47 protein-coding genes and 1 tRNA gene (1 of these 48 running past the window's edge) are annotated in these 57,671 nt (G+C 39.8%); 15 read left to right on the forward strand and 33 right to left on the reverse strand.

Annotated features, from left to right (window positions below; all coding sequences use genetic code 11):
* The first annotated feature begins 505 nt into the window (after positions 1–505).
* A complete protein-coding gene (locus tag Q0486_RS13470; protein WP_299234371.1) occupies positions 506–1,936 on the forward strand; it encodes a glycoside hydrolase family 28 protein in 1,431 nt (476 codons plus the stop codon).
* A gap of 239 nt (positions 1,937–2,175) precedes the next feature.
* On the opposite strand, the gene cysK is transcribed toward Q0486_RS13470, so the two are convergent.
* The 3 genes from cysK to Q0486_RS13485 form a co-directional block, all read right to left on the reverse strand.
* Positions 2,176–3,108, reverse strand: a complete 933-nt coding sequence (cysK, locus tag Q0486_RS13475; protein WP_299234375.1) for a cysteine synthase A — start codon at positions 3,106–3,108, stop codon at positions 2,176–2,178.
* A 93-nt stretch (positions 3,109–3,201) separates the two neighbouring features.
* A complete protein-coding gene (locus tag Q0486_RS13480; RefSeq protein WP_299234378.1) occupies positions 3,202–3,531 on the reverse strand; it encodes a DUF4491 family protein in 330 nt (109 codons plus the stop codon).
* Positions 3,532–3,533: 2 nt separating this feature from the next.
* The gene (locus Q0486_RS13485; RefSeq protein ID WP_235337466.1) at positions 3,534–3,995 is read right to left on the reverse strand and encodes an Lrp/AsnC ligand binding domain-containing protein; all 462 of its coding nucleotides are present in this window, start codon (positions 3,993–3,995) and stop codon (positions 3,534–3,536) included.
* 273 nt (positions 3,996–4,268) lie between these two features.
* Here Q0486_RS13485 and Q0486_RS13490 point away from each other — a divergent pair, with 273 nt between their 5' ends.
* Genes Q0486_RS13490 through Q0486_RS13500 form a run of 3 tightly spaced genes read left to right on the forward strand, consistent with a single transcriptional unit; the run spans position 4,269 to position 9,534 of the window.
* A complete protein-coding gene (locus Q0486_RS13490) occupies positions 4,269–4,793 on the forward strand; it encodes an NUDIX domain-containing protein (RefSeq protein ID WP_299234381.1) in 525 nt (174 codons plus the stop codon).
* 11 nt (positions 4,794–4,804) lie between these two features.
* Positions 4,805–7,813: a tetratricopeptide repeat protein gene (locus Q0486_RS13495; RefSeq protein ID WP_299234383.1), complete on the forward strand. Its 3,009-nt coding sequence runs from the start codon at positions 4,805–4,807 to the stop codon at positions 7,811–7,813.
* A gap of 5 nt (positions 7,814–7,818) precedes the next feature.
* The gene (locus tag Q0486_RS13500; RefSeq protein ID WP_299234385.1) at positions 7,819–9,534 is read left to right on the forward strand and encodes an outer membrane beta-barrel protein; all 1,716 of its coding nucleotides are present in this window, start codon (positions 7,819–7,821) and stop codon (positions 9,532–9,534) included.
* A 115-nt stretch (positions 9,535–9,649) separates the two neighbouring features.
* Here Q0486_RS13500 and Q0486_RS13505 read toward each other — a convergent pair whose 3' ends face one another.
* From Q0486_RS13505 to Q0486_RS13555, 11 genes are all read right to left on the reverse strand, one after another.
* A complete protein-coding gene (locus Q0486_RS13505) occupies positions 9,650–10,231 on the reverse strand; it encodes a DUF3109 family protein (protein ID WP_299234389.1) in 582 nt (193 codons plus the stop codon).
* 82 nt (positions 10,232–10,313) lie between these two features.
* Positions 10,314–11,027, reverse strand: a complete 714-nt coding sequence (locus Q0486_RS13510; RefSeq protein WP_299234391.1) for a hypothetical protein — start codon at positions 11,025–11,027, stop codon at positions 10,314–10,316.
* 97 nt (positions 11,028–11,124) lie between these two features.
* Positions 11,125–12,639, reverse strand: coding sequence for a 2,3-bisphosphoglycerate-independent phosphoglycerate mutase (gpmI, locus tag Q0486_RS13515; protein WP_287678355.1), 1,515 nt, complete (start codon positions 12,637–12,639; stop codon positions 11,125–11,127).
* Between the two features lie 127 nt (positions 12,640–12,766).
* On the reverse strand, positions 12,767–13,702 hold the full coding sequence (locus tag Q0486_RS13520; RefSeq protein ID WP_299234396.1) for a DnaJ C-terminal domain-containing protein: 936 nt from the start codon (positions 13,700–13,702) through the stop codon (positions 12,767–12,769).
* Between the two features lie 279 nt (positions 13,703–13,981).
* The gene (locus Q0486_RS13525) at positions 13,982–14,419 is read right to left on the reverse strand and encodes an Hsp20/alpha crystallin family protein (protein ID WP_204401705.1); all 438 of its coding nucleotides are present in this window, start codon (positions 14,417–14,419) and stop codon (positions 13,982–13,984) included.
* Positions 14,420–14,872: 453 nt separating this feature from the next.
* Complete coding sequence (locus Q0486_RS13530) at positions 14,873–15,475, reverse strand: ribonuclease HII (RefSeq protein WP_154043422.1); 603 nt, start codon at positions 15,473–15,475, stop codon at positions 14,873–14,875.
* Between the two features lie 184 nt (positions 15,476–15,659).
* The gene (locus Q0486_RS13535) at positions 15,660–18,338 is read right to left on the reverse strand and encodes a 4-alpha-glucanotransferase (protein WP_299234400.1); all 2,679 of its coding nucleotides are present in this window, start codon (positions 18,336–18,338) and stop codon (positions 15,660–15,662) included.
* A 264-nt stretch (positions 18,339–18,602) separates the two neighbouring features.
* A complete protein-coding gene (gene gyrB, locus Q0486_RS13540; protein WP_299234403.1) occupies positions 18,603–20,564 on the reverse strand; it encodes a DNA topoisomerase (ATP-hydrolyzing) subunit B in 1,962 nt (653 codons plus the stop codon).
* 187 nt (positions 20,565–20,751) lie between these two features.
* A complete protein-coding gene (gene rpsT, locus Q0486_RS13545; RefSeq protein WP_154043419.1) occupies positions 20,752–21,006 on the reverse strand; it encodes a 30S ribosomal protein S20 in 255 nt (84 codons plus the stop codon).
* Between the two features lie 41 nt (positions 21,007–21,047).
* Positions 21,048–21,119, reverse strand: a tRNA-Glu gene (locus Q0486_RS13550).
* A gap of 198 nt (positions 21,120–21,317) precedes the next feature.
* Positions 21,318–22,202: a LysR substrate-binding domain-containing protein gene (locus Q0486_RS13555; protein WP_299234407.1), complete on the reverse strand. Its 885-nt coding sequence runs from the start codon at positions 22,200–22,202 to the stop codon at positions 21,318–21,320.
* A gap of 106 nt (positions 22,203–22,308) precedes the next feature.
* Between Q0486_RS13555 and Q0486_RS13560 the strand changes: the two genes are divergently transcribed.
* Genes Q0486_RS13560 through recO form a run of 4 tightly spaced genes read left to right on the forward strand, consistent with a single transcriptional unit; the run spans position 22,309 to position 25,839 of the window.
* Complete coding sequence (locus tag Q0486_RS13560) at positions 22,309–23,172, forward strand: hypothetical protein (RefSeq protein WP_299234410.1); 864 nt, start codon at positions 22,309–22,311, stop codon at positions 23,170–23,172.
* Positions 23,173–23,177: 5 nt separating this feature from the next.
* Positions 23,178–23,615: a flavodoxin domain-containing protein gene (locus tag Q0486_RS13565; RefSeq protein WP_299234412.1), complete on the forward strand. Its 438-nt coding sequence runs from the start codon at positions 23,178–23,180 to the stop codon at positions 23,613–23,615.
* A gap of 15 nt (positions 23,616–23,630) precedes the next feature.
* Positions 23,631–25,079 carry a catalase gene (locus tag Q0486_RS13570; protein WP_299234414.1) on the forward strand — a complete coding sequence of 483 codons (1,449 nt, stop codon included), beginning with the start codon at positions 23,631–23,633 and terminating at the stop codon, positions 25,077–25,079.
* 34 nt (positions 25,080–25,113) lie between these two features.
* On the forward strand, positions 25,114–25,839 hold the full coding sequence (recO, locus tag Q0486_RS13575) for a DNA repair protein RecO (RefSeq protein WP_204390323.1): 726 nt from the start codon (positions 25,114–25,116) through the stop codon (positions 25,837–25,839).
* Positions 25,840–25,945: 106 nt separating this feature from the next.
* Here recO and Q0486_RS13580 read toward each other — a convergent pair whose 3' ends face one another.
* The 15 genes from Q0486_RS13580 to rsmH form a co-directional block, all read right to left on the reverse strand.
* Positions 25,946–27,244, reverse strand: a complete 1,299-nt coding sequence (locus Q0486_RS13580) for an ABC transporter permease (protein ID WP_154043413.1) — start codon at positions 27,242–27,244, stop codon at positions 25,946–25,948.
* A gap of 25 nt (positions 27,245–27,269) precedes the next feature.
* Positions 27,270–28,187, reverse strand: a complete 918-nt coding sequence (locus tag Q0486_RS13585) for an ABC transporter ATP-binding protein (protein WP_299234418.1) — start codon at positions 28,185–28,187, stop codon at positions 27,270–27,272.
* A gap of 120 nt (positions 28,188–28,307) precedes the next feature.
* Positions 28,308–28,757 carry a GatB/YqeY domain-containing protein gene (locus Q0486_RS13590; protein ID WP_299234420.1) on the reverse strand — a complete coding sequence of 150 codons (450 nt, stop codon included), beginning with the start codon at positions 28,755–28,757 and terminating at the stop codon, positions 28,308–28,310.
* 45 nt (positions 28,758–28,802) lie between these two features.
* Positions 28,803–30,110 carry a cell division protein FtsZ gene (gene ftsZ / locus Q0486_RS13595; RefSeq protein ID WP_299234422.1) on the reverse strand — a complete coding sequence of 436 codons (1,308 nt, stop codon included), beginning with the start codon at positions 30,108–30,110 and terminating at the stop codon, positions 28,803–28,805.
* Between the two features lie 26 nt (positions 30,111–30,136).
* Entirely contained in the window at positions 30,137–31,900 is a 1,764-nt protein-coding gene (ftsA, locus tag Q0486_RS13600; protein WP_299234424.1) for a cell division protein FtsA, read from the reverse strand.
* 5 nt (positions 31,901–31,905) lie between these two features.
* Positions 31,906–32,640, reverse strand: coding sequence for a cell division protein FtsQ (locus Q0486_RS13605; RefSeq protein ID WP_299234426.1), 735 nt, complete (start codon positions 32,638–32,640; stop codon positions 31,906–31,908).
* Entirely contained in the window at positions 32,637–34,013 is a 1,377-nt protein-coding gene (murC, locus tag Q0486_RS13610; protein ID WP_299234428.1) for a UDP-N-acetylmuramate--L-alanine ligase, read from the reverse strand. The genes Q0486_RS13605 and murC overlap by 4 nt, the downstream gene beginning before the upstream one ends.
* Positions 34,003–35,133, reverse strand: coding sequence for an undecaprenyldiphospho-muramoylpentapeptide beta-N-acetylglucosaminyltransferase (gene murG, locus Q0486_RS13615; protein ID WP_299234430.1), 1,131 nt, complete (start codon positions 35,131–35,133; stop codon positions 34,003–34,005). Before murG ends, murC begins: the two co-directional genes overlap by 11 nt.
* 155 nt (positions 35,134–35,288) lie before the next feature.
* Positions 35,289–36,560, reverse strand: coding sequence for an FtsW/RodA/SpoVE family cell cycle protein (locus tag Q0486_RS13620; RefSeq protein WP_299234433.1), 1,272 nt, complete (start codon positions 36,558–36,560; stop codon positions 35,289–35,291).
* A gap of 12 nt (positions 36,561–36,572) precedes the next feature.
* Positions 36,573–37,907, reverse strand: coding sequence for a UDP-N-acetylmuramoyl-L-alanine--D-glutamate ligase (gene murD / locus Q0486_RS13625; protein WP_299234436.1), 1,335 nt, complete (start codon positions 37,905–37,907; stop codon positions 36,573–36,575).
* Positions 37,908–37,919: 12 nt separating this feature from the next.
* On the reverse strand, positions 37,920–39,188 hold the full coding sequence (locus tag Q0486_RS13630) for a phospho-N-acetylmuramoyl-pentapeptide-transferase (RefSeq protein ID WP_299234439.1): 1,269 nt from the start codon (positions 39,186–39,188) through the stop codon (positions 37,920–37,922).
* An 11-nt stretch (positions 39,189–39,199) separates the two neighbouring features.
* On the reverse strand, positions 39,200–40,654 hold the full coding sequence (locus Q0486_RS13635; protein ID WP_299234442.1) for a UDP-N-acetylmuramoyl-L-alanyl-D-glutamate--2,6-diaminopimelate ligase: 1,455 nt from the start codon (positions 40,652–40,654) through the stop codon (positions 39,200–39,202).
* A 22-nt stretch (positions 40,655–40,676) separates the two neighbouring features.
* Positions 40,677–42,791 (reverse strand): penicillin-binding protein, encoded by a 2,115-nt coding sequence (locus Q0486_RS13640; protein WP_299234444.1) that lies wholly within the window; start codon positions 42,789–42,791, stop codon positions 40,677–40,679.
* On the reverse strand, positions 42,791–43,147 hold the full coding sequence (locus Q0486_RS13645) for an FtsL-like putative cell division protein (RefSeq protein ID WP_299234446.1): 357 nt from the start codon (positions 43,145–43,147) through the stop codon (positions 42,791–42,793). Before Q0486_RS13645 ends, Q0486_RS13640 begins: the two co-directional genes overlap by 1 nt.
* A 15-nt stretch (positions 43,148–43,162) precedes the next feature.
* Complete coding sequence (rsmH, locus tag Q0486_RS13650; protein ID WP_299234449.1) at positions 43,163–44,077, reverse strand: 16S rRNA (cytosine(1402)-N(4))-methyltransferase RsmH; 915 nt, start codon at positions 44,075–44,077, stop codon at positions 43,163–43,165.
* Between the two features lie 293 nt (positions 44,078–44,370).
* Here rsmH and Q0486_RS13655 point away from each other — a divergent pair, with 293 nt between their 5' ends.
* The 7 genes from Q0486_RS13655 to Q0486_RS13685 all read left to right on the forward strand — a co-directional run bounded on the left by Q0486_RS13655 (position 44,371) and on the right by Q0486_RS13685 (position 51,981).
* Positions 44,371–45,189 (forward strand): 1-acyl-sn-glycerol-3-phosphate acyltransferase, encoded by an 819-nt coding sequence (locus Q0486_RS13655; RefSeq protein WP_299234452.1) that lies wholly within the window; start codon positions 44,371–44,373, stop codon positions 45,187–45,189.
* Between the two features lie 35 nt (positions 45,190–45,224).
* On the forward strand, positions 45,225–46,202 hold the full coding sequence (locus Q0486_RS13660; protein WP_299234455.1) for a GNAT family N-acetyltransferase: 978 nt from the start codon (positions 45,225–45,227) through the stop codon (positions 46,200–46,202).
* A gap of 4 nt (positions 46,203–46,206) precedes the next feature.
* On the forward strand, positions 46,207–47,538 hold the full coding sequence (locus Q0486_RS13665) for a deoxyguanosinetriphosphate triphosphohydrolase (protein WP_299234458.1): 1,332 nt from the start codon (positions 46,207–46,209) through the stop codon (positions 47,536–47,538).
* Between the two features lie 56 nt (positions 47,539–47,594).
* Positions 47,595–48,029, forward strand: a complete 435-nt coding sequence (gene dut, locus Q0486_RS13670) for a dUTP diphosphatase (RefSeq protein WP_299234461.1) — start codon at positions 47,595–47,597, stop codon at positions 48,027–48,029.
* Positions 48,030–48,072: 43 nt separating this feature from the next.
* Positions 48,073–49,851 (forward strand): tetratricopeptide repeat protein, encoded by a 1,779-nt coding sequence (locus tag Q0486_RS13675; protein ID WP_299234464.1) that lies wholly within the window; start codon positions 48,073–48,075, stop codon positions 49,849–49,851.
* A gap of 9 nt (positions 49,852–49,860) precedes the next feature.
* Entirely contained in the window at positions 49,861–50,685 is an 825-nt protein-coding gene (locus Q0486_RS13680; RefSeq protein WP_299234467.1) for a DUF4292 domain-containing protein, read from the forward strand.
* A gap of 69 nt (positions 50,686–50,754) precedes the next feature.
* Positions 50,755–51,981: a peptidoglycan DD-metalloendopeptidase family protein gene (locus Q0486_RS13685; protein ID WP_299234536.1), complete on the forward strand. Its 1,227-nt coding sequence runs from the start codon at positions 50,755–50,757 to the stop codon at positions 51,979–51,981.
* Here the strand turns inward: Q0486_RS13685 and Q0486_RS13690 are convergent.
* The 4 genes in view from Q0486_RS13690 to Q0486_RS13705 are tightly spaced (at most 31 nt apart) and all read right to left on the reverse strand, a layout consistent with a single transcriptional unit that may run on beyond the window.
* Positions 51,974–54,478 carry an ATP-binding protein gene (locus Q0486_RS13690; protein WP_299234470.1) on the reverse strand — a complete coding sequence of 835 codons (2,505 nt, stop codon included), beginning with the start codon at positions 54,476–54,478 and terminating at the stop codon, positions 51,974–51,976. The genes Q0486_RS13685 and Q0486_RS13690 overlap by 8 nt on opposite strands.
* Before the next feature lie 16 nt (positions 54,479–54,494).
* On the reverse strand, positions 54,495–55,811 hold the full coding sequence (locus Q0486_RS13695) for an MATE family efflux transporter (protein ID WP_299234473.1): 1,317 nt from the start codon (positions 55,809–55,811) through the stop codon (positions 54,495–54,497).
* Positions 55,808–57,058, reverse strand: coding sequence for a pitrilysin family protein (locus Q0486_RS13700; RefSeq protein WP_299234476.1), 1,251 nt, complete (start codon positions 57,056–57,058; stop codon positions 55,808–55,810). The genes Q0486_RS13695 and Q0486_RS13700 overlap by 4 nt, the downstream gene beginning before the upstream one ends.
* Positions 57,059–57,089: 31 nt before the next feature.
* Positions 57,090–57,671, reverse strand: partial view of a peptidylprolyl isomerase gene (locus Q0486_RS13705; protein WP_299234539.1) — the 3' portion only. Its footprint extends 237 nt past the window's final position; only the last 582 of its 819 coding nucleotides appear in the window; the start codon falls outside the window, past its right edge — the gene reads right to left on this strand; it ends in the stop codon at positions 57,090–57,092.

Here is a 57,671-nt window from a genome sequence, read left to right on the forward strand (position 1 = left end):
CAGAGCATCTGCCTTACAAGCAGAGGGTCGGCGGTTCGAATCCGTCAACGCCCACATCAGAAATTAAGCCTCGCATTAGTGAGGCTTAATTTTTTATTATCTGTAGAAAAGTAATCAGCGTAACAGGCAGAGAAATTTTAATCTATGATTCGTTCACTACTATCCCGTAAAAGTGGGTGGATAGTTCTTTGAAATTATTGGAATATAGTCATTGTATGTTTTTTTGAAATCAAACGGACTTGATTTTACAACTTAGCAGTAGAATGCCAAGATGATAAATGTTATCACATATTGTATTGTGGCTATTCTTCAACGTTACATGAAGAAGAAACGTCTTGTAGAGTCTTAGCATCTCATGGACGAATAAAACTTAATTGCATAATCTGTTCGGTAAAAAGACTGATTTCAATGATATCAAAGATCTTTATTTCCCCCTTATTCCGGGCTGTTTGATTAATTTTTAACTCGTCCCATTTTTAACGGGACACTAATTAATTAAAATACCATGAATAATACATTACATTATGCTCTTGTTATTGTGCTTGTTTTCTGTTTGGGTTCATTGCCTTTAAATGCACAGACTTATCAAGAAACAAAAGTTGAGGCACCTTTCCCGATGCCGGCCATTAAAACATTTGTATTTCCGGATCGTTCGTTCAACATCAGGAAGTATGGTGCAAAATCTGATGGTAAGAAGATTAATACGGAAGCTATCAATAAAACTATTGAAGTTTGCAGTAAGATGGGAGGTGGCTCTGTCATTGTTCCTGCCGGAACTTGGATAACGGGCCCTATACACTTCAAGAGTAATGTGAATTTGGTCTTGGAGGAAAATGCGGTATTAAGCTTTGTTGATGATCCGAAAGCCTACTTGCCAGCTGTAATGACCACATGGGAAGGAATAGAATGCTATAATTATTCTCCATTAATATATGCGTTGGAATGTGAGAATATAGCAATTACTGGCAAAGGTACATTAAAACCACAGATGGAGACATGGAAAACTTGGTTCAAACGTCCGCCTGCTCACATTGAGGCTTCTAAACAACTTTATGCTATGGGGGCTACGGATGTGCCGGTTGAAAAACGTCAAATGGCTGAAAGAGAGAATAACTTTCGCCCGCATCTGATTCAGTTTAACCGTTGCAAGCATGTTTTATTGGATGGCTTCAAAATCAGGGAAAGTCCTTTCTGGACAATACACATGTTTATGTGCGAGGATGGCATAGTCCGTAATATGGATGTATATGCTCATGGACACAACAATGATGGTATTGATATCGAAATGTCTAAGAACTTCTTGGTGGAGAATTGTACCTTCGACCAGGGCGATGATGCTGTGGTAATCAAATCAGGGCGAAACAGGGATGCATGGCGCACCAATATGCCAACCGAAAATGTTGTTATACGTAATTGTACTATTGTGAAAGGACATTCTTTGCTGGGTATAGGAAGTGAACTTTCGGGTGGTGTACGTAATATTTATATGACAGATATTAAAGCTCCCAGCTCTGTTTTGTATGTTGTGCAAATAAAAACAAATCATAGGAGAGGTGGGTTTGTAGAAAACATATATGTAGATGGTATTGAAACGGAAAATGCGACTCGAATTGTTGGAATCTATACGGACGTTATGTATCAGTGGCGTAATATTGTTCCTACTTATGAAACACGTTATACGAAGATATATAACATCAATATCCAGAATATCCGTTCAAAGAATACGGGTACTATATATGAGCTTCGGGGGGATTCGCATTTGCCTATCAGATTGGTAAATCTAAGAAATATTCAGGTTGAGAACGTGGATAAGTTTGTAAGCCTTGTAGAAAATGTTGTTGATTTGAACACCCATAATATCACCTGGAAATCGTATGTTCCTAAAGAAAAAATAGTTCCTTTTACTGATGGCAGTGTTGTTTATAAAGTTGAATGATAAATTCATTCGTTCGATTTAAAGAAGGCATAGATCCTTTGTCTTTTTATTCATTGGAATCTGTAGAATAAAAAAGGTGTGTCAAGAATAAATAGATACTATAAAAGATATAGTTCATATACATTAATACCTTGAAAGAATCGTATTAAGTTGGTTTTTGATAATATAGATCCGTTTCTTTTAAGTTTTGGAATTGAAAGTTTGTTTGTATTGGACTTAGTTATGACACACCTTTTTCTTTATCTGTCGAAAAGTTCTGTAGAGAGGTATCTTTCTCCTGTATCCGGCAGTAGTACTACAATGTTCTTTCCTTTGTATCTGCTTTCCTGCGAAAGTTTCATTGCTGCGTATGCGGCTGCTCCCGATGATATTCCGCAAAGTATTCCTTCTTTATTTGCAAGCTCGCGTGCTGTTGCCATCGCGTCATCGTTCGCTACACGATATACTTTGTCAATAATCTTTATGTCAAGTGTATCAGGAATGAAGCCGGCACCTATACCCTGAATTTTGTGGGGACCCGGTTTGTCGCCTGAAATTACTGCCGATGAGTCTGGTTCTACGGCTATCAGTTCTATAGCCGGATTCTTTTCTTTCAGCTTTCGGCCTGTTCCGCTTATGGTTCCTCCTGTGCCGACTCCTGCCACGAAGACGTCTATATTGCCATCAGTGTCTTTCCATATCTCTTCAGCTGTAGTATTATAATGTGCCTCGGGGTTTGCCGGGTTGCAGAACTGTTGCAGAATGACCGAATCTTCAATTTCTGAATTCAGTACCTTCGCTTTTTCTATTGCGCCTCCCATTCCTTTGCTTCCGGTGGTAAGCACAAGTTCTGCTCCGTATGCTTTAAGCAGGAGCTGTCTTTCGCGGCTCATGGTTTCAGGCATTGTGAGTATCAGTTTGTAACCTTTCAGTCCGGCTATCCATGCCAGTCCTACACCGGTGTTTCCGCTTGTAGGTTCTATAATAGTAGCTCCCGGCTTGAGTATTCCTTTTTCCTCGGCATCGTTTATCATGTTGAGTGCGATCCTGTCCTTTGCGCTTCCTCCCGGGTTGAACATCTCAAGTTTTGCTGTTACTGAAGCTTCAGAATTGTAAGTCTTCTCCATATTGTTCAGTCTGAGCATCGGAGTGTTGCCGATAAGCTCTGTCAGATTGTTTTTGATGTTTTGCATGATTGTAAGTTTTTGTCGAAAAAAGATGAAAAAAAAGTTCATGTATTCCTTTTCGAAATCCATGAACTCTATATATGGTGTTTTGTTATGGCTCTATTTGTCAGAGTCTGTTTTGTATTCCTCTTTTCTTTTGGGATTCATCGGAAACCATCCTTTCAAAACTCTTTCTCTCTGTTCGAAAAGTTCCTTTATAGTCCAGAAAGACGAGAATGAGAATACTCCAAGAAGAGTGGAAACAAGGATATTGTCAGTCATAACAGAACCTGCTATTCCTAATATTCCAAGCAGTAGAAATATCCACCAGCACTTTGTACCCCAATAATATTCCGCTTTGACCACAACCGGATGGAAAAAGCCTATTATCAGGAATGTGCAAAGACCTATGATTATACCTCCTGCATTAAGTCCGGCAATAATCCCCATTATTAATCCAGATGAATAGGAATTTCTTTCTTGATACTCTGTTCCAATGAAATCAGTGTTTCAGTGGCAGTAACACCAGGAATTTCCTGAATACGTGAGTTCAATAAATCCATCAGATGCTCGTTGTCTGTAGAATATAGCTTTGTAAGCATTGTGTAAGGACCTGTAGTGAAGTGACATTCCACGATTTCAGGAATCTTATTCAGTTCTGCTACAACGCTTTTGTACATTGAGCCTTTTTCAAGTTTGATACCAACGTATGTACATGTCATGTAACCCAAACTCTTAGGATTTACATTGTATCCTGAACCGATAATTACGCCCAGATCAATCAGTCGTTGTACGCGCTGATGAATTGCTGCACGTGATACTCCACATTCTGCTGCTACGTCTTTGAAAGGAATACGCGCGTTCTGAGAGATAATTTCCAGAATTTGTTTGTCTAATTTATCAATCTTTTCCATAATAGTATGTTTTGTTATGTCATTTTGTAAGCAAATGTAGAAAAACTTTTTTATTATTTCGATATTTCATTCAAAAAAACATTATTTTTTTAATGAAAAGAGCAATATTACCACTTAATAACAATATTTTTTATAGTTTTGTTCTGTAAAACTTTCATAAACTGACTAAATGATATAAACATAACTTTGTTGTAAATTGTTCTTTATGTCAGAAATGTAACATATTATCATTATTTCTGTTAACTTTGCCACTGTAACTTAACTTGTGTGACTATGCACCCTTTACATCTGTTCAAATATTGTCCGGTATGCGGTTCTCCGCATTTTGAGGAACACAATTTCAAATCGAAAAAATGTGCCGACTGTGGCTTTGTGTATTATTTCAACTCCAGTGCGGCAACTGTAGCTTTCATCCTTAATTCCAAAAATGAACTTTTGGTGTGCCGACGTGCGAAAGATCCTGCCAAAGGGACTCTTGACCTGTCCGGAGGATTTATTGATATGTTTGAGACGGCGGAAGAAGGAGTTGCGCGTGAAGTGAAGGAAGAGACAGGGCTTGATGTGGTGAAGGCAGAGTATCTGTTCTCATATCCGAATACATATCTTTACTCAGGTTTTCTTGTACACACCATGGATATGTTTTTCCTATGCAGGGTAGAGAATGATTCTGTTTTGGAAGCCATGGACGACGTGGCAGAGACTTTCTGGATGCCTTTGGATAAGATAAATCCTCTGGACTTCGGACTGGATTCTGTACGCAAGGGAGTGGAACGTTTTATAAATGAATACAATAGATAACTTATATATTTATGAAGAATAAAGGAAACGCATTTATAGCCGGTCTGTTGATGACTATGCCGATTGTGGCAGGTGCGCAGCAGACTGAACCGTTGACAGGTCAGAGCAGGCTGTTCAACGATGGAAAACAACTGTTTATGCGTCATGATTATGCTGCTGCCCGACAGACATTGATGCGCTATATGGATTCGGGTAATTGTGCGGAGTTTGTGGATGAGGCCGAGTATATGCTGGCATGTACTGCATACGAGTTGTGCCTGCCGGACCGCATCAAGAGACTTGAGACATATCTGGAAAATCATCCTGAGTCAAGATACAAGAATAGGGTACAGGCTCTTATCGCATCTTCTTATTTTTTTGATAAGGAATACCTGAAAGCCATTGCATGTTACAGAGGTTGTGATTTCGATGTTTTGGGAAATGAGGAACGAGACGATAATGTCTATCGTCTGGCGCAGTCTTATCTTGAGATAGGAAATACAGAGGAAGCTACTGCATGGCTCACGGTGTTGAAAGAGGCCGGCACGAAATATTCGGATGATGCTACATACAGTCTGGCTTATATAGACTATTCGGCAGGAAGATACGATTCTGCGATGAAAGGCTTTTCTTCTGTAAAGGATAATAAGAACTATGCGGAACTTGCTCCATATTATATGGCAGACATCAGTCTTATCACAGGTGATTATGCAGCAGCAAGGAATATGGCTCTAAAGTATCTTAATGACTATCCCGGAAATGAAAAATCGCTTGAAATGAAGAGAATAGCGGGTGAGGCTGCTTACTCGCAGATGGATTATACAGCTGCTGTGAATTATCTTTCTCCTTATTGTAACGAGGCTTCTAATCCGCAGCGTAATGCTCTGTATAAGCTGGGTATGAGTTATTTCAATACTCAGGTTTATTCTGAAGCTGCAGAAAATCTGGGAAGAGTGACAGGTGCGGATGATGACATGTCGCAGAATGCTTATCTGCACATGGGACTTGCGTATCTGAACCTGAAAGAACGCAACCAGGCGCGAATGGCTTTCGAGCAGGCGGCTGCATCCAACCGTAATATGCAGATAAAGGAGCAGGCTCTTTATAACTATGCCCTGTGTATTCATGAAACATCGTATTCTCCGTTTGCAGAATCTGTTACGGTGTTCGAACGTTTCCTTAATGAATTTCCACATTCGCAATATACCGATAAGGTGAATGATTATCTTATCGAGGTATATATGAACACCCGCAGCTATATGGCAGCTTTGAAATCCATAGCCAAAATCAGCCAGCCCGGAAGCAGAATTCTGGAAGCAAAACAGAAACTTCTGTTCCGCGTAGGTACGCAGGCTTTTGCGCAGGCTTCGTTCGAAAATGCCATCGACTATTTCACACAGTCATTGCAGCTGGGCAGATATAATGCACAGACAAAGGCTGATGCATATTTCTGGCGTGGCGAAGCAAAATACCGACTTGACAGGTTTGCCCAAGCTGCTGCAGACTATCGCCAGTATATGGAGTTTGCCACTAACAGGAAGAGTATGGAATATGGTCTTGCTCTTTACAATATGGGATATACATCGTTCAAACAGAAAAATTACGATAAGGCTCTGACATGGTTCGTGAGATGTGCAGATACGGATGCTGCAATAGATGCTTCGGTGAGAGGTGACGCGTGCAACCGTGCCGGTGACTGCTATTTCTATGCACGCCGTTTTGATGAGGCACGTGCACAATATGCCAAGGCTGTATCTATAGAACCTTCATACGGTGACTACTCTTTGTTCCAGGAGGCTTTTGTAAAGGGATTACAGCGTGACTATGCAGGAAAGATTGAGACCCTTAATACTCTTCTTTCGAAATATCCTTCATCACAATACATTGATGATGCATTGTACGAACAGGGACGTGCCTTTGTGCAGATGGAGATGGCAGACAATGCTATAGAACGATATAAGATTCTGGTTGAAAAATGGCCTGAAAGCCAGCTGGCACGTAAGGCGGCAAGCGAGATAGCATTGCTATATTATCAGAATGACAAATTCAATGAAGCTATTTCCGCTTATAAAAAGGTTATTGCAGATTATCCTGGAAGTGAAGAGGCTAGAATGGCACAGCGTGACCTGAAATCTGTATATATAGATATTAATAAGGTGGACGAATATATGTCGTATGCTTCGTCTCTGCCGGGTGGTGCAAACTTTGATGTAAATGAACGCGACTCACTGACATATACAGCTGCCGAACGTGCGTATATGCGTGGAAACATTGCTGAGGCCAAGAGTAGCTTTACGTCTTATCTGCAGTCGTTCCCGCAGGGAGCCTTCAGTGTGAACGCATCATATTATCTAGGTATCATAGCATATAACGAAAAGGATTACTCTGGAGCTACATCACATTTGAACAAGGTCCTGGAATATCCTGACAGCAAATTCTCTACTGAGGCTATGACTCTGTGCGCGCAGATGGCTTACAACGGTAAAGAATATAGCCGTTCATTGGAACTTTATAAACGCTTGGCTGACCGTGCCGGAAACCAGGAAGAACGTCTTCAGGCACAGACCGGTTCTTTGCGCAGCGCATATATGGCTGGAGATACAAACGAAACTATCAGTGCCGCATCGGCAATGTTGGCCCACAGCAAGCTTGCTCCTGAACTGGAAAACGAGGCAAGATACTACAGAGCAAAGGCGTTCATCAAGAACGGACAGAGCAATGAAGCTCTTGCTGACCTGAAAGCCCTTGCAGGAGATACTAGAAATGTATATGGTGCCGAAGCCAAATATCTGGTGGCGCAAATTTACTTCGATGAAGGAAAGACTGAGGCAGCCGAGAAGGAAATACTGCAATATATCGAGGTAAGTACACCGCACGCCTACTGGCTTGCAAGAAGTTTTGTGCTGTTGAGTGATGTGTATGTGAAACTTGGACGCAAACTGGATGCAAAACAGTATCTGTTGTCTCTGCAGCAGAACTATCAGGCAGACGATGACATAGCGGAAATGATAGAAACCAGATTGGCTAAACTTAACCAGTAACGACAATGAAGAAATATAGAAAACAGATTTTGATATGTGCCGGACTTGTCACACTGACTAATGTGGCGGCACAACAGCAACAGAAGAATGACTCTACCGTAAACCGTACGGTGGTGGTAGAGAACCAGTATAATCCTGAGGTGATGGACGCATTCAAGGTGAATGTATTGCCAAAGATAGAAGAACCGGCTGTGGCGAAAACACAGATTAATTACGCATCGTCAGTACATCAGTTGAACAAGTTTCCTGTTTATCACATGGATGTTATGAACAGGGAGGTTACAGAGGATAAGGTCAGAAGAGGTTACGTGCGTCTGGCTTACGGAAACAGAAACAATACTGATTTTAAAGGCTCGTATTTGTGGAATATCACCGACAGGGATGTCCTGGATGTAATGGCTACATTCCATGGCTATTCAGGTAATATTGATGCGGGATATGATTTTGATCCGGTGACGGATATACCGACTCTTAATTACGACAAGGTGTGGAAGCATCGTTTCTTCCGTACAGGTGCTTCGCTTAAATATAGTCACGATTTCGATAAGGTGAGCATGTATGTAGGCGGTGATTTTGCATCGCAGGTATTCAGCTATATGCCTGATGTACAGTTGTCAGCGTCATCATCACAGACTGAAGAAAAAACAGATGTACCTTCGTTCGGACATCAGTTGTTCATGTCAGGTGGTGGATATGTAGGTGTATCTTCTGTAAAAGACGCTCTTCCAGTAGAATTCGGTTTACAGACAGGATATAAGATGTTCAACCGCAAACATGGCATATATATTCCGGGAAGCATGTCGGAGAGTGTAGTACATACTCAAGGATATATTTCAGCTGGGATTGATGACAGACAGGATGTAGGTGTATTATTGGGTATGGACAATGTGTTCTATGACAAGTCGTTCAGCAACTATTCACTGATAAAGCTTCGTCCTTATTATTCGGTAAGTACAGAATCTGTATCTTTTACTGCCGGAGTGAATGTGGATTTCCAGATTTCGAACGATGGTGGACTGAAACTTTCGCCGGATGTAAAGTTTGATTATACATTTGCCGACAATTATGTGCTTTATGTTCATGTTACGGGTAATACACGTCTGAATGATTTCGGAACAATAAACGGTTTCTCTCCGTTCTGGGTTCAGCCAATACAGCTTAATACTTCATACACTCCGTATGATGCAAAACTCGGTTTAAAGGCATCGCCGGTTGCGGGTTTCGGCTTAGGAATATATGGAGGATATCGTGAGACGAGAAATGAACTTTTCTCTATGCCTTATGCAGTTGGAGGAGGTATTTATAATGGAATAGCACAGGCAAAGGCGCGTGTGGCATATGCTGGTCTTTCTGTTGATTATTCTTTCAGAGATATGCTAGACTTTGGTCTTAACGGTAATTTCTACAGCTGGAATGTTCAGAAGGAAATGGAGCATCTGTTATGGTTGAAGCCACTTTATAGTATCGGATTTAATGCCCGTGCCAAGGTGTTCAAGGGCTTCCATGCAATGGTGCAATATAATTACGAAGGTCGTAAAAAAACTTTGGGTATAAAGGCTGATGCAGTGAATGAATTGAATTTAGGTGCAGAATATCTGTTCAATGACAGGGTGAATGTATTCCTGAAATTGAATAATCTGTTGAACAAAAATTATGTGACAGAAAGCGGATATCCTGTTCAGGGCTTTAATGTAATGGCGGGAGTGAGTCTGAATTTCTGATAAATTCTGATAGAATAATCACTGTTTAATAATTGTTTATCCCCTGTTTAGAAACTGTTTGGCAAGTACTTGCTAAACAGTTTCTAAACAGGGGATAAATGTTTTATGAATAATATTATATCAACTTCTGTTTCTTCAGTTCCTCTGCCACATTCTCCAATTCATCATACCATGCCTGACCGAACTTTCTTATCAAAGGTTCTTTCAGAAATTTATAAACCGGCAGATTTTCTTTCTTTCCAAGCAGAACCGCAGCCTTACATACGTCCCATCTGTGATAGTTTACAGCCTTGAAAGGACCGTAATCGCCTATTCTGATAGGATACAGATGACAAGATATCGGTTTGTAGAAATTACATTTGCCTTCGCGATAGGCTTTTTCTATTGCGCAATAACAGTAGCCTTTCTCGTCGTAACATGTGAAAACACAATCTTTGCCGTTTACGATGGAAGTCACCAGGTCACCGTCCTGGTCAGTATAAACTACTCCCTGTTTATCTATAACCGCACGTGCTTCAGGCGAAAGATCATCCCATATCACTGGAAGTACTTCTTCCAGTTTTTCTACCTCGTCGAGCTCTACTGGTGCGCCGGCATCACCTTCTATACAGCATTCTCCCTTACAGGCATCAAGATTGCAAAGGAACTTCTCGCGGAATACGTCGAGGCTTACTACTACATCATCTATCTGAACCATATTATTATTTCTTTGAAATTCGGATGCAAAGTTAAGAAAAAAGAGGGAATTATCTGTATGTCACATGTGATGCAGTCTCGTTTCAGTCAAAACGTTCGTGCAACAGATTGATTTCTTTTTTCAAAAGACTGTCGATACGGTTGAAACGGTTCCAGTCGCAATATCCTTCCACTGTACTTACGAATGAAAGAAAAACTGGATGCTCCATCTGGAAAGCATAAAATCCTTGATATACACTAGTGTTATTGAACATGTATTTCTTGATACTCTGTTTGTCAAGACTCTCAATACATCTCATAATAGCATTATTCTTCAGATTGTAATAATCGGAGATATCTTTTCTCATACGTTCTATATAACCATATGTCTGTAACAAATCCTGTAGCATCTGCTTGTCATTGATATGTTGCATCAGCTGTGAGCCTTTCAGTACTTCAAGCGCGTCTGTATCAACATTCAGAGCAGCAGATGATGAGAAAAATTCCCAATATTTTTCTATTGTATCCGCAGGTATGGCTTCCAGTTCCATATTTGCCTCTTTCAGCATCCTGCTCATGCGGATATCGGCTTCTATCATCGAACGAGTATGTTTCAACTCTTCATAGTTGTTTGCCAGTTCCTGCCTGATGAGCTGCATGACCGAACGTATTTCTTTTTCTCTGGAATGAGTGCTTATCAGGTCACTTCCCCAAAAGGTTACTATAACGCCGGCTGCCACGATGCTGAACTGACGCAGATAGTCGCCTATACGCCATCCTTTCAGAACAGCTGCCATATATTTCCAAAATTTTTTCATTATGAACTTACTGTTATAAAAAAAGCACAGACCTCATAGGATTCCTGTCCATATGCTGTCTGTGCTTTTGTTTGTATCTTTAATCTATTCTGAAAGATTACTTAATCAGGTCTTTTCCTGTCATATCAGCTGGCTGAGCCATACCCAAGATGTGAAGGATAGAAGGAGCAACGTCTGCCAATACACCGTTTTCAACCTTAGCGTCCTTGTTTGCTGTTACGTAAACAAATGGAACAGGGTTAAGTGAGTGAGCAGTGTTAGGAGTTCCGTCTTCGTTCAATGCGTGGTCAGCGTTTCCGTGGTCAGCGATGATGATTACTTCGTAGTCGTTAGCCTTAGCAGCTTCTACTGTATCTTTCACGCAGTTGTCGATAGCAACAACAGCCTTTTCGATAGCTTCGTAGATACCGGTGTGACCTACCATGTCACCGTTAGCGTAGTTAACAACGATGAAGTCGTATTTCTGAGTGTTGATAGCTTCTACCAGTTTGTCCTTAACTTCGTAAGCGCTCATTTCAGGCTTCAGGTCGTAAGTGGCAACTTTTGGAGAAGGAACCAGGATACGGTCTTCGTTGTCGTACGGAGTTTCACGTCCACCGTTGAAGAAGAATGTAACGTGTGCATACTTTTCTGTTTCAGCGATGTGAAGCTGAGTCTTTCCGTTTGCAGCGAGGTATTCGCCAAGAGTGTTCTGTACGTTTTCCTTAGGGAAGAGGATGTGTACACCTTTGAATGAAGCATCGTATGGAGTCATACAGTAGTACTGAAGTCCTGGGATAGTCTTCATACCAGCTTCAGGCATATCCTGCTGAGTAAGAACGATAGTAAGCTCTTTAGCACGGTCGTTACGGTAGTTGAAGAAGATAACTACGTCGCCTTCCTTGATAGTACCGTCGAAGTTAGCGTTAGAGATAGGTTTGATGAATTCGTCAGTAACACCTTCATCGTATGATTCCTGCATAGCCTGAACCATGTCTGTAGCTTTCTTGCCAGTACCGTTGACGAGCAAGTCGTAAGCTTCTTTCACACGTTCCCAACGTTTGTCGCGGTCCATTGCATAGAAACGACCTACGATAGAAGCGATTTTACCTGCTGATTTAGCGCAGTGTGCAGTAAGTTCTTCGATAAATCCTTTACCGCTCTTAGGGTCTGTGTCACGACCGTCCATGAAGCAGTGGATGAAAGTATTTTCGATACCGTATTCTTTAGCGATGTCACAAAGGCGGAACAGGTGGTCAAGTGAAGAGTGTACACCACCGTTTGAAGTAAGACCCATGAAGTGGATGTTCTTACCGTTTTCCTTAGCGTATGTGAAGGCAGAAACAACTTCAGGGTTCTGCATGATGCTTCCGTCGGCACAAGCACGGTTGATTTTCACCAAATCCTGATAAACGATGCGTCCGGCACCGATGTTGAGGTGACCAACTTCTGAGTTACCCATCTGTCCGTCAGGAAGACCTACGTTTTCGCCGCTTGCCTGCAACTGTGAGTGAGGGTAGTTAGCCAACAGGCTGTCCCAATAAGGAGTAGGAGTGTTAAAGATTACATCGTCTTTGTGATGGTCGCCGCAGCCCCATCCGTCGAGGATCATTAAAAGTGCTTTCTTTGCCATAATTGTAATATGTTTTAGAAGTTTGAAATCCAATTTGTTTTCCGGCTGCAAAAGTACAAAATATCTGCTTTTTGAGCGAATGTTTTGAGTATTTTTAATATGCCGGATTGAGGCTGTAGCTTTATCATCAACTATTTTTCAACTGTGTGAACAGTTCTTTCTGCTTTTCGCTTAAAGATGTAGGTATATCTACATGATATGTTACTATCAAATCGCCGAATGTACCTTCTTTCTTATAAATAGGGAATCCTTTGCCACGCAGTCTGACTTTTGTGTCGTTCTGAGTGCCCGGATTTACTTTCAGTTTGACCATTCCGTCTATGGTTTTGACGTTAACGCTTCCTCCAAGGACGGCTGTGTAAAGGTCTATATCGACATCTGTGAACAGGTCGTCACCCTCACGTTTGAACTCTGGGTCCGGAGCTATCTGGAAGGTGATGTAAAGGTCGCCGTCAGGTGCTCCGTTGCTGCCTTTCTCGCCGTGACCTTTCAGCTTTATCATTTGTCCGTCGGCGATACCTGCAGGTATGGTTATACGAAGGTTCTCGCCGTTCACGCTGAAAGTCTGTTTGTGCGTGACGGCTGCCTCACGGAGTGAAAGATTCATTTGTGCTTCTATATCACCTCCACGGCTCATCATGTTGTAACTTCTTCCGCTTCTGCCCGCTGAGGCTCCATGTCCGAACAGCTGTTCGAAGAAATCGGAGAATCCGCTTGCGTTTCCTCTTCCGAATCCGCCCATGAAATCGTCGCCATTCACGGAGTACCAGTAAGCGGACTGTCCGCCTCTTTCCTGTGCTCTCTGGTATGCTTCACGTTCGGCCTTGAATTCGTCGGCATGTTTCCAGTGTTCGCCGTATTCGTCGTATTTCTTTCTTTTTTCAGGATCGCTCAAAACCTCGTTAGCTTCGTTTATCTCCTGAAACTTGTCTTTGGCGTTAGGGTCGTCTTTGTTCAGGTCAGGATGATACTTTCTGGCCATCTTACGATAGGCTTTCTTGATATCATCTTGCGAGGCATTACGTTCTACGCCCAATACTTTGTAATAATCTATAAAAGCCATATATTTTGAGTTTTTTTTAAGTTGGTGGTTTATTAATGTTTTTATGCCCGGAAATTCTTGTAAACGACCTTACATATTCTATAAATACAACCTTTGTTTTTATAAATACAAGTTATATATATAAAACTACAATCTATTGATATATAAATATAAGTTGTATTTATAGAATATATGAAGGCGATTTCAAGTTCTCATAAGCTTGTTTTGAAGTTGTTGTCTTATACAAACAGAGCCCCCCGTTGACTGTTGGCGGGAGGCTCTTATTTGGTTTACCAATGATTAATGTATCTCAATAACACGATTAACCTTAGCTTTTTCTTCAGGTGAATACTTCGGCAGTTCGATAGTCAATACACCGTCTGAAACATTAGCACTTATCTTTTCCTTATCAACATTGTCAGGCAAGTAAAGTGACTGTTGGAATTTTGTGTAAGAGAACTCACGTCGCAAGTATTTCTTGTTTTCTTTATCTTTATCTTCGTTTTCAACTTTCTTTTCCATTGAGATAACAAGTTCGTTGTCGTCTCCCAAATGGATGTTGAAATCGTCTTTGGTCATTCCTGGAGCTGCAACCTCTACTTTGTAGTTCTTTTCGCTCTCAATAACATTGATTGCCGGAGCTGTAGCATTAGTCTTTTCCATCCAGTCATTATCAAAGAAATCATTAAAGATACTTGGTAACCAGTTCTGATTGTAATACTTTCTAATCGGCATCATAGTTTTAATCTCCTATATTTAAGTTATACATTTTCAATTATTTCCGAACTCTTGGTTTTTGAACCTCAAGTTCACTATTGATATTGCAAACTGTATGCCGATGCCGGGAGTTTGAATTTTTGTCAGACGGTGTTTAATGTTTATAATCTGATTTTAAACCTTCAGGCCATTGTTTTAAATATGTGGAAACATTATTAATATATTCACAGGTGTTGATAAAGTTGGAAGTTGACAAATTGTCATTTGATTATCTTATTTTATGTGTCAAAATGTCCTTTAGCGGACTATTACTTCTGTATTTAATGTGTTTGGGCTAGAAAAATGTTATATGGATTGTTTCGGTCGTGCCAAAGTTAGAAGGCATGAAGGCAGAGTTATTAACAGGCTGTTAATAACGTAGGTTTTCAACAGGTTGTTAATAACTCCTGTTGATGTTGAAATCCAAGACTTGATTTAGAAATCCAGCGAAAGCTGTGTATCGCCTAAAAGGTTGTAACTCAGGCGGTGATAAGGAGAAGTGCCGAATTCCTTTATGGCTTGTCGGTGTTTTTTGGTAGGATATCCCTTGTTCATATCCCATGCGTACATAGGATATTCACTGTGCAGCCTGTTCATATAGTCGTCACGATAAGTCTTCGCAAGTATCGAAGCGGCTGCTATTGAAAGATATTTTCCATCGCCCTTTACTATTGTGGTATGCGGAATGTTCTTGTATTTGTTGAAACGGTTGCCGTCTATCAGCAAATGTTCTGGAGTAATTTTCAGTTGGTCAATTGCTCTGTGCATCGCGAGGAACGAAGCGTTCAGAATGTTGATTTTATCAATTTCTTCCGGTTCTACAATACCAATTGCCCATGCCAATGCTTCCTTTTCTATAACTTCTCTAAGCTGATAGCGCTGTTTTTCAGATAGTTGCTTCGAGTCGTTCAGCATCTCATTCTTGAAGTCCTTCGGCAGAATGACGGCTGCGGCATAAACTGCTCCGGCAAGACATCCTCGTCCTGCTTCATCGCATCCGGCTTCTATAAGGTTTTCATTCAAGTATGGTAAAAGCATCTTTATGGGGTTTTAAAATTTCCGGGTGCAAAGGTACGCATTTTGTTTTTTATGCAGCAATATTTATGTATGGAGTTATTAATGTGTTATTCACATACGGTGTTAAAAAGGAACAGGGCTTAAACAGCCTGTAAATACTGTTTAAACCCTGTCTGGTTGTTAATAACTTGATTGCGGATTATCCTTAGATTCTTCCGCTTTCAGTAATCATATTTCTTATCTGTTCGTTGAAATCGTCTTTCTTCATAAGGTCTTCCAGAGTGACGTGCATTCTCCATCTCCAGTAGTGGCGAGGATTTGCAGGAACGTTGATACGTTCTATCTCAATGTCCGGATTGCGGAGAGTTTCATCTATTGATGTCCAGTCCTGCCATGTCAGGATACATAGTAGTGACGGGCAGTTCAGATGCTGGCTTACAACCTCACGGCATAGCCATCCCGGTGCATCCTGTGGAACTTCGCCCCAATGTCCGAGTTCATAATGATAGTAGCGTTCTGTAATCTGTGCATCTTCCTTCCAGTAACCACGGAGGGTTGACATATCATGGGTGCCTATAGTACAAACAGAGCGGAACGGATAGTTATAGACATGTCCGAACTCGTCTTTCGGGTCTTTAGGCATTCTCTGTATTTCGAGAGAGAGAATCTGCAGCTGGTTCATTACCCATGGCACACAGTCTGGCACCATTCCCAAGTCTTCACCGCAAACAAGCATTGAAGTTGACTGGGTGAGGACAGGTAATTTTTTCATTGCCTCGTCGTACCAGAACTTGTTGTGTCGCTGGTAGTAGTAATGGTTGTACAGCCTGTTGAATGCTTCCTGTTCCTGCCAGTTGAGCTGCTTGTAGATGAAGTCGTTCTGTACAGATATTCTCGGGTGATACATCTCAGGATTCTTTCTGTCTTTTACGAACAGAACATTGCTTATCAATGAGTATAGGCCTTCCTTCAAGTTGAGGCTTTCCTGATCGGTCTTTCCTGCAAAGTAAGCTTCGACTTTACGCTGTGTATCGAACTCAGGACGCATGCGGTAGATGTCATGGTGCTCATGCTGTACGAAAGTGTTGCGTACCTCATCACTCTTGTCACCGAATATGGTGTTAAGCATATAGTCGTTGATGAAAGGTTCTGTCATGAACTCTTTCTGGAAGTTCAGTCCGAAACCTTTTATTTCGTCCGCGCTCATAGGCAGTGCCGGAACAAACTGTCCTAACAGTCCGTGTACGGAATGTACAGGAATTTCCCAAATACGGAAGAAACCAAGTATGTGGTCGATACGGTAAGCAGTGAAGTATTCAGCCATTTTTGAGAAACGTTTTCTCCACCACTGGTAGTTGTCTTTCTCCATTACGTCCCAGTTGTATGTAGGGAATCCCCAGTTCTGTCCGTTTACAGAGAATGCATCAGGTGGCGCACCTGCCTGTCCGTTCATATTGAAGTAATATGGTTCTACCCATGCTTCCACACTTCCGCGGCTTATACCGATAGGAATATCTCCTTTCAGAATCACACCTTTGCTGCGTGCATGGTTGGCAGCTGCAAGAAGCTGTACGTGCAGTACGTATTGCAGGAAGTAGTAGAATGAAACTTCAGGATATGTTTCTGCTTCCTTATCACAGAGTTTGTCAATTTCTTCGGAAGCGTATGTGCTGTATTCCGGCCATGTATTGAAATCAGCAGTACCATACAGGTCTCTCAGATAGCTGAATACCGAATAAGGTTTAAGCCATTCTTCGTTCTTGCTGTAGAATGATTTGAAATCTTCCGATGAAAGAATGTTTTCAGCTTCCTGAGTGAAAATGTCCTTCAGATATGCACGTTTCGTATTATTCACTCCTTCGTATTCCACTTGAGGGAGGCTGTTCAGTTTCTGACGTTTGTTTTCATATTCAGCAGCTTTATCTGTATCCTTGAGGGCAGGAAGCTGTCTTAAGTCGATATACATAGGGTGGAATGCGTATATTGATATAGCATTGTACGGATATGAATCTACCCATGTATTTGTTCTTGTAGTGTCGTTGATAGGTAGTATCTGTACGGCTTGCTGATTTGTTTCTGCAGCCCAATCTATATAAGTTTTCAGATCGCCGAAATCGCCTACACCGAAACTGCCTTCCGAACGGAGTGAGAATACAGGTATCGCGCTACCGGCTATTTTCCTTTCCGGCAGGTTGAAGAATACTTCAGTCTCTGTCGGGAAGTAAGTTTCACCACGCATAAGCGGTTGTATATGGAAAGTACGGTTGCATCCGCATTCCCATTCCTCTACAGCTCCTGTTTTGGAACTTAGTGCTACAAACTTGTATTCAAAAGGAAATGTAAGTGAAGATGCATCTATTGATATGCTCCATACATCCGGCATGATTTCCTGCATTCTTAGCGGACGGTAATATTCCCAATTCCCTAGTACGTTACAGCTTCCTATGATTCCCAGTTCCTGTGCCTTGTGTCTCAGCCCGGGACATAATGCCCTGAATGATATACAGCTGCCTACATTATCAGTAAGTTTCTTAGGATCTTCAGTATGTGGAATGCCGTTGAATGCGGAACTGTATCTGTGGTTTCCTTCCGGCAGGTCACGCCAGCAATCGTCGAATATAAAATGGTGTTGCTGTGCATTGCCTTTTATAATGGAGTGGGGGATAGCACCAAACTCTTTCCTTACGCAGTCCTCGTTTCTGAAAACTGTGTAGCGGTATGGCACAACATCGGAATTTTCAGGTAGGTCATAATTGAATGTGCCTTGCCATTCCTGACCATCGCGTGTAAAAAGAGGAAGTGAGTTCTTCTCGTCATCGTTTATCACGACCCTCAGGCTCTCCCCCCATACAGTACGATACTTAATACGAAATGTCAGTTTCATATCTTTCTTTTGGTATTAGTTTTTATTTAGTTATTTCTTTTCCCAAAAATAGTTATTTTATGATAATCCTTGTCGGGGTTGGAGGAAAAATATAAATGTTTTATGGCATGAAACCGCGTTATACGCTTTCTGAGGCCGTTTTTGGAGAGATGAAATATAAACGTATTAATAATAAAAAAGCCCCGGAACTTTGTGAATTCCGAGGCTTTCCTCCGTGTAAGATGTGAGGAGGTATAAAAAATTTAGTTAAACATATAAACTACCTTATGCGTCAATATTGGCATAAGTAGCATTCTTTTCTATGAACTCGCGTCGTGGGGCTACATCATCACCCATAAGCATAGAGAAGATATAGTCCGCTTCAGCGGCATTTTCTATCTGTACTTGTTTCAAGATACGTGTTTCAGGGTTCATTGTTGTTTCCCAAAGCTGTTCTGGGTTCATTTCACCCAAACCTTTGTATCTCTGAGTGTGTATTCCCTGTTCGCTACCGTCACCGTATTTCTGAATGAATGCCTGTCTTGCATCTTCTGTGTAGCAATACTCGCTGATCTTACCTTTTGTACATTTGTACAATGGAGGAGTAGCGATATACAAGTGACCTTCCTGAATGATTTCAGGCATATATCTGTAGAACAGAGTCATGATAAGTGTGTCGATGTGAGAACCATCGACATCGGCATCGGTCATGATTATCACCTTATGGTAACGGAGTTTTTCGATGTTCGCTTTCTTGCTGTCTTCTTCCTCTACACCGAAACGGATTCCAAGTGCCTGGATGATATTGTTTACTTCGTCACTCTCGAATGCCTTGTGCCACATAGCCTTCTCTACGTTCAGGATTTTTCCTCGCAGAGGAAGGATAGCCTGGAACTGTCTGCTTCGTCCCTGTTTTGCAGAACCACCTGCAGAGTCACCCTCGACGAGGAACAATTCGCATTCTTCAGCTACACGGCTTGAACAGTCTGCCAGTTTTCCCGGAAGTCCGCCGCCGCCCATAGGGCTCTTGCGCTGTACAGACTCGCGTGCCTTTCTAGCTGCGATACGTGCTGTTGCTGCAAGTACCACCTTGTCAACAATGACTTTTGCTTCTTTAGGATGTTCTTCAAGATAGTTTGAAAGAGCTTCACCTACAGCCTGCTGTACGGCACCGCTTACTTCGCTGTTTCCAAGTTTTGTCTTTGTCTGACCTTCGAACTGAGGTTCTGCAACCTTTACAGAGATTACAGCAATAAGACCTTCGCGGAAGTCCTCACCTGAGATTTCAACTTTTGCTTTTTCCAGCGCTTTGCTTTCTTCAGCGTATTTCTTCAATACGCGAGTAAGTGCAGCACGGAAACCACCTTCGTGAGTTCCACCTTCTATGGTGTTGATGTTGTTTACGTATGAATGCAGGTTTTCGCGGAAACCTGTGTTATACATAATTGCACACTCAATAGGAACACCCTGTTTTTCAGTGTTCAGATAGATTACATCATCAAAAAGTGGGGTGTTTGTAGAGTTGAGGAAACGTACGAATTCCTTTACACCTTCGTCCGAGTGGAATACTTCGCTCTTGTAGCTACCGTCTTCTTCAATCTCTCGTTTGTCAGTAAGAGTGATTGTGATACCTTTGTTCAGATATGCCAATTCTCTAAGACGAGCTTGAAGAATGTTATACTTATATTCGGTTACGGTGAATATTGAAGCATCCGGCCAAAATGTTTGTCGGGTACCTCTGAGTTCTGTAGTTCCTATTTCTTTTACAGGATAGAGTGGTTTACCGCATTCGTATTCCTGCTGATAAACCTTTCCGTTACGGAATACGTTAGTAGTCATGTGAGTTGAAAGTGCGTTCACACACGATACACCCACACCATGCAAACCTCCGGAAACCTTATATGAACCTTTGTCGAATTTACCTCCGGCGTGCAACACTGTCATAACGACTTCAAGAGCCGATTTTTTCTCTTTTTCATGGAAATCGACAGGGATACCACGTCCGTTGTCCTGAACGGTGATTGAATTATCTTCGTTTATAGTTACTTCTATATGTGTACAATATCCGGCGAGCGCTTCGTCGATAGAGTTATCTACAACTTCATATACGAGGTGATGCAAACCTTTTTCGCTGATGTCGCCGATATACATAGCGGGACGTTTACGTACGGCTTCAAGTCCTTCAAGTACCTGGATACTGCTTGCCGAGTAGTTGCTTCCGCTGTTTGGTGTCAGTTCTTCACTCATGTTTTTAAATAGTTTATTTAATCGTTCAAAGTTACGAAAAATATGTGTAATAACCTTTTCAAATAGCCAAAAAAAAGGTGAAAATCAGCATGTTTTTTGATTCTCACCTTGCTTTCAGATACGAAGTGTATAAACGACAAAAGGCTAGGTAAAAACCTAGCCTTAATATCTTTTTAAGGTACCAAAATTAAGCAATCTTAGCGATGTGTGCAGCTAATTTTGACTTCAAGTTAGCAGCCTTGTTCTTGTGGATAATGTTAACCTTAGCCAATTTATCCAACATTTTCTGTACTTTTGGATACAATGCTACTGCTTCAGCTTTGTCTGTTGTAGCACGAAGTTTTCTTACAGCATTACGCATAGTTTTAGCATAATATCTGTTGTGAAGTCTTCTTTTTTCTTCCTGTCTAATTCTTTTGATAGATGATTTGTGATTTGCCATCTCGACTAATCTTTAATATTGTTCGTTATACTGTTTATTTGTAGCCCGTGGGGGAATCGAACCCCCCTTTCAAGAATGAAAATCTTGCGTCCTAACCGATAGACGAACGGGCCATCCTATTTCGGATTTTCCGATGTTGTCGAGGTTATTATTTCTCGATTGCGGATGCAAAGGTATGAAGTTTTTTCAAAATACCAAAACTTCTGTATTATTTTTTTTCCTAAAGAGGTAAGAAAAAGTATTTTATTGTTGCTAAATATAGTTTGTATTTGTTTCGAGATGAATTTAAGTATATTAAGTAATGTTCTGGTCTATCCTTTTCTTACGGTTTTTAGTACGAATTCGGCAAATTCTGTTGCGGATTTTTTTCTGTAGTTTCCTTTGGGCCAAAACAGATAGGCCTGTGAGTTGAGTATTTCGGCCGATAATATAGGTATAGCCTTAAGGTCGGGTTCATCTTTTATTGCTGCTCGGGTAAGTATTGTTCCCCAGTTTCCTTTTCTTATCAGGTGGATTATAGTCTGTACGTCGTTTATTTCCATTACAGTGTTTAGTGTAATGTTGTTTTTACAGCATATTTCGTCTGTTTTCATACGTGTGGCGAATCCTACAGCTGGCAGAACCAATTCTATATTCTGAATCTTTTTCAGAGATATTGAAGAGAGTTGGGACATGGGGTGTGATTCATGGACAATGAAATACAGTTTCGATGAGAAAAGTTTAATTTTCTCATAGTCTTCATCAATTTCTTCCGGCTCAAATGACAGTACACAATCCACATGCTTGTTCTCAAGGAGCTTTATCTGTTCTTTTGATGTGCCGAAATTTATAATGACCTTTATTCCGGGATAAGCTTTTTTGAATTCGGTAATAGAACATCTTAACAGATGACTCAGACTGTAGGTTACACCGATATTGAGTGTTCCTGTCATAATTCCTTTCAAGTCTTTTATAATCTGTTTTCCGTTTTCTGCCTCAAGTATGGAATTTCTGGCAAAAGGCAGAAAGGCAAGTCCGGCTTCTGTCGGTATGATTCTTTTGCCTATTCTGTCGAAAAGCAGAACGTTGAGTTCGTCCTCCAGTTGCTTGATTTGTTGCGACAGAGTACTTTGCGATATATGAAGCATTCTGGATGCTTCAGAGAAGTTTTTAAGTTCGCATGCCTTTTCGAAATACTTTAGTTGTCTTAGTTCCATTTGTGCTATATCGTTTTTATCAATAACTGTTATCGGAAAATAGAATTTTACAAATATAGCGAAATATCTTTTGCATATTTATATTTGTTACAAATTTTAAATACGTATGAAAACTTTATTGATTATTATGTTTATGAGTGTCTGTGGATTTGTTTCTGCCCAGACAGATTTGAGTATTGTAGATGACGGTTTACGCTTTTGCGAAAGTACATTACCTTATAATAATGGTATTCTTATTGCCAATTTCGGAACAGAGGAACTTAATCCTTTGAACGATGAAGGTAAAGGATATATAATGTATTATAAAGATGGAAAAGCAGAGAAGTTTATAGCTTCTGATGGTAACCTGTCTGCTCCAAAAGGAATGCTGGCACAAGGCGACAGACTCTTTGTGTGTGATGTAAACAAGATTGTTGTTTATAATTTAATGGATAAGTCGGCTAAGCCTGTAATTATCAGATTGCCGGAAGGTCATCTGTTTGTAAACGATCTTGTGACATACGGAAAATACCTGTACGCTTCAGTTACAAATTCAGACCGTATATTCAGAATTGATATCAGTGGAAATAAAGGCTATAATCCTGAAGAATGGTTAGAGGTACCTGGTCCTAACGGTTTGCTAATCAATAACGGCAATATGTATGTGGCATCTTATCCTGCCGACGGAAATACAACAGGAAAGAATGTTATCTATAAGATAGACGATATCGCAAATCCTAAACTTGAGAAGTTTGTTGATATTGCCGGACAGTATGACGGTATTGCCACATCTACAGACGGAGACTATATCTATATTACAAACTGGGCTCCAGCTTCATTAAGTAAAGTCAGCCTTTCCGACCGCTCTGTTACTCCTGTAAATATCAGTCTTGATAATCCGTTGATTGGTCCGGCAGATATTTCAGTCAAAGAAGGATATATTTATATACCCGATTTGCCAAACAGCAGAGTCGTAATAGTTAAGGAATAACGATTATGAAAGCAACGGTTTTATATTATAGCCATACTGGCCGGACGGCAGCATATGCCAGAGAGATTGCAATGTATCTGTGGTCAAAAGGACTTGATGTCAGTCTATCCTCAATTTCAGATTTCGACAAGCAGAGATTGTTGAAATCAGACATTGTGTTATCGGGGTGTTGGACTTGCGGCTGGTTTGTTATAGGACAGCATCCGCATCGAAAGTGGATTGACTTCAGCAAGTCTGTTGCAGATTTTATTGAAGAACGTAAGGTCATGTTTTTTACTACTTACAAGATAAGGACCGGAAGTATGCACCGCAGGATGAGAAAGGCTATGAATATGACCGGAAAGGGAGTAAGCGATTTCCTGAAATCGAAGACAGCACGTTTGACAGACGAAGACAAAACTAAACTGGATACTTTTATACAAAGTAACATGTTTACTAAATAATTTAAGGAGGTATTTATGGAAACAAAAAAACTGACAACAGCCCAGGGGGCACCGGTAGCCGACAATCAGAATGTGGCTACAGCCGGAAAAAGAGGACCTATGCTTTTACAGGATGTATGGTTTCTTGAAAAGCTTGCACATTTTGACAGAGAGGTAATTCCTGAAAGACGTATGCATGCCAAAGGTTCGGGCGCTTTCGGAAAATTCACCGTTACTAACGATATTACTAAATACACTAAAGCTGCCATCTTCTCTGAAGTAGGAAAGGAAACAGAATTGTTTGTTCGTTTCTCTACAGTGGCAGGCGAACGTGGAGCAGCCGATGCGGAACGCGACATCAGAGGTTTCGCCATAAAGTTCTATACAGAGGAAGGTAACTGGGATCTCGTGGGGAACAATACTCCGGTATTCTTCTTGCGCGATCCGCTTAAATTCCCTGATTTGAACCATGCAGTGAAACGTGACCCTCGCACAAACATGCGTAGTCCTAAGAATAATTGGGATTTCTGGACACTGCTTCCCGAAGCACTACATCAGGTTACAATCACAATGAGTGACAGAGGTATTCCGTATTCATACAGACACATGCACGGATATGGAAGCCATACATTCTCGTTTATCAATGCCGAAGGCGTGCGCACATGGGTGAAATTTCACCTTCACACCATGCAGGGTATCAAGAACCTGACAGATCAAGAGGCAGAGGCCATCATAGCAAAAGACCGTGAAAGCCATCAGCGTGATTTATACGAAAGTATTGAGAAGGGTGACTTCCCGAAATGGAAGATGTTCGTACAGCTTATGACAGAGGAACAGGCAAGAAACTGTCCTTACAATCCGTTCGACTTGACCAAGGTGTGGTCGCAGAAAGAATATCCGTTGATAGAGGTAGGTATTATGGAGCTTAACCGTAATCCTGAAAACTATTTTGCCGATGTGGAACAGGCAGCCTTTAATCCGGCAAATGTAGTTCCCGGCATCAGCTTTTCGCCTGACCGTATGCTTCAGGGACGTCTGTTCTCATACGGAGATACACAGCGTTACCGACTCGGTGTGAATCATCATCAGATACCTGTAAACCGCAGTCGTTGTCCGTTCCTCAATATGTATCACCGCGACGGACAGATGCGTGTGGATGGCAATCACGGTTCTACTATCGGCTACGAGCCAAACAGCTTCGGCGAATGGATGAACCAGACAGAATATAAGGAGCCGCCTTTGGAACTTGACGGTGCGGCATATCAGTGGAATTACCGTGAGGACGACACTGATTATTATTCACAGCCGAGAGCCCTCTTCCGCCTGATGACACCGGAACAGCAGCAGGTATTGTTTGAAAATACTGCCCGTGCTATGGGTGATATACCTGTAGAAATCAAGCGCAGACATATCAATAACTGTATGAAAGCCGATGAGGCTTACGGTCGTGGAGTGGCAAAAGCACTTGGACTGGAAATTGATTGATTTTTTATGATATATTCTTTAACTTTGCACTGTTATGTTGCAGAGATATCAAGGAATAGTATTATGTTCATTCAAGTATAATGACACAAAGAACATCGCCCATATCTTCACACGTGAGAATGGGCGAATGTCTTTTCTTATACCTGTGTCGCGATCGAAGAAAAAAGGTGCGATGAGTCTTTTGTTTCAGCCTTTTGCAATGGTTGAAATTGATGCAGAAGTCCGCCCGCGAGCTTCGTTGCATCCTGTACGTGAAGCCAGATTGTGGCATGTCCTGAGTTCACTTCCATATGATCCATATAAATCGGGAATAGCAATGTTCCTGTCAGAATTCCTTTTCCGTGCCTTGAAAGAAGAGGGTAGGGATGAAGCTCTTTTCTCGTATTTGGCAGGTTCGATAATGTGGCTTGATGCCTGCGAAAAAAGTTTTTCTAATTTTCATCTCGTGTTTCTTATCCGTCTGTCAAGGTTTCTCGGACTCTATCCCAATACTGAGGATTACGCAGAAGGTGCTTATTTCGACCTTATGAATGCATGTTTTACTATAGAGAAACCTTTTCATGGAATGTTCCTTCATCCTGAGGAATCGGCACGTATAGTCAACCTGATGCGTATGAAGTACGACAATATGCATCTGTTTGCCATGAACCGTATGGAGAGAAACAGATGTCTGGATATTATAAACGAATATTACCGGTTGCATCTGCCGGATTTTCCGGAACTGAAGTCTTTGTCCGTATTACAGGAACTGTTTATATAATAATACCCGTTGGCAGAGTTAAATTATAGTTCTTTCTGCCAACGGGTATAAAGTTTTCGTATTTGTAATCTCTTTTATATGCCGACAGTAGTCGGCATTAGAAAACTTATTTATAGCTTATCCATTTAATCATCTCTTTTAAAGAAGGCTTCTTTCCGTACATCAGGATTCCCACTCTGTAAATCTTTCCTGCAAGCCATATCAGTGTGAAAGCAGATATATATAGAATTATCAGAGAAACAGTTGTCTGCCATACAGGAGCGTCGAGAGATACACGTACCATTGAGACCACCGGAGATGTGAAAGGAATCATTGAGCACCACACGGCTAACGGGCCATCGGCATTTTCCGCACTGTATATAGCTGCATATAGTGCAAAAATAAGAAGGAACACTATTGGAGTCATAAACTGCTGTGAGTCTTCAGCCTCATTGATAGATGCGCCTATCGCAGCAAATATAGAAGCATAAACCAGATATCCGCCTATGAAGTTCAGTACGAAGATACCACCAAGTGCAGGCAGGTTAAGGTTGTTGATAGATGCAAGTATAGCATTTGCTTCTGTAGGTTCCGGCATCGGTGTTGAAGTTGCAGCCATCATTGCATCAGGATTTGACATTGCTGATACTCCGAACATTAATCCGGCAGCAGTAAGTATTATAACAAGCATTACTCCCCAAATGGCAAGCTGCAATATTCCTACAAGTCCGATTCCTATGATTTTACCTATCATCAGCTGGAATGGGCGTACAGACGAAATCATAAGTTCTACTATACGGTTGGTCTTCTCTTCCATTACGCTTTGCATTACCATACCTCCGTATGACATAACGAACATATAGATGAGGAATGTCAGTATCATACCTGCTGCTACGGCTACTCCTGCATTTGATTCGCTCTCGCTGCCGTCGTCGCTCCACTTGATTGTACGTATGCTATAGGTCTGTTCGAAATCGTTCATAATCCTCTGCAACTGAGGAATGTTATAGTTTGTCAGTTTGTCGTGACGAATTTGTTCGTTTATGGCATTGTTAACTATGCGCGACAGTCCCTGTGGGATTTCCTTGCGGGAATATATAGCTGCCGCATCAGGATTTTCTATTAGGTCTGCTGTGATTTCTATAACTGCGCTGTAGGCTGTTGTATCCGAGCGGAACTCATCTTTCATTTCTGTCTCAGGGAAGAATAAATATGATTCGTCGTTGGCCATCATTGGGAAATATTTTCCAGTATGGTCTATCACAGCAATGTTTTTCTGTTCGTCGCTCTTTACCATCGAAAGCATCAGTGGTACGAATATCAATGCTGCGAATATGAACGGCATCAGAACAGTCAGTATGATAAATGATTTTTTGCTCACGCGGTTCATGAACTCGCGGTGAATTATAATGAATGTTTTGTTCATAATTAAAAGCGATAGAGGGTTAATGTTACGGTTTGCTGTTCTCTACAGTTCTGATGAAGATTTCGTTCATTGAAGGCAGGCATTCTGCGAATGAAGTTATTTCATTTCCTTCAGCGATGCTTGCCAGTAGTTTTGAGTTACTCAAGTCGCTGTTCTTCTTGATTGTGAATATATGTTCTCCACCTTTAACTTCGGACGAAAGAATTTCAAACATGCTGTTAGCTGACAACTCTTCTCCTATATGTAATCCCAGTCTGTAAGTATTGGTTTTGAATTGAGAACGTACTTCGTTCACTTCTCCCTGCAGGACTACTTGAGAGTGGTTTATCAGTGCTATGTTGTCGCATATCTCTTCTACAGACGACATGTTGTGAGTAGAGAAAATAATGGTGTGTCCCTGATTTTTCAACTCCAGTATCTCTCTCTTCAGAAGTTCTGCGTTTACAGGGTCAAAACCAGAGAACGGTTCGTCAAAAATAAGCAGTTGTGGTTTGTGGAGTACAGTGATTACGAACTGTACTTTCTGCTGCATACCCTTTGAGAGCTCTTCGAGTTTTTTATCCCACCATTGTGTAATCTCGAATTTGTCAAACCATTCTTTCAGACGTTTTGTGGCTTCACGTTTGTCCAATCCTTTCAGTTGTGCAAGGTAGATTGCTTGTTCACCTACCTTCATTTTTTTGTACAGTCCTCTTTCTTCGGGAAGATAACCGATTTTGTATATATCGTCAGGTTGCGATAAATGTCCGTCGAAGTAAACCTCACCAGAATCTGGTGCGGTAATACGATTGATGATTCTTATCAGTGTGGTTTTTCCGGCTCCGTTAGGTCCTAGCAGTCCGAAGACTTTTCCCTTAGGAACATTAATGCTTACACCATTAAGTGCCGTGTGGTTGGCATAACTTTTTACAATGTTATGCGCCTCCAAAAAGTATTCGCTCATAAACGTTTGATTTTAAGTTGTAAAAATAACGGTATATAAATTATGCATTTATCCTTGTTATTGTCATAATCTATATACCGTTTCTCTTGTATTGTTTTTTATACCTTTATGTCATGATTGTTAACCCAAAAGCTCTTTCACTTTGGCTGATATAGCCCGTCCTTCAGCGAGACCTGCAAGCTCTTTCGAAGCAACTCCCATGACCTTGCCCATATCTTTGCCGTCTTTTGCTCCTGTACGCTCTATTATCTCTTTAAGTTTAGCTTCCAGTTCTTCTGCTGAAAGTTGTTTCGGGAGATAAGTTTCGATTACTTTTACCTGTGCCATTTCAGCTTCTGCAAGATCTGTGCGGCCCTGTCCTTCATATACAGCTGCTGAATCTTTTCCTTGTTTTACTAGTTTCTGCATAATTTTCAGTGCTGCATCGTCTGTCAGTGTATCGTTAGCTCCCGGAGCTGTTTTTGCTTCAAGGAAGAATTTTTTCACATTACGCAAAGTCTCAAGTTTAACTTTGTCTTTAGCCTTCATGGCTTCCTTGATATCGTTGCTGATCTGTTCGAATAAATCCATAATATATGAGTTTTTAAGTTTATAAGTATTTTATCTTTATTGGTATTAAAAGAAGCTTATGACAGTGTTTTCTGAATTGTTGGATTCCGGACCATGTGATGGTGTTTCCTGCATTGCAGCTTTAGACTGTATGCTTTCAAGTTCACTCTTTGTTCTCTTATAGGCTGGTATTGTTTCAACCATGCTTATAATATCATCGTTGTCAAGATCTTCCTGGCTGAATACATATAAGTGATGTCTTCTTTTCCTGTTAGTTCTTACGATATTCGCTCCGTAGTAGTTGCTTCGGCGGTCTTCCTTCTTCTGTCTGATTTCTTCCTGTTCTGCTAGACGTTCCTCTTCTTCTTTGGTATGTTTCTGTATTACATTATCCATTCCCGGAACATCCGAAATACCGAAACCTGTGGCAAGGATAGTAAACTTGATTTTCGATTCAAGAGAGCTGTCCTCATAAAGACCCCATTTTGTTTCGAAGTCTTTTCCGAATTTGCTCATGAAGTCGTGGATTTCATCCATCTCGTTCATCATAAGTTCGCTTGTCGGACTATATGTAATGACGAAAAGTACCTTCTTTGAATTGAAAATGTCGTTGTTGTTCAGTAATGGTGAGTTCAAAGCGTCGTTGATAGCCTTTGAAACCCTACCTTCACCTTCGCCATAACCTGTACTCATGATAGCCACACCGCCATCCTTAAGTACAGTCTTCACATCGTTGAAGTCAAGGTTTATCTTACCTCTCAATGTTATTATCTCTGCTATACTCTTGGCTGCAACAGACAGAGTGTCGTCAGCTTTTCCAAAGGCGTTCATCACGCTGATGTCCGAATATACATCACGAAGCCTTTCGTTGTTGATAACCAGAAGTGCATCGACATGTTTGCTCATTTCTTCCACACCGTCAAGAGCCTGGTCAATTTTCTTGTTTCCTTCAAAAAGGAATGGAATGGTAACGATACCTACGGTAAGGATGTCCATATCCTTGGCTGCCTTGGCGATGATAGGTGCTGCTCCTGTTCCTGTTCCACCACCCATACCGGCAGTGATGAAAGCCATGCGGCATCCGTCGTTGAGCATATCTTTTACCTGTTCGATACTTTCCTCGGCTGCTGCTCTTGCTCTTTCCGGACGGTTACCAGCCCCCAGACCTTCGCTACCTAATTGTAGCTTTATAGGAACAGGTGATTCGTCCAATGCCTGATTGTCTGTATTACACACTACGAAGTTTACGTCGTGTATACCTTCTCTGTACATGTGGTTTACGGCATTTCCTCCACCTCCACCTACTCCTATGACTTTTATTATATGCTGTACGTCTTTCGGAAAATCGAAAGGCATTGTTGTTTCATCTGACATATCTTTGAGTATTTAATTTAAAATTTTTATTTTATTCCGTCGAAAAACTCTTCTGATGCTTTACTCATCCCTTGCTTTATTCTGTCGAAGATACTTCTTTTCTTGTTTTTCTGCGTCTTTATAATTTTTTCTTCTAAATCTTCGATAATCATGTTACATTCCGGAATGTTATATTTTCTAGCAACGTCAAGTTTCTCTTTTGCAGTTTTGTATTTTTCCTTGTCTATCAACTCTACGGCTTCTTCCAAAAGTTTGTCACATTCGTCTTTTCTTTGTTTTTCTTTCTGCTTCTCAGCCTGAAGCTGTGCTTCCTTAATGGCTTTCACTCTTTCTGCTTCATCCAAAAGTCTTTTGGCTTCTTTTTCCAAAGAATCTATTTCACGAACCTTTGATTCTACATTCATTTCTTTGGCCTTGGCAAGGACTTCCAGAGCTTCTGTATAACTCCTGCTCAATATCAGTTGTGAGGCCTCAATGACCAGTTTGTGGCATTCTTTTGTATTATCTACGACCTCAACGGTTGCAGTTTCTTCTTCTTTATGTATTTCTACATTTGTATTGTCATTGTGTGTATTGTCTTCAGTGTCTTGAGGTTTGGGCTCATCGTTGAAATCAAACTGGTGCCCTTTTTTAGGATCTACCCTACAGCAATTTTCCTCGCCTGATAACAGAATTCCTACAAGCGTGTTCGATTTTCCATTTTTAGGGAGATTGGTATGTCCTGTGAGGTTTATTTCGCCTGTATGTGCCACTCTAACTTTCTCAATCTTTGTGATGTTTGTTATGGCTTTGTCGATGTTTGGCATATTGGAACCTCCTCCAGTAACTACAATACCTGCCATAAGTCCGTCACTGTAGTTGGACAATTTTATCTGATTGAATACGTTTGTTATTATTTCATTAACTCGAGCCTCTACAATATCTTCCAAAGTTCTTGACATTATTGAACATTTACCGTCTATTGCGAATTCTGTATCTTGAACTTCTTCACCTTCTTTATATTCTGTGTATGCAGATGCGTATCTTAGCTTTATCAGTTCGGCATCATCTTCCTCTATCTGCTTGCTACATATATCTTTAGTGATATTATTTCCTCCCAAAGGAATAACACATACATGGCGGAGTATATTATTTTTATATATAGCAACAGTTGTAGTGTCTGCACCTAAATCAATTAGGGCACATCCAGATCTTTTTTCATTTGTAGTAAGTACTGTGTCAGCGGTTGCCATAGGAGAAATGGTGAATCCTGCAATTTCATAGCCTGTATGTGAAAGGCACTGTCTGATATTTTGTTTTACCGAAGGTCGTGCGATTATATTCAGATAGTTTCCTTCTATGCTACTTGCTGTAGTTCCTACAGGTTCTGTCAGAAGATTGTTTCCTATTTTATACTCTTGAGGTTCAACTGCTAGAATTTCATAATCCAAGAGTGGAGTTTCCATATTGGCTTCCATCATACTGTCAATGATGGCTTGTGATATTCTTGTATCATCACCCAGTTGTCTGGCTTCAGTATTTCTTATGCTTCTAAGTGATAATCCTCCTACACCAATATATACTTTCTTTATCCCTGCCTGAAGTTTTGTTTCCAGGTCTTTGATTATGGAAGTCAGTTTCTGTGTAGTTTTATCCAGATTGTAGATAACTCCTTTTTTAATACAGTCGTCCGACTTTTCTGAAGAATATGCCAATATATTAATGCTGCCGTCAGCATTTTTTTTGCCGGCAATACCTGAAATATCAGTCGAACCTAATTCTATTGCTACTATGAAATCTGTTGCTGCCATTGTTCTTACTCCTTTTTTGTGCAAATTATCTGGTTATTGAATTCTACGCTTATGCGTTCATATTTGTTCCATCCCACTTTATTCAACCCCTCTGTGTAGAAAGCTTTAAGCTTTCTGAATTTTGTTTCATACGATTCTGGCTTTCCAATGAAGAGGATGTGATTGCCAACTCTTGGAACAAGCTCTATCTCCTGTTTAGGTGTTACATTGATTTGTTCAATCTGTGCATTCCAGAACTTGTCAGACTGGAGGAAACGTGCTAGTTCAAAAAGCTTGTCTTGTGCAAATTTTCTGTCAATATATCCTGTGGCTACAGCTACATGTACTGGCTTGCCACTGGCTTTCATTGCTTTTCCTTCATTGTCTATATAGTAATTGTCGCCATTACTACTCATCACTCTTAAGAGTGGAATTCTTTGGTACAGGTCTATTTTAACTTTTCCACCTGCTGTAATATAACACTCGGCATCTTTTATAAATGGATTCTTTTCTAGAATAATTTCCATTTTCCGTGTGTTTATGTCTTTTTGTTTTACGTCAACAGGCAGTTGCTTTTCACGTTTTAGTGAGCTCTCTATGTCATGAAGTGTTATGAACCCGTAGTCAATATCGTCCATTATTTCCAATTCCATACCCTTGCAAGTCCGTTCAGACGGTTTTGCATTAAATAAAGTGATTGCCAAAACCAGATAAATGGAGGTGACAATCAATGCTATGAGTATGAGAATTCTTTTTATCATCTATTTTTCAGTATGTTATATATTTGTGGAACCATATTGTCAATATCTCCGGCACCAAGTGTAATAAGTACTTCTATTTCCATTTTGGCTATAATGTCAGTCAGCTCTTCTTTTTTACACATAATGGCCGATGCTTTGTTCTCCAAACAGTCGAATATCAACTTGCTGGTAACACCATTAATAGGAAGTTCTCTTGCCGGATAAATATCAAGAAGGATTACTTCATCTGCCAGCGAAAGGCTTGCCGCAAATTCCTTATAAAAATCTCTTGTTCTAGTGTAAAGGTGTGGCTGGAATACGACAGTTACCTTTTTACTTGGATAAAGAGCTTTTATAGATGAGATGCTTTGTTTTATTTCAGCGGGATGATGAGCGTAATCACTCAAGAACACCATATTTTCATCCTTTATCTTGAAGTCGAATCGTCTGTCAACTCCACCGAACGTTGGCATCGCCTTTTTTATCTCTTCAGCAGTAACTCCGGCAATTTGCGCCAAAGCTATTGCTGCTACACCATTTTCTATGTTTACATACACAGGTACTCCTAACTGGATATTCTCGATATTGCCTAACGGAGATATATAGTCGAAAATTATTTCTCCATTACCTATTCTGATATTTTCAGCTCTGAAATCTCCTTCACCAATACCGTATGAGAAAACCTTTACTCCTTCTTTTACGCGTGGAGAAAGTTCAATACCATTCTTTACTATCAAATATCCGTCAGGTGTAATCAGGGAAGTGTATTTATTGAAACTTTCCAAATATGCTTCGCGTGTTCCGTAAATATCAAGATGGTCAGAGTCTACAGCTGTTACTACAGTGGCAAATGGTGTCAGCCAGTGGAATGACCTGTCAAACTCATCTGCCTCTATCACTACGTACTCGCTGGTATCGGAAAGCAACAGGTTTGTCTTATAGTTCTTTGATATACCTCCCAAGAAAGCGTTACATCCTACGTGTGATTGGTGTAGCAGGTGTGCAGTCATGGTTGATGTTGTGGTCTTTCCGTGTGTACCAGCCACGCACAACCCTTTTTCTGTATGTGTAATCATTCCCAGTACTTGTGCGCGTTTCAATATTTCGAATCCATTTTCTTTAAAAAATATCAGTTCTTTGTGTTCTTTAGGAATAGCAGGTGTAAAGATTATCAGGGTAGAATCTTTACATTTGCATTCTTCAGGTATAAGTTCAATATTTTCTTCGTAGTGTATATCGGCACCTTCTTTAATCAATTTCTCGGTAAGTTCGCTGGGGGTACGGTCATATCCTCCCACTTTCTTGCCTTTCGACAAAAAATAACGTACTAGTGCGCTCATTCCTATACCACCCGCACCTATGAAATAAACTGATTTTATAGAATTAATGTTCATGTTCGTCCTTATATTTTTCTGCCAGTTTGCATACTTCAGCCGCAATGTTAGCTGCGGAGTCTTGGAATGCAAGCTTCTTTATATTTGTACTGAGTGACTTCAATTTATCCTTGTCGGCAACTAACGAAACTGCTGCATCGATGAGTTTCTCGTCGGCTTCTGAGTCCTTGATGTATACTGCAGCATCCTTGTCTACGAGTGCCATGGCATTCTTGGTTTGATGATCTTCTGCCACATTAGGTGAAGGTACAAGAATAACCGGCTTACCTAAGAGGCAGAATTCTGATATGGAACCGGCACCTGCGCGACTCACTACCAGGTCGGCAGCTGTATATGCCGCATTCATATCAGATATGAAGTCTGTAGTATGTATCATCCTCGGACTGCCAGCTTCGTTATAGCATTTTCTTGCTTCTTCAATATAGAATTTACCTGTTTGCCATATAAACTGTACCCCCGATTGCTTTATTTCGCTCATAGCATGCATAACACAGTTGTTGAGTGTTCTTGCTCCAAGGCTACCTCCGATTATCAGTATCGTTTTCTTTGTTGGGTCTAGTCCGAATGACTTAATAGCTTCCTCTTTTGAAAGCTTGTTGTCTAATAACCCTTGCCTGACAGGGTTACCAGTCATTATGATTTTATTCTTGTCAAAGAATCTTTCCATTCCAGGGTATGCCACACAAATTTTTTCGGCTTTGGCAGCCAACAGTTTGTTTGTAACTCCTGCGTATGAATTTTGTTCCTGAATTAGTGTAGGTATTCCCATTGCACCTGCCATTTTAAGGGTTGGTCCACTGGCATATCCACCTACACCTACAGCTGCATGTGGGTTGAAGTCTTTGATAATCTTACGTGCTATCATTTGGCTTCTTATTAATTTTACTATTACAGCAAAATTATTAAACAGGTTCTTTCTGTCGAATCCAGCTACAGGCAAACCTATTATTTTGTATCCTGCTGCCGGAACTCTTTGCATTTCCATTCTGCCTTCAGCACCTACAAAAAGAATTTCCGCATCAGGTCTTGCTTCTTTTATGGCGTTAGCAATGGAAAGGGCAGGAAAAATATGACCTCCTGTTCCACCACCACTTATTATTATACGTAGATTATCTTTCATATCTCTTTAGCTGTTTGTAAAATGAAGATTAAATCTTCAATACTTAATTTTTTATCTTATTTTTCGCAAAGTTATCAATAAACTTCAAATAAAAACATAATAAGAAGAAATTAATATGTTTATATTGTTATAATACAATTTTTTAAATCATTTCCTTATTGTTTGTCCAGCGAGTCTTTTTCTGCTAGTTCTAATGCTGCATTTTTGAGAATAGAAACAGCTGCATCATTTATTTGTGCCTCTTTAAGTGATTCTTCTTCCTCTTTTTTTGCCTGCAAATCGTATACATGTCGGCTTATGCTTAATATTATACCTATGTATATGGAATTGATCAGGATTGATGTACCTCCTTTACTGATTAGTGGTAATGGCTGACCTGTAACAGGAATTATTCCTACTGCAACAAGCATATTGAACATAGCTTGTATCGACAGTAGAACACCAATTCCTATAATCAGTAATGCATAATATGATTCGTCGCACCCTCGTGCAATTTTTCCTATTCTAAGCAAAAGAACAATATATAATAATGCGACGAAAGCACCTCCTACAAGTCCTAACTCTTCTATTATTATTGCATATATGAAGTCTGAAAAAGCTTGTGAAAGAAAGTCTCTCTGAACGCTGTTTCCTGGCCCTTTACCAAGTATGTTACTCGTTGCTATGGCTATATTGGCATGGGCAACCTGTGCATCATTATCTATATCAAACTTGGCAGCAGGTACCTGTGCCTGATTGAAGTGGTTATCCAGACGGCTTTTCCATGTAGTAAGTCGGTGTAGTCCTATAGCATCCCAAGCTTTGTCTGGAACGAATTTTATAGATCCGATCATTAATATACCCCCTAAAGCACATATACCAAACAGTTTACCTAATTGTTTCATTGGAACACGTCCAATGAACATCATGATAAATACAGTAGCACACAATAATGCAGCAGTAGATAGATTTTCTGTGACAATCAACATAACTGTTATACCTGTTGATATAAGTATATATTTAAAAGCTTTTTTGTCTGTACCATCTTCCTGCTGGAATTTTGCCAGAGTTATGGCAACAGAAATAATTAGTGCCATTTTTGCCACTTCAGATGGTTGGAACTGGAAAAAACCCAAGTCAATCCATCTTCTGGCTCCATTGGTCATTGCTCCTTTTATCAGTACAGCTAATAAAAGTCCCCATGATAAAGGTAAGAGCATATTAAGTTTTTTAAACCATCTGCATGGCATTAAATGTGTAAAGAAAACTATGATGGTACCTGCCATGATAAGTGTTATATGAGATGTTATAGGTCTCCAGTGGTCACCAGACTTGAATGTAAGTGTACTTGAAGCACTGAACACCTCTATTATTGATATAAGGCAGAATAGCATGAATATTATCCATACTATCCTGTCGCCCTTGAATAATTTCTTTAGCAAATCCATCTTTATGTCAGATTATAATTTTTTTACGCAGTTCTTGAATTGTTCACCTCTGTCCTCATAGCTTTTGAATAAGTCGAAACTTGCACAACAAGGGCTTAACAATACTGTTTCACCATCTTTTGCCATCTTGTATGCTGCGTTTACGGCGTCTTCCATACTTTGGACATCAGCTATCGGAAGTCCGAAATCATCGAAGAAATCATGTAACTTTTCATTGTGGAGTCCCATAAATATAAGTCCGCTGCATTTTTCTCTAACAAGGTCAGCTATTTCATTGTAATCATTACCTTTGTCCTTACCGCCCAGAATTAAAACAGTTTTTGTTGTCATACTTTGTAGGGCATACCAGCATGAGTTTACGTTAGTGGCTTTAGAATCATTTATATATTCAACTCCTTTAATTCTAGCCACTTTCTCAAGTCTGTGTTCTACTCCCTTAAAATCGTTCAGAGCTTCTCTTATGCACTCTTTTTTTATCCCAGCAATATTTGCTGACAATCCGGCAGCCATTGAGTTGAACAGGTTATGTTTACCTGTTAGTGCCAACTCTTCCTGTTCCATATTAAATGCAATTGGTTCTGTAAAACATATTCTTTTTTCCTGAACGTATGCCACAGTTCCTTCTTCTTTCTTTTCGGCAAAAGGATAATAATGACCGTGTATTCCGTATTTATGTAATTCTCTCTGTATAATTGGATCGTCGTTCCAAAATATGAACGCATCGTTCTCAGTCTGGTTCTGTATGATTCTGAATTTTGCATCTACATAGTTTTGCATCTTATATTCATATCTGTCAAGATGGTCTGGTGTTATATTCATTAAAACCGCTATGTTGGCATGAAAGTCATACATATTGTCAAGTTGGAAGCTACTTAATTCAATTACATAATAGTCGTAGTTGCATTCTGCTACTTGATATGCCAAACTTTGCCCAATGTTTCCTGCAAGTCCTACATTCATACCAGCCTTTTTGAATATATGGTAGATGAGTGATGTAGTAGTAGTTTTACCATTACTTCCTGTAATACATATCATTTTAGCATTTGTGTACCTTCCTGCAAATTCTATTTCTGAAATTATAGGAATGTTCTTTTCCTTGATCTTTAGAATCATAGGTGCATCATTAGGTATTCCGGGGCTTTTGATAACCTCGTCAGCATTGAGTATAAGTTCTTCTGTATGCTTACCTTCTTCCCATTCAATACCTTTACTATCAAGCATGTACTTATACTTGTCCTTAATCATCGACATATCCGAAACGAATGTGTCAAATCCTTGTTTCTTTGCCAGTACGGCAGCTCCCGCTCCGCTTTCACCGGCTCCTAAAATGACAATTCTTTTTGCCATGGTAAACTAGTTTTATCTTATCTTTAAAGTTATTATTGTTATTGCTGCCAGAACTATTGTAACAATCCAGAATCTTACTGTTATTTTTGATTCGTGGAAAACATTGCTTGGTCCAGTAAATATATATGAACAGTTAGGATCAAGCTGTGCCATAGTTGTTCTGAAATGGTCGTGTATAGGTGTGCGTTTGAATATTCTTTGTTTTACACCTCTTTTTTTACCTCTTTGGAAATATTTTACCTGAAGTATTACCGACAAATTCTCAACAAGGAATACTCCACACAATATAGGTATAAGTAATTCTTTGTGTATTGTTATAGCAAAGACTGCTATTATACCTCCTATGGTCAGACTACCTGTATCTCCCATGAAGACCTGGGCAGGAAATGCGTTATACCATAGGAAACCAATCAGCGCACCAATGAATGCACATATAAATATAACAAGTTCTTCACTTCCTGGAATATACATTATATTTAAATATGAGGCATATTCGATGTGACTTGATACGTATGCCAATATACCAAGCGTGACACCTATAATAGCTGAATTACCTGCTGTCATACCGTCCATCCCATCATTCAGGTTGGCTCCGTTTGAAACGGCAGTCACAACGAAAATTGTTATTATGACGAAAACTACCCAGCCTGCGGCTTGAGCATGTTTTCCCATGAATCCTACAAAATCTGCATAGTCGAGATTGTTGTTTTTGAAGAAAGGTATTGTGGTCTTTGTTGATTTTTCATCCTGAGCCTTATGTATCACATCAACTACCTCACCATCTCTTTGAATTTCAACATTCTCACGGATGACGACATTAGGACTCAAATATAATGTAAGACCAACTATAAACCCTAACCCTACCTGACCAATAATCTTAAACTTACCATGTAATCCTTCTTTATCTTTCTTGAAAACCTTTATATAGTCATCAAGGAATCCAAGAGTTCCCAACCATACTGTAGTAATCAGCATTAGTATCATATATACATTGTGCAATTTTCCAAGCAGGAGGCATGGAATAAGTATCGCTACTATTATAATAATACCTCCCATTGTAGGGACCCCTTTTTTGTTTACATTGAAAGGGTCTATCGAAGCATCTCTCTGTGTTTCTGTTATCTGTTTTTTCTTAAGTTCTTTTATAAAGAACTCTCCAAAAATAGCAGAAATCAATAGTGACAGTATAACAGCCATAAGAGCTCTGAAAGATACGTATCCGAACATTCTTGCACCAGGAAAGTCGAACTGCTCCAGATATTTGAATAGATAGTATAACATTTTAGCTTTCTTTATTCGTTACTGAAAATTTCTTTTACTATTTCTTTATCATCAAAATGATATTTAACTCCTTTTATATCCTGATAGTTTTCATGACCCTTACCGGCAATAAGTATCACATCACCTGGGTTAGCCAGCATACAGGCTGTACGTATTGCTTCTCTTCTGTCTGTTATAGCTACTACTTTTTTCATCTCTTCTTTGTTTAGTCCTGCTAGCATATCATTTATTATGTCTTGGGGCTCTTCGAAACGTGGATTGTCTGATGTAATTATAACTTTATCACTTTGTTTTACAGATTCCTGTGCCATTATCGGCCTTTTACCTTTATCTCTGTTTCCGCCGGCACCTACAACTGTAATGACATTCCCTCTACCTTTTAATACGTCGTGTATGGCATTCAGTACATTAACAAGTGCATCTGGTGTATGTGCATAGTCAACTATTGCTGTATAACCTTTAGGTGAGCGTATTGAGTCGAATCTTCCGCTTACTGGACGCAAAGTGCTGAGATGTAGTAATACATCTTCTGACTTTTTACCAAGAAGGCAAGCTGCACCATAAACAGCAAGGAGGTTATAGGCATTGAATCTTCCTATAAACTGTACGTTTACTTCTGTATTGTTGATATCCATTAGCATTCCTTCAAAACCGTCTTCAAGGACTTTTCCTTTAAACTCAGCCATAGTGCGTAGCGAGTATGTGGCAACTTTTGCTTTTGTATTTTGTACCATAATTAACCCGTTTTTGTCATCGGTATTGGTCAGTGCAAAAGCTGTCTTTGGCAGTCCGTCGAAGAATGCCTTTTTCGCTTTCAGATAGTTCTCCACAGTTTTGTGGTAGTCCAAATGGTCTCTTGTAAGATTGGTGAATATACCACCGGCGAATTTGAGTCCTCCTATTCTTTTTTGGGCTACAGAGTGTGAGCTGACTTCCATGAAAGCATATTTACATCCTTCATCTGCCATTCTGCCAAGTAACTTGTTAAGTGTTATAGGATCTGGCGTAGTATGTTCAGTAGGAATTGCTTCATCGTCAATGTAGTTACATACTGTTGATATAAGTCCTACTTTATAACCAAAGGCTCTAAACATATTATATAATAATGTGGCAATAGTAGTTTTACCATTAGTACCGGTCACTCCAACCAAATCCAGTTTGTCTGTCGGATTTCCGTAAAAATTGGTTGCTATTTTTCCAACAGCCTCTTCTGTATCGTTTACAGTAATGTAAGTAACATTACCTACGGTTGTTTCCGGTAGTTTTTCGCAAATGATAGCTATAGCTCCAAGTTCAACAGCTTTTCCTATATAATTGTGTCCGTCAGCTTGAGTCCCTTTTATAGCTATGAAAGCGTTTCCTTCTTTTATATTTCTGGAATCAATCTCTATTCCGTTGATTTCTATTTCCTCACTGCCTGTTGTTTCATACTTACCGACAGATTTTAGTAATTCTTTTAGAAGCATGGATTTTGTATTTTAAAGTTCTCTAATGTTTTAATGTTAATGTTATCGTTTGGCCTTTTTGTACTGTACTTCCAGGAATAATACTTTGTGAGACCACTCTTCCCATTCCGTTCAGTCTTACTCTTAATCCTTTTTCTTCAAGTAGGAATACGGCATCTTTAGCTCCCATACCTCTGACGTTTGGAACAAGTTTGTCATTTATGTTCAGTTCTGTAAGTCTGACATTGTTGGTCTCTCCTGCAGCTTTACACCATAGTGTGTTATTACTTGGTTCGTTGAAGTTGATATCTAGTTCACCAAGAATATATTTGGTTTCACTGACATTACCGTTTTTTGTATCAGGGATCATTACAGATGTAGAATCTTTTGCTTGTGCAAGATCAAAGAACAGATGCTTGGCATATACTCTTTCTGCAATTCTGCTGAAGACACTACCTGCCTGTACACCACCTGAAGGACTTGCTTTGGGCGCTTGAATGGCAACATAGCAACTGTACATAGGATTTTCAGACGGAAAGTATCCGCAGAAACTAACCAAATGCTTTGTTCCTCCACTTTTATATCCTGATTTACCTTGTGAAATCTGTGCAGTACCAGTTTTTCCAGAAACACTGAATAGTTTACTGCCTGCCGGTTTTGCAAGACCGTTAGCTACTACACTTTTAAGTATCATTCTAATTTGTTCCAAAGTCTTCTCTGAACATATTTCTTCATTTATAACTTCTGTTGGAAAATCTTTTATAATATTACCATCCTTTGTAATTGCTTTTACGAACTTAGGCTTTATCATTTTGCCGTTGTTTGCTATAGCATTGTAGAAGTTAAGTATATATATAGGAGGTATCTGAGTTTCGTAACCTATACTCATCCATGGTAGAGTGGTTTTTGCAAAATATCTTTCTTTAGGTCCAAGTATTCTAGGACTGGCTTCTCCTGTGAATCCTAAGTTCAATGGAGTGTCAATACTCATCCTTTTTATACCGTCGATGAATTTTTGTGGGTTGTCGCCATAGAATTTGTCTATTATTCTTGAAACACCTATGTTGGATGATACTTCAAGTATTTTTGTTACATTTATAACTCCGTAACCACCTTTATACCAGTTCCAGTCTCTCATCTTACTGCCATGCATATTAACAATACCTTGCTCTGTGTCAACTTCATAATCAGGTGTGATATATCCATCTTCCATTGCCACCATTATGGATGCAGTTTTGAAAGTTGATCCCGGTTCCATAAGGTTACTTACGGCTAGATTTCTCATTTCATAATATTTTCCATCTCCAGCTCTTGTCATATTTACATTGGCCTTAACCTCTCCGGTTTTTACTTCCATTACTATGGCTACTCCGGCTTCTGCTTGAAGATTAGTTAATTGATCTACAAGGGCTTTTTCCGCTATATCCTGCATGTCGACATCTATCGTTGTTATAAGGTCACATCCGTCAACAGGTTCTTTGTCTGTTATGTTCAGATACATATTACGTACTTTCTGTCTGTGAGTGATACCCACTTCACCTTTCAGATATTTGTCATACGTTAGCTCAAGTCCGTTCTTGGCACCTAATGCGGTGTCAGGATATAAGTCACCTAAAGTTCTCATCGCTAGTGAACCAAAAGGCTTTTTGCGTTGGTTATATGCCAGTTCATGAAGTCCGCTGGTGTATCTGTTGAGCGAAAATAACGGGAGTTTCTTTACTTCTTTATATTCAATATATGAAATTCTGTTTGGGTAGAGAAGATAGTTTCTGCTTCCCATTTTTCTACCTCTTAGGATTGTTTTTCTGAACTCGGCAGCACTTTTGTCTGGAAATATTCTATGAAGCCCTTCGCATATTTCTTGCAAATGATTCATTAGCATAGTGTCTTTTTTTACTCCTCCAGCCTTGAAGTCCATATATATTCTGAATTCCGGCAGACTGCTGGCCATTAGTTTTCCATCGGCAGAGATAATATTGCCTCTTGTTGGAAAGACAATGACATTCTCACGTACAAATCTGTCTGCAACGTCTTTCCAATATTGTCTTTCCGCAAACATGATAATACCGGCCTTAACAATTACTGCAATGGCTAGTAGGGCCATTATCAGAACAAAAAAAGTATATCTTAGAGTTATGTTCTTGTGTCCCGGTATCATTAATAATCCTCCTTTATCAAATATGGTGGTTTGGCAGAAGTCTCCAGTGGAGTCCCTTTTTCTGAAATATATGTTTCTATTCTTGACTGTCTGCTTTTTTCTGTCAGTTCAGACGAAATAGTCAGGGCATCGTATTTTATGTCTGTCAGTTCTTTTTTCAATTTATCTATCTCAATCATTTCTCTTTGACTTGAATATCTGTTGTCTATGTAAACAATGGTGAGTACTACAATCAGGCATAACAGATTTATCTGTCTTTTAAAGAATTCATGGGCCAGAATGTCACCTCCAAGAATATTCCTCCATGTAATGCTGGAATTCTTTTGTCCGTTGTTTGAATAATCTTTGTTACCCATATCTTTATAATTTATTTATTTTTTCTCTGCAATCCTCAGTTTTGCGCTTCTAGACCTTGGATTGGTTTCTATTTCAACGTCAGTTGGAACAATTACTTTATTATTGATAATTCTGAATGGCGTTTTAATATTTCCAAAGAAATCCTGCTCAGCTTTACCTTCGATATTTCCTGTTTTCATAATGTTTTTAACCATTCTGTCTTCCAGTGAATGATACGTAATAACAGAAAGTCTTCCTCCAGGTTTTAGAACTTCCGAAGCTGCCATTAACATTTCTTTTAAAGCTTCCATTTCCTGATTAACTTCTATCCGTAAAGCTTGAAAAACTTTTGCTAATTCTTTTTTTTCTCTTTCTCTTCCATAAAGAGGCTTTATAACATCCAGAAAATCTCCAATTGTGTCGAATTGTTTTACTGCTCTTCTTTTGACCAGAGTAGAGGCTAATTTTCTGCTGTTTTTTAACTCTCCGTATAAATAAAAAATATCTGCCAACTTTTCTTCGTCGTAATTATTAACTATGTCGGCAGCAGTCATACCAGCCCTTTTATTCATTCTCATATCCAGCTTTCCTTCGAAACGGAATGAAAATCCTCGTTCAGAGTCATCAAAATGATGTGAAGATACTCCTAAATCAGCCAAAATACCATCTACTTCAGTAACTCCGTAATATCTCAAAAAGTTCTTCAGATACCTGAAGTTACTTCTTACAAATGTAAATCTGCTGTCATTGACGATGTTTCTTTCGGCATCCTCATCCTGGTCGAAGCTATATAGCTTACAGGTCTTGTCCATTCGTCTTAGAATTTCTTTTGAATGTCCACCACCGCCAAAGGTGACATCAACATAAATACCTTCTTTTTTTAGGTTTAGTCCGTTTATGCTTTCGTCAAGTAATACCGGTATGTGGTAAGTATGTTTTGCATCGTCCATATATATTGTTTTTTTATCTTTATACCTTATTATCCAAATTAGCCGTAAAATTATAAATTTCCTTACAAAACTAATGTATGAAAGAGTGAAAATCTTTCCAAAAGTTATCAACAGGTATACGCCCTCGTATTGATAAGTGTTTATAGTGTAAAACAAATGCAAAAAAGCTGTCCTTAAATGCTTTGTTATATATTTTTTTTGCATGCTATTGTGTAATTTTTGCCCTAAAATGTAACTTTTTGCAAAAGATACACTATTTTTGCGCTGAATAACCCGAAAAAATAAGAAGACTTATGTCAGACAATTCTGTATTTCTGATTGATATTGATAAAATACTGAAGGAAAAGGCAGGTAAAAAAGCTCGCCGTATCCCCCGTTTTGTAGTATCATATTTAAAACGTATAGTTCATCAGGAAGAGATAAATAGTTTTTTATCAAGTGTTTCCGATAAAACAGGCGTTGATTTTCTGGAGGCTTGTATGAAATATCTTGATATAAAATTAGAAGTAGAAGGGCTTGAAAATCTACCCGAAACAGGATTGTTTACATTCGTTTCAAATCATCCCTTAGGAGGTCAGGACGGAATCGCATTAGGATATGTGTTGGGGAAACATTATAATGGGAGAATCAAATATCTTGTAAACGATTTGCTGATGAATCTTCATGGTTTGGCGCCTTTATGTATACCGATTAATAAAACAGGCTCTCAGTCGAGAGACTTTCCGCGTATGGTTGAGGCGGGTTTTCGTTCTAACGAACATATTATAATGTTTCCGGCGGGTTTGTGTTCTAGAAGAAATAAAGGTGTTATTAAGGACCTTGAATGGAAAAAAACTTTCATATCTAAGAGTATTGAGTCTCAGCGTGACGTTGTTCCTATTCATTTTGAAGGACGTAATTCTGATTTCTTTTATAATTTGGCAAACTTGTGTAAATTCTTAGGGATAAAGTTTAATATAGCCATGCTTTATTTGGCTGATGAAATGTATAAGAACAGGCATAAAACATTCAAAATAACAATAGGAAAGCCAATACCATGGCAGACTTTTGATAAAACGCGTTCGCATACAGAATGGGCAGAATATGTTCGCGATTTGATATATAAATTATAGCATTGCAGAGAAAACAACAAGAATATAGAGGATATATGGAAGATATTATTACACCGATTGATAAAGAAATATTAAAATCGGAATTAACAGAAGAAAAACGATTAAGATTTACAAATAAGAGTAACAATGAGATATATATTGTTACTTGGAAAGATTCTCCTAATGTATTAAGGGAAATTGGCCGTTTGCGTGAAATTGCCTTCCGTGAGGCTGGTGGAGGTACAGGTAAATCTCTTGATCTTGATGAATATGATTTAATGGAAAATCCATATAAGCAGCTTGTGGTATGGAATCCTGATGCAGAAGAAATACTTGGAGGCTACCGTTATTTGTTTGGTGACGAAGTTGAATTTGACAAACATGGTAAACCTGTATTGGCTACTGCTCATATGTTTAATTTCTCCGAGAAATTTTTGAAGGAGTATTTGCCGTATACCGTTGAACTTGGACGTTCTTTCGTTACTTTGGAATATCAGTCAAGTCGTGCAGGATCTAAAGGGCTTTTTGCTTTAGACAATCTTTGGGATGGTCTTGGAGCTCTTACCGTCATTAATCCTAAAATGAAATATTATTTCGGTAAAATGACAATGTATCCTAGTTATAACCGTTACGGACGCGATATGATTCTTTATTTTCTTAATAAGCACTTCAGTGATCCTGATGCTTTGATTACACCAGTACAGCCTCTTGAAATTGAAACAGACGTAAAACAACTTGAGAGCCTTTTCTGTTGTGATACTTTCAAAGAAGATTATAAGATTTTAAATACTGAAGTTCGTAAATTAGGATATAACATACCTCCTTTAGTTAATGCATATATGAGTCTTTCTCCAACAATGCGTATGTTCGGTACTGCCATCAACTATGGCTTTGGTGATGTTGAAGAAACAGGCATACTTATAGCAGTGGATGAAATCTTGGAGGAAAAACGTGTACGTCATATAGAATCATATATTAAGGAGCACCCGGAAGCTTTAAATATAACCTCAGGCGCAAATTTGGTGGTCAGTTAAAATCATGAATTGGCAACAACTAATTTCAAATAAAAGATTTGGTCTTGAACATCTTCATACACTTGGGAAAGATGATAGAACGGAATTTCAACGTGATTACGATCGCCTGATATTTTCGGCTCCTTTTCGACGTCTTCAGAATAAAACTCAGGTGTTCCCTTTGCCTGGGAGCATCTTTGTTCATAATCGTCTTACACACAGTTTGGAGGTATCGTGTGTAGGACGCTCTTTAGGAAATGAGGTCTCGCAAAAACTTATTAAGAAGCACCCGGAACTGACTGATACTCATGTCTGCGAGATTGGGTCTATCGTGTCTGCTGCATGTCTGGCCCACGATTTGGGAAATCCACCTTTTGGACATTCTGGTGAGAAAGCTATAGGTACATATTTCTCAGAGGGGAAGGGCCAAATTCTTAAGGATATGCTATCCTCTGAAGAATGGAATGATATTATTCATTTTGAGGGAAATGCCAATGCCTTCCGCTTGCTTACTCATCAGTTCAAAGGACGTCGTCAGGGAGGTTTTGTTATGACATATTCCACTTTGGCTTCAATTGTTAAATATCCATATTCTTCTATACTGGCTGGAAACAAGCAAAAGTTTGGTTTTTTTATAACAGAAGTGGAGTCTTTCAGAAAAATTGCAGATGAACTTGGTATTATAAGATTAAGTAATGAAGGAGAACCTGTCAGGTATGCCCGCTATCCATTGGTTTATCTTGTTGAAGCTGCTGACGATATATGCTATCAAATGATGGACATAGAAGATGCTCACAAACTTAAAATATTATCTACCGAAGAGACAAAACAGTTGTATAGGGGATTCCTTTCCCCGGAAAGATTACAACGTACCGATATGATATGTTCTATGGTTACTGATACTAATGAACAGATAGCCTACCTTCGGAGCACTGCTATTGGTATCCTTATAAAAGAATGCACACGTGTCTTTATTGAGAACGAGGAAAGTATACTTGCCGGTACGTTTTCAGGGCCACTTATTAATCACCTTGATGAACATGTCAGGAAAGCTTACGAGACATGCTCGCAAACGGCATTTAATCGTATATATTGCTCTAAGGATGTTGTTGATATAGAATTGGCAGGTTATCAGGTTATATCTACCCTTACTGATTTAATGATAGAAGCAGTGTGTTATCCGGACAAAGCATATTCCAAACTGTTGATCAATAGAGTTTCTACCCAATATGATATATCTGCTCCAACACTTTATGGAAGGATTATTGCTGTTCTTGATTATATATCCGGTATGACAGATGTCTATGCGCTTGATTTGTATAGAAAAATTAATGGTAATAGCCTACCGGCTGTTTGATTTTGATAAATAAAATATTTCTATTTACTTTGTGTCCGTAAAAATATTATATCTATATGAAGATTAGAATCATCAATAAATCAAAACATCCGTTGCCACAGTATGCAACTCCTCTTTCGGCTGGTCTTGACCTTCGTGCCAATATCGATTCTTCTATCACTCTTCTGCCGCTTCAGCGTTGTCTGGTTCCTACAGGCCTATTTATGGCTTTGCCTGCCGGATATGAAGCACAAGTACGTCCGCGTAGTGGTCTTGCTATAAAGAAAGGAATAACAGTATTGAACAGTCCTGGTACTATAGATGCAGATTATAGAGGGGAGATATGTGTTATTATGGTTAATCTGTCGCAGGAACCTTTCATTATAGAGGATGGAGAACGTATTGCCCAAATGGTGATTGCGCGTCACGAACAAGCTGAATGGGAAGAGACTTTGGTTCTGGATGATACTGAACGTGGTGAAGGCGGTTTTGGGCATAGTGGAAGGAAGTGACTTCCGGTTATTAATTGTTTGTTCTTAATTATAAATTCAAAAAATGCCATATTTACTCTTAATAATTGTCTTGTTGTTTTCTTCGTGTGGAACATTAAAAAATAAGTTGTCAGTAAAGGAAAAAGATTCGATTGAACTTAAGGATCCATTGACATACGAACAGCGCCGCAAGTTTGATTACTATTTTCTAGAAGCAGTGCGTATGAAGCAGAAGGGTGAGTATGATGCAGCCTTTCAGCTATACAGTCATTGTCTGGATATCTATCCAGGTGCTGCCGCTGTTCTGTATGAGATATCACAATTCTATATGTTCCTTGGTCAGGAATCAAAAGGAGAAGAAGCCCTGAAACAGGCTGTACGCTCGGACGACAGTAATTTCTGGTATAAACAGACGCTTGCATCTTATTATCAATCCAAGCAGAATTGGATAAAGGCTATTTCCGTTTACGAAGACATGGCTCAGATATTTCCTGCACGTTTAGAACCGTTGCTTTCACTTGCCGATCTTTATAATCGGACGAAAAGTTATGACAGTCTGGTAGCGACTCTCAATCGTATAGAAGAACTAGATGGTAAATCTGAACAAATAAGTATGGAGAAGTTCCGTGCCTATTTGCAGCTTGACGATATGAATAAGGCTTTCAGTGAGATTCAGTCGCTTGTAGATGAATATCCGTATGACATGCGTTACAAAACTGTTCTTGGCGATGTATATCTTAGCAATGGCCGTAATGATGAAGCTTTGAAAGTATATAGAGATATTTTGAATGAAGAACCTGACTATGCTCCTGCAATGGTTTCACTGGCTTCTTATTATCAGAAAACCGGTCAGGATAGCTTGTACGCTGTGCAACTCGATTCAATACTTGTTAATGATAATGTGGATACTAAATTGAAACTGGAATTCATGCGCCAGTTGATAATGAAATCGGAACAGACGGACAGAGACAGTACGAAAATTATTCGTTTGTTTGAAACTATTATGACCAAGAAACAGCCTAATGCTGATATTCCGATGCTTTATGCCCAGTATCTTATAACTAAGAAAATGGAAAAGGAGTCTGTTCCTGTACTTAACAAAGTGTTGAGTCTGGATCCTGAGAACAAGCCTGCCAGACTTCAGCTTTTGAGTTATGCTATAAGTGACAACAATCTGGACGAGGTTATACGTGTGGCGACTCCCGCTATGGTATATAATCCTGAAGCTATGGAGTTTTATTATTATCTTGGTTTGGCACACTATCAGAAGGAAGAAACAGACAAAGCTCTTGAAGTATTCAATAAAGGAGTACAGCAGATAAACGAGAAGAGTGATAAGAATATTGCTTCTGATTTTTATTCTATTCTTGGAGATTTATACCATTCGCGTGATATGAAAGCCGAGGCGTATGCGGCATACGATTCGTCGTTGGTCTACAATCCTAAAAATATTAATACGCTTAATAATTATGCTTATTATCTGTCTGTGGAACGTGTAAATCTTGACAAGGCCGAGGAGATGAGCTTTATCACCGTGAAGGCGGAACCGGAAAATTCTACTTATCTTGACACGTATGCATGGATTCTGTTTGAGAAGGGAAGATATACGGAGGCGCGTATATACATTGAGCAGGCAATGAAGAACGGTGGTGAGAGCAGTCAGGTTATAGTAGAACATTGTGGTGATATTTATTTTAAGTTAGGAGAGAAGGAGAAGGCTGTTGAATACTGGAAGAAAGCAATCAAAATAGACGATTCGCAGGAAGAGGGTGTAACTCCACGTCCGGAAAAAGAGATAAAACGACTTAAACAGAAAATAGCTTTACGTAAATATATTGAATAATAGTGTGTTATGAAACAAATCAGCTATATAGTTTTGTTTGTATTTCTTCTTGCTTCATGCACCGCTTCCAGAAATACGTTGCGTAACACTATGATAGGTGGGCTTTCCGGAACGGAATATATGGAAAAGGTAATAGAGTGGACTCCGTTGCGAAAGAATCTTACGGCCCGTGCCCGTATAGAGCTTAATACGGGAATTTCTTCATCTATGAGCGTAAATGCCAATATGCGTATACGTCGTGGTGAGATAGTACGTATCAGTGTGGCTCCTTTTTTGGGTATTGAAGTGGCACGTATTGATATCACTCCTGAAAGAATTTTGGCTATTGATCGTATGAATAAACGTTATGTTGAGCTTGATTTTGTCGAACTAGGCAATTTGCTTGATACACAGCTTGACTTTAATATTCTTCAGTCTTTGATTTTGAATGAGATATTTATACCCGGAAGGGATAGATTGTCTGTAGAAGATGCCGGAAAGTTCACACTTACTTCTAGAGGAGGACAGGCAGAACTGCAGGTTAAAGGCAGTAGACAAATAGGCTATAGTTTTTATACTTCAGCAACTGACGGCCGTTTGGAGGAAACCGTGATTTCTTTGAAGAATCTGCCATTTTCTCTTCATTGTCATTATAACGATTTTACCATGCTCGGTAATGATGTTTTCCCACAATTGATAGAGATGAGCTCCGTTGGTACTTCGAAGAATTATACATTAGGGATGAGGTTGTCCAGAATAGGAACTGACTCTGATTGGGATGCAAAGTCTGAAGTGCCGTCTAAATATAAGAGGATATCTGTACAGGAACTGGTTAAGTTAATAATTAAAAATTAATAATTTATAATGAAGAACTTTGTCTGCTTTTCACTTGTTATTCTTCTTTTTTTCCTTCTTTTGCCTGAGATGGCTTTTCCGCAATCAACACCCAAGATTCGCCAGTTGGAGAAAGAACGTAATGAGCTGCACAGTAGGATAGATGAATCGGAGACACTGCTTCAGTCTACGGGAAAAGATGTTAAAAGTCAGTTGGATAATTTGGCTCTTATAAGTGGTCAGATTGCAGAAAGACGCCGGTATCTGACTTCTATTCAGAGAGATTTGAATAGTATTCAGCAGGAAATAAATCGTTTGGAAAGTGAAACGAAAATATTGGACGGGGATCTTAGGCTTAAACGTGAACGTTATGAAAAATCACTCCGATATCTTCATCGTAACAGTACAATACAAGAAAAGCTTATGTTTATTTTTTCGGCTGATAATCTTAGCCAGATGTACAGACGTTTACGTTATGTAAAACAATATGCGGATTTCCAACGGCTTAAAGGGGAAGAAATAAAGACTAAACTGTTGGAAATAAAAGAACATAAGAAGATTACTGAGGAGACGTATAAAGCAAAGGTCGCATTGCTCGAACATCAGGAATCAGAGAAAAAGAAACTTGAAATTCAGGAATCGGAAAGGAAAAAAATTCTGGTGTCTATGCAAAAGAAGCAAATTCAGCTTCGTAATGAACTGGAAAAGCAACGTAAGGCAGCAAATAGACTTAATGCTGAAATAGATCGTCTGATTGCCATAGAAATAGAAGCTGCACGTAAAAGAGAAGAGGAAGAGCGCAGACGTAAGGAATCTCAGGTTAGAAAACAGTCTGAGAGTAAGAATGTCATTAAGGAAAAGAAACAGATGGACGTCTATAAGGTGGATGATTCAGACCGTAAACTATCCGGAATTTTTGAACGCAACAAAGGTAATTTGCCTATTCCTGTTACTGGACCGTACGTAATCGTCGGCCGGTACGGGCAGTATCAGGTAGAGGGTTTAAGGAATGTCCGTTTGGATAATAAGGGGATAGACATCAAAGCCAAGTCTGGTGCAATGGCACGTACTATTTTCGACGGTGAGGTTACCGCTGTATTTCAGTATAATGGACTTGCTAATGTGCTTGTGCGTCATGGAAGTTATATATCTGTTTATTGTAATCTCGAGTCTGTGATTGTCAAGCAGGGAAGCCAGCTTAAAACACGTGATGTAATCGGTCAGATCAATACTGATGCCGATGGCAATACTGTATTGCATTTCCAGTTGCGAAAAGAAAAGGAAAAACTGAATCCGGAATTATGGATTCTTAGGTGATTGATTCAACAGCTTTTGTTGCCACTTCTATAATTGTTAGTGCGTGATTTCTGGCTGTTGCCTGATCTGTATCTTTTTCTTTATGTTCGTCAAGCCATTGTAATGCGGGTATTGCGTCTTTGGCTTCAATCATTATGAAAGTTGGAAGCATCTTATGGGCAATGGCACATATCTCTTTTGTATTATCGTTGTTTATTGCTTCGTTAAGCTTACGTATATTTTTACGTGTCTCATCGGCAAAAGTGGCAAGTATGCAGCGTGCAGCTTCTTCATCGTCCATGGAAAATTCTGTGAGACGTGCAAAATTCCAACTCAAACAGCTTGTTTTGTTTCCGTTGTCTTCTGGAACTGAATCCTCTTCATTCAATGTTTCAGTAATATTGCTAATATTTCCACGTACGGTGTATATAGCTTGTAGCATGTCTTTTCTGCTGAAAGGTTTTCGTAGTACAGCGGCAAAACCTCTCGAACGGAATCCTTCATCATCCGGAATGGCACGTGCTGTAATGGCTACAACCGGAATCGTTTGTGCTTGTTCATGCGGAATGGCGCGTATTTCGTCAAGAAGATGGAATCCGTCCATGGCAGGCATCTGAATGTCTGTGAATAAGATGTCGAATTTTTCTTCTTTTATTCTTGTGAATACTTCTTCCGGATACTGGCAGCAGACTATGTTATCAACAGTGTCCTTACCTACTGGCATAATGCTCATAAGCATATCACGTGTCAGACGTAACTGTATGCTGTCATCATCTATTATGAGGATTCGAATATTTGAAAGTGAAACTTCTAGACTCTCATTTACCGTCTCATCTACGGGCTTTTCGTGAATATACGAAGGCAAAGGAATCGTTACACTGAAACAGCTGCCTTGCCCCGGGGTACTCTCAACGTTTATTTCTCCGTTCTGAAGTTCTACCAATTTACGTGTTATTGATAATCCAAGTCCGAAACCTTCCTGACCTTGTGCTCCGGGTAGACGTGTAAATTCTGTGAATATCTTTTTCTGTTCGGTTTCGTTCATTCCACAACCGGTATCCTTTACGCTGAATTTCAGTCGTACACCGGAGTATGACACTTCTAGAGTTATACTACCTTTATTGGTGAATTTAAGGGCGTTCGACAACAGATTTTCCACTATTTGTCTTATTCTGAACGGGTCTCCTTCCAGAGTCAGATTTTGTTCAAGCTCAGGCAGGTAATTAAGGGCTATTTTTTTCTTTTCAGCCAGAGGAAGGAAACTGTTGAATATGTCTTCCAGCAGTCGGTACGGACGGAATGTCACAGGATTCAAATCCATTTTACCTGCTTCCAGACGATGATAGTCAAGTAGTGAAGTAACAAGAGCCAATAGATGTTGGGCTGAATTTTTCATGCTATCAAGATAAAATTTCTGGCGTTTGTCGTTTATAAGTCGTTCCAGAAGGTCTGTGTATCCTATTATAGACCCGGCAGGTGCCTTAATGTCATGTGTGATAGTAAGCATAAGTTTTTCGCGTGCGCGGAGCAGATTTTCTGCATAATCGCGTGCCTTTTCCAACTCATTACGATAGTGATTGCTGCGTGTCAGATCGCGCCATATAATAGTGAAGAATACCAATACCAGAATTATTGCTGCCACAGATATCGCAGCCATAGCAAGAGCTGCATCACGACGGATGGACTGTTCGTGGTACATGCGTGCTGCCAAAGCTGACTGCTCGTCTTCTTCTATACTCTCAAGTAGTTGGTTTACACGCTGGCTTAGATGACTTCCGGCTATCTTGAGGCGGTTAATTCTGTAACTAAGTGTACGGAGTTCGTCCTGACGTGTCTGAAATACTTTGTCCTGAATACCGGACAACATTGACGCTATTGTATCAATCGGGCTGAATACCTGATCTATCGTGTCTGTGAATACTTCTTCCACGACATTACTCACCTCTGTTGAATCAGCTTTCCCTGGTGAAAAAACATCTGCTAGTCTTCGGAAGAAACCTTTTGGCTCATGACGGATAGTGTATGTATTATGGTGAGTTACTACACGACGACGTACATGATTCTCTGTGATAAGTGAGTCATGTTCGTGCAGAAGGCTGTCCAACTGCTTTCTGTAGATGATATCCGTTGGAGTAGTACGCAATGCTTCCAATACAGCGAGCATATTACGTTCTTTATCACGTAGAAGCATATTTACAGTATCGATACGTGCCTGCTGTATTGTGTCTGTCAGTTGGCTTCGCAGTGTGTCAAGTGACAGATGTACTCTTTTCATAGCTCTTGTATATAGCCATATTTCGTCCGAGCTACCGGTACGCAGTGCCTGTCCTATTACTTCTGTCTCGTACAGGCGGCTTATTATATTGTGTGTCGTACGGCGGCGGTTATATATGCTTTCCTCCAGTCCTGTAGGCTGAGTAAGAAGGTTCATCTGCTTGTAAACATAGCCTATCGCTCCTAAAAGCAGAACTATAAGGATTATATATCCGAATGCCAGTTTTGTCTTGGTGGAAAACATAGTGGTGAATTAATAATTAGTTATGAGTTTTTTTTCTGAAACGTAGCCAATACATAATACCTGCACTGGTAAGTCCAAATGGAAATGCCATCCATACTCCTGTCAGTCCTCCGTCTAGCACAAATCCGAAGATATATCCTGCAGGGAGAGAAATTACGAAATACGCTATGAATGCGTATAGAAGCATCGGTTTTACATCAGCAATTCCGCGTAATGAATTGGCAAAATTTATCTGCAATGCATCGCCGAACTGGTATAGCAGGAATGGATATATTACGCTTGCCACCATACTGCTTACTTCTTCACTGTCAGTAAACCAACCGCCGATATGATTTCTCATTAGAAATATTGGAATACCGGTCATAAGTAACATTACCAGAATGATATGGAATCCGTGGTTAGCCGTGCGACGAACATTTTCCATGTCGCCCTGTCCGTGAAAATTACTTATTCTTACCGAAACGGCAGCTCCCATACCGTAGTACATCATGAAGCATACTTGTGATACAGCCATCATAATTTGATATGAAGCTAATTCCATACTTCCCAGCCAACCTATCATAATGGCACTAAGGCTGAACGATGCCGTTTCCATTCCCATCTGTCCTGCTATAGGCCAGCCCAATTTGTTGAGATGTGTGAATTCGGTCTTGTTCACTTTCCCTTGCCTGAATCCTTGTCTAAAGTCCTTATATCTGTCTGTCATGAAAAATATAGAAACGAAAGCTATTACCATAAGGATTCTTGATATAAGTGTGGAGATACCAGCTCCTGAAAGTCCCATTTCCGGTAGTCCCAACTTTCCGTAAATCAATATGTAGTTACCGATAATATTTAGAATATTTCCTCCAAGCAGAATCCACATTGATACTTTTGTATCTGTTATTCCGTCGGCAAATTGCTTGAAACCGTTGAACCATAGTACAAAAGGTATAGAGGCCAACAGTATGAGAAAATAAGGACGTATGTATGGTATCAGTTCTTCAGGCTGTCCCATGTTTGGAATAGCTGCATATACACATGACATAACACTGCATACTAATATAGCTAGTAAAGTATTGGCAGCAAGGCTATTCTTGAGGGCACGTCCCACATCTTTACGGAGACCACGTCCGAACAGACTTCCCACGATAGGGGTGAGGCCATACGAAAAACCTGTACTGAATATAATAGCCAGATTGAACATGTTGTTCACAAAACTTGCTGCAGCCAACTCAGTGGTACTGTGATGTCCTATCATTAGTGTATCGGCAAAGCCTAGAACTATTACTCCTATTTGCCCTATAACTATCGGTATTCCCAAACTCAGTAGTGTGCGGTAATGTTGTTTCATTCAGTTTTATCAGATGCTTTTTTGTAATATAAAATATTGCTGTTTGTTGGAATGAAGCAATTCTTTGCAGTATCCGAAATTTGCTTCGGAGTTACAGAACGATATTTATGTACTTCGTCATTAATGTCTTCAGCCTTGCTTATCAACTCAAAGAATGCTATATTAGTAGCCAGTGTCAGATAGTTTATATTGTTGAATATCTGTTCGCTTTCGTACCTGTTTTTTACTTTTTCAAGTTCAATTTCTGTTACCGGACAGTTCTTTAGTTTCTCCAGCTCTTCCCATACTGCTTTTTCGGCTTCTTCTAGGCTGATTCCTTCACACGGTTTCCCTGTAATGTGGAAAAGTCCACTGTCGATACTTCCCGAAATATAAGCATCGATAGAACTGAATATTTTTTTTTCAATGACTAGTTTCTGGATCAGGCGGGATGAGCGTCCGTTACAAAGAATATCAGATATTATATCAAATGTGTGATAACTTTTGTCTCTGCGTCCGCATATATGGAATGCCATATATAGTGTATCCACAGGAACATCGCGGAACACTGTCATACGGCGTTCTTCTGTCTGTTGTTCTTCTTGGGGAAGTTGTCTTCGGTTGATATCTCTGGCCGGTATGTCTCCAAACCATTTTTCGGCAAGACGTATCGTTTCCTCAAATGATATATTTCCGCTTACGGCCAGAATTGCATTGTTTGGAGCGTAGAATCTGTAGAAAAAGTCTTTAACCTCTTTGAGTGTCGCATTGGAGATATGGCTTATTTCTTTCCCTATCGTTGGCCAGCGGTACGGGTGAGTTTTGTATGCCATTTCTCTAAGAATGTGCGATACGTCACCATAAGGTTGGTTCAGATTTCTTTGCTTGAATTCTTCTGTTACTACGTTCTTTTGTATTTCAAGACTCTTTTCATTAAAGTCGAGTGACAACATCCTGTCGCTTTCCAGCCAAAAGCCTATCTCGGCATTGCTGCATGGCAGGGTGATATAATAGTTGGTTATGTCATTATTGGTCCAAGCATTGTTTTCCCCACCGGCATTCTGTACAGGTGTGTCGTAGTCTGGTATATTAATGGAGCCACCGAACATAAGATGTTCAAATAGATGAGCAAATCCCGTATGCTCAGGATGCTCATCTCTAGCTCCAACATCGTAAAGCACATTCAGTGCCACCATTTGAGTGGTAGTATCTTCGCTGTGCACAATGCGTAGGCCATTTTCAAGGATATGACGATTTATGGAGATCATATTTTAAAAGCTAAAGAACTATCTATTCCTATCATTCAATTACTTCTGCTTTAATAATACGGATATCCACTTTAGGACGATCGGCACGGTTTGTTCCCACCTGTTCGATTTTTTCCACAACATCCATACCGTCTACAACTTCGCCGAATACTGTGTATGCTCCATCCAAATGAGGAGCTCCTCCAATTGTAGTATATACTTGTTTCTGTTCTTTAGTATATTTTAAAGCAGGTTCTTTATCAACAATGTTTCTTGCCTGCGATTCCAAAGAGTCCTGAAGTTCAAGCAACCCTTCTGTATCACCGGCTTTACGCATCTTATATATATCTTTCATGTGTTTACGTGCCAGATTGTTGAAAACCTCTTCCAGACGAGCCTCATTCATGTGATTCTCCATATTTATCATCTGGGCTTCACTGAATTTTCTGCCGGTAACGATATAAAACTGACATCCTGACGATTCTCTTTCTGGATTGACCTCGTCTCCTTGACGGGCAGCAGCAAGAGCACCTTTCTTGTGGAAAAGGTTTTTGTTGAATTCTGCCGGAATGGTGTAACCTACATCTCCGCTTCCCAGTGTGGTAGTGTCTGTTGCATTTTTGCTGAGCGGATC

This window comes from uncultured Bacteroides sp., from assembly GCF_937912035.1.
Classification (GTDB): domain Bacteria; phylum Bacteroidota; class Bacteroidia; order Bacteroidales; family Bacteroidaceae; genus Phocaeicola.

Coding starts and splice junctions, on each gene's coding strand:
- Q0486_RS13645 (WP_299234446.1), bottom strand. CDS start 43,147: ATGGGTAACAAAGATTATTCAAACAACGGACAAAAGAATTCCAGCATT.
- Q0486_RS13630 (WP_299234439.1), bottom strand. CDS start 39,188: ATGTTATACTATCTATTCAAATATCTGGAGCAGTTCGACTTTCCTGGT.
- Q0486_RS13480 (WP_299234378.1), bottom strand. CDS start 3,531: ATGGGGATTATTGCCGGACTTAATGCAGGAGGTATAATCATAGGTCTT.
- rpsT (WP_154043419.1), bottom strand. CDS start 21,006: ATGGCAAATCACAAATCATCTATCAAAAGAATTAGACAGGAAGAAAAA.
- Q0486_RS13690 (WP_299234470.1), bottom strand. CDS start 54,478: ATGTTTTCCACCAAGACAAAACTGGCATTCGGATATATAATCCTTATA.
- Q0486_RS13530 (WP_154043422.1), bottom strand. CDS start 15,475: ATGCTTTTACCATACTTGAATGAAAACCTTATAGAAGCCGGATGCGAT.
- Q0486_RS13605 (WP_299234426.1), bottom strand. CDS start 32,640: ATGATAAAAAGAATTCTCATACTCATAGCATTGATTGTCACCTCCATT.
- murD (WP_299234436.1), bottom strand. CDS start 37,907: ATGGCAAAAAGAATTGTCATTTTAGGAGCCGGTGAAAGCGGAGCGGGA.
- Q0486_RS13490 (WP_299234381.1), top strand. CDS start 4,269: ATGCACCCTTTACATCTGTTCAAATATTGTCCGGTATGCGGTTCTCCG.
- Q0486_RS13695 (WP_299234473.1), bottom strand. CDS start 55,811: ATGAAACAACATTACCGCACACTACTGAGTTTGGGAATACCGATAGTT.
- Q0486_RS13470 (WP_299234371.1), top strand. CDS start 506: ATGAATAATACATTACATTATGCTCTTGTTATTGTGCTTGTTTTCTGT.
- Q0486_RS13590 (WP_299234420.1), bottom strand. CDS start 28,757: ATGGATTTATTCGAACAGATCAGCAACGATATCAAGGAAGCCATGAAG.
- Q0486_RS13505 (WP_299234389.1), bottom strand. CDS start 10,231: ATGGTTCAGATAGATGATGTAGTAGTAAGCCTCGACGTATTCCGCGAG.
- cysK (WP_299234375.1), bottom strand. CDS start 3,108: ATGCAAAACATCAAAAACAATCTGACAGAGCTTATCGGCAACACTCCG.
- Q0486_RS13495 (WP_299234383.1), top strand. CDS start 4,805: ATGAAGAATAAAGGAAACGCATTTATAGCCGGTCTGTTGATGACTATG.
- ftsA (WP_299234424.1), bottom strand. CDS start 31,900: ATGGCAGCAACAGATTTCATAGTAGCAATAGAATTAGGTTCGACTGAT.
- rsmH (WP_299234449.1), bottom strand. CDS start 44,077: ATGGACGATGCAAAACATACTTACCACATACCGGTATTACTTGACGAA.
- ftsZ (WP_299234422.1), bottom strand. CDS start 30,110: ATGTCAGATGAAACAACAATGCCTTTCGATTTTCCGAAAGACGTACAG.
- dut (WP_299234461.1), top strand. CDS start 47,595: ATGAAGATTAGAATCATCAATAAATCAAAACATCCGTTGCCACAGTAT.
- Q0486_RS13675 (WP_299234464.1), top strand. CDS start 48,073: ATGCCATATTTACTCTTAATAATTGTCTTGTTGTTTTCTTCGTGTGGA.
- Q0486_RS13485 (WP_235337466.1), bottom strand. CDS start 3,995: ATGGAAAAGATTGATAAATTAGACAAACAAATTCTGGAAATTATCTCT.
- Q0486_RS13635 (WP_299234442.1), bottom strand. CDS start 40,654: ATGCTTCTAAAAGAATTACTAAAATCTGTCGGTAAGTATGAAACAACA.
- Q0486_RS13535 (WP_299234400.1), bottom strand. CDS start 18,338: ATGAAACTGACATTTCGTATTAAGTATCGTACTGTATGGGGGGAGAGC.
- Q0486_RS13680 (WP_299234467.1), top strand. CDS start 49,861: ATGAAACAAATCAGCTATATAGTTTTGTTTGTATTTCTTCTTGCTTCA.
- Q0486_RS13555 (WP_299234407.1), bottom strand. CDS start 22,202: ATGGAACTAAGACAACTAAAGTATTTCGAAAAGGCATGCGAACTTAAA.
- gyrB (WP_299234403.1), bottom strand. CDS start 20,564: ATGAGTGAAGAACTGACACCAAACAGCGGAAGCAACTACTCGGCAAGC.
- Q0486_RS13565 (WP_299234412.1), top strand. CDS start 23,178: ATGAAAGCAACGGTTTTATATTATAGCCATACTGGCCGGACGGCAGCA.
- Q0486_RS13580 (WP_154043413.1), bottom strand. CDS start 27,244: ATGAACAAAACATTCATTATAATTCACCGCGAGTTCATGAACCGCGTG.
- recO (WP_204390323.1), top strand. CDS start 25,114: ATGTTGCAGAGATATCAAGGAATAGTATTATGTTCATTCAAGTATAAT.
- Q0486_RS13665 (WP_299234458.1), top strand. CDS start 46,207: ATGAATTGGCAACAACTAATTTCAAATAAAAGATTTGGTCTTGAACAT.
- gpmI (WP_287678355.1), bottom strand. CDS start 12,639: ATGGCAAAGAAAGCACTTTTAATGATCCTCGACGGATGGGGCTGCGGC.
- Q0486_RS13585 (WP_299234418.1), bottom strand. CDS start 28,187: ATGAGCGAATACTTTTTGGAGGCGCATAACATTGTAAAAAGTTATGCC.
- Q0486_RS13520 (WP_299234396.1), bottom strand. CDS start 13,702: ATGGCTTTTATAGATTATTACAAAGTATTGGGCGTAGAACGTAATGCC.
- murC (WP_299234428.1), bottom strand. CDS start 34,013: ATGAACATTAATTCTATAAAATCAGTTTATTTCATAGGTGCGGGTGGT.
- Q0486_RS13655 (WP_299234452.1), top strand. CDS start 44,371: ATGTCAGACAATTCTGTATTTCTGATTGATATTGATAAAATACTGAAG.
- murG (WP_299234430.1), bottom strand. CDS start 35,133: ATGAAAGATAATCTACGTATAATAATAAGTGGTGGTGGAACAGGAGGT.
- Q0486_RS13570 (WP_299234414.1), top strand. CDS start 23,631: ATGGAAACAAAAAAACTGACAACAGCCCAGGGGGCACCGGTAGCCGAC.
- Q0486_RS13510 (WP_299234391.1), bottom strand. CDS start 11,027: ATGAAAAAATTTTGGAAATATATGGCAGCTGTTCTGAAAGGATGGCGT.
- Q0486_RS13620 (WP_299234433.1), bottom strand. CDS start 36,560: ATGGATTTGCTAAAGAAATTATTCAAGGGCGACAGGATAGTATGGATA.
- Q0486_RS13500 (WP_299234385.1), top strand. CDS start 7,819: ATGAAGAAATATAGAAAACAGATTTTGATATGTGCCGGACTTGTCACA.
- Q0486_RS13700 (WP_299234476.1), bottom strand. CDS start 57,058: ATGATCTCCATAAATCGTCATATCCTTGAAAATGGCCTACGCATTGTG.
- Q0486_RS13560 (WP_299234410.1), top strand. CDS start 22,309: ATGAAAACTTTATTGATTATTATGTTTATGAGTGTCTGTGGATTTGTT.
- Q0486_RS13640 (WP_299234444.1), bottom strand. CDS start 42,791: ATGATACCGGGACACAAGAACATAACTCTAAGATATACTTTTTTTGTT.
- Q0486_RS13525 (WP_204401705.1), bottom strand. CDS start 14,419: ATGATGCCGATTAGAAAGTATTACAATCAGAACTGGTTACCAAGTATC.
- Q0486_RS13685 (WP_299234536.1), top strand. CDS start 50,755: ATGGCTTTTCCGCAATCAACACCCAAGATTCGCCAGTTGGAGAAAGAA.
- Q0486_RS13660 (WP_299234455.1), top strand. CDS start 45,225: ATGGAAGATATTATTACACCGATTGATAAAGAAATATTAAAATCGGAA.